At 59.0% G+C, this 55,506-nt stretch carries 60 protein-coding genes and 1 pseudogene (2 of these 61 cut by a window edge); 32 read left to right on the forward strand and 29 right to left on the reverse strand.

The window, feature by feature from the left end; genetic code table 11:
* Positions 1–1,199, reverse strand: the 5' portion of a protein-coding gene (ggt, locus tag NB069_RS20580; RefSeq protein WP_250586447.1) for a gamma-glutamyltransferase. Its footprint begins 547 nt before the window's first position; only the first 1,199 of its 1,746 coding nucleotides appear in the window; the start codon lies at positions 1,197–1,199; its stop codon lies off the left edge, out of view.
* A 122-nt stretch (positions 1,200–1,321) separates the two neighbouring features.
* On the opposite strand from ggt, the gene NB069_RS20585 reads away from it, so the two are divergent.
* Positions 1,322–1,702 (forward strand): DUF2756 family protein, encoded by a 381-nt coding sequence (locus tag NB069_RS20585; protein WP_250586448.1) that lies wholly within the window; start codon positions 1,322–1,324, stop codon positions 1,700–1,702.
* Here the strand turns inward: NB069_RS20585 and ugpQ are convergent.
* From ugpQ to livK, 10 genes are all read right to left on the reverse strand, one after another.
* The gene (ugpQ, locus tag NB069_RS20590) at positions 1,699–2,439 is read right to left on the reverse strand and encodes a glycerophosphodiester phosphodiesterase (protein WP_250586449.1); all 741 of its coding nucleotides are present in this window, start codon (positions 2,437–2,439) and stop codon (positions 1,699–1,701) included. The two genes, NB069_RS20585 and ugpQ, sit on opposite strands and share 4 nt — an antisense overlap.
* Positions 2,436–3,506 carry a sn-glycerol-3-phosphate import ATP-binding protein UgpC gene (locus tag NB069_RS20595; protein WP_250586450.1) on the reverse strand — a complete coding sequence of 357 codons (1,071 nt, stop codon included), beginning with the start codon at positions 3,504–3,506 and terminating at the stop codon, positions 2,436–2,438. Before NB069_RS20595 ends, ugpQ begins: the two co-directional genes overlap by 4 nt.
* 1 nt (position 3,507) lies before the next feature.
* On the reverse strand, positions 3,508–4,353 hold the full coding sequence (gene ugpE, locus NB069_RS20600) for a sn-glycerol-3-phosphate ABC transporter permease UgpE (RefSeq protein WP_250586451.1): 846 nt from the start codon (positions 4,351–4,353) through the stop codon (positions 3,508–3,510).
* Entirely contained in the window at positions 4,350–5,237 is an 888-nt protein-coding gene (gene ugpA / locus NB069_RS20605) for a sn-glycerol-3-phosphate ABC transporter permease UgpA (protein ID WP_250586452.1), read from the reverse strand. The genes ugpE and ugpA overlap by 4 nt, the downstream gene beginning before the upstream one ends.
* A 126-nt stretch (positions 5,238–5,363) precedes the next feature.
* Positions 5,364–6,680 (reverse strand): sn-glycerol-3-phosphate ABC transporter substrate-binding protein UgpB, encoded by a 1,317-nt coding sequence (ugpB, locus tag NB069_RS20610; RefSeq protein ID WP_250586453.1) that lies wholly within the window; start codon positions 6,678–6,680, stop codon positions 5,364–5,366.
* Between the two features lie 244 nt (positions 6,681–6,924).
* Positions 6,925–7,638, reverse strand: coding sequence for a high-affinity branched-chain amino acid ABC transporter ATP-binding protein LivF (livF, locus tag NB069_RS20615; protein ID WP_250586454.1), 714 nt, complete (start codon positions 7,636–7,638; stop codon positions 6,925–6,927).
* Position 7,639: 1 nt separating this feature from the next.
* Complete coding sequence (livG, locus tag NB069_RS20620; RefSeq protein ID WP_250586455.1) at positions 7,640–8,404, reverse strand: high-affinity branched-chain amino acid ABC transporter ATP-binding protein LivG; 765 nt, start codon at positions 8,402–8,404, stop codon at positions 7,640–7,642.
* On the reverse strand, positions 8,401–9,678 hold the full coding sequence (locus NB069_RS20625; RefSeq protein WP_250586456.1) for a high-affinity branched-chain amino acid ABC transporter permease LivM: 1,278 nt from the start codon (positions 9,676–9,678) through the stop codon (positions 8,401–8,403). Before NB069_RS20625 ends, livG begins: the two co-directional genes overlap by 4 nt.
* Complete coding sequence (gene livH, locus NB069_RS20630) at positions 9,675–10,601, reverse strand: high-affinity branched-chain amino acid ABC transporter permease LivH (RefSeq protein ID WP_250586457.1); 927 nt, start codon at positions 10,599–10,601, stop codon at positions 9,675–9,677. Before livH ends, NB069_RS20625 begins: the two co-directional genes overlap by 4 nt.
* A gap of 50 nt (positions 10,602–10,651) precedes the next feature.
* Complete coding sequence (gene livK / locus NB069_RS20635) at positions 10,652–11,761, reverse strand: high-affinity branched-chain amino acid ABC transporter substrate-binding protein LivK (RefSeq protein WP_250586458.1); 1,110 nt, start codon at positions 11,759–11,761, stop codon at positions 10,652–10,654.
* Between the two features lie 424 nt (positions 11,762–12,185).
* Here livK and panM point away from each other — a divergent pair, with 424 nt between their 5' ends.
* Positions 12,186–12,569, forward strand: coding sequence for an aspartate 1-decarboxylase autocleavage activator PanM (gene panM / locus NB069_RS20640; protein ID WP_250586459.1), 384 nt, complete (start codon positions 12,186–12,188; stop codon positions 12,567–12,569).
* Positions 12,570–12,716: 147 nt separating this feature from the next.
* Here panM and NB069_RS20645 read toward each other — a convergent pair whose 3' ends face one another.
* The 5 genes from NB069_RS20645 to ftsY all read right to left on the reverse strand — a co-directional run bounded on the left by NB069_RS20645 (position 12,717) and on the right by ftsY (position 18,456).
* The gene (locus NB069_RS20645; RefSeq protein ID WP_250586460.1) at positions 12,717–13,817 is read right to left on the reverse strand and encodes a branched-chain amino acid ABC transporter substrate-binding protein; all 1,101 of its coding nucleotides are present in this window, start codon (positions 13,815–13,817) and stop codon (positions 12,717–12,719) included.
* Positions 13,818–14,114: 297 nt separating this feature from the next.
* The gene (gene rpoH / locus NB069_RS20650; protein WP_032614938.1) at positions 14,115–14,972 is read right to left on the reverse strand and encodes an RNA polymerase sigma factor RpoH; all 858 of its coding nucleotides are present in this window, start codon (positions 14,970–14,972) and stop codon (positions 14,115–14,117) included.
* Between the two features lie 253 nt (positions 14,973–15,225).
* On the reverse strand, positions 15,226–16,284 hold the full coding sequence (gene ftsX, locus NB069_RS20655; protein ID WP_250586461.1) for a permease-like cell division protein FtsX: 1,059 nt from the start codon (positions 16,282–16,284) through the stop codon (positions 15,226–15,228).
* Positions 16,277–16,942: a cell division ATP-binding protein FtsE gene (gene ftsE, locus NB069_RS20660; RefSeq protein ID WP_250586462.1), complete on the reverse strand. Its 666-nt coding sequence runs from the start codon at positions 16,940–16,942 to the stop codon at positions 16,277–16,279. The genes ftsX and ftsE overlap by 8 nt, the downstream gene beginning before the upstream one ends.
* Positions 16,943–16,944: 2 nt before the next feature.
* Entirely contained in the window at positions 16,945–18,456 is a 1,512-nt protein-coding gene (ftsY, locus tag NB069_RS20665) for a signal recognition particle-docking protein FtsY (protein WP_250586463.1), read from the reverse strand.
* A gap of 137 nt (positions 18,457–18,593) precedes the next feature.
* Here ftsY and rsmD point away from each other — a divergent pair, with 137 nt between their 5' ends.
* Positions 18,594–19,196, forward strand: coding sequence for a 16S rRNA (guanine(966)-N(2))-methyltransferase (rsmD, locus tag NB069_RS20670; RefSeq protein ID WP_250586464.1), 603 nt, complete (start codon positions 18,594–18,596; stop codon positions 19,194–19,196).
* On the forward strand, positions 19,180–19,461 hold the full coding sequence (locus tag NB069_RS20675; RefSeq protein WP_250586465.1) for a DUF1145 family protein: 282 nt from the start codon (positions 19,180–19,182) through the stop codon (positions 19,459–19,461). The genes rsmD and NB069_RS20675 overlap by 17 nt, the downstream gene beginning before the upstream one ends.
* A 57-nt stretch (positions 19,462–19,518) precedes the next feature.
* On the opposite strand, the gene NB069_RS20680 is transcribed toward NB069_RS20675, so the two are convergent.
* Positions 19,519–19,875: a DUF2500 domain-containing protein gene (locus tag NB069_RS20680; RefSeq protein WP_250586466.1), complete on the reverse strand. Its 357-nt coding sequence runs from the start codon at positions 19,873–19,875 to the stop codon at positions 19,519–19,521.
* 119 nt (positions 19,876–19,994) lie between these two features.
* On the opposite strand from NB069_RS20680, the gene NB069_RS20685 reads away from it, so the two are divergent.
* Together NB069_RS20685 and zntA are read left to right on the forward strand one after the other, a co-directional pair.
* Positions 19,995–20,621, forward strand: a complete 627-nt coding sequence (locus tag NB069_RS20685) for a lysoplasmalogenase (RefSeq protein WP_039032500.1) — start codon at positions 19,995–19,997, stop codon at positions 20,619–20,621.
* Between the two features lie 72 nt (positions 20,622–20,693).
* Positions 20,694–22,880, forward strand: a complete 2,187-nt coding sequence (gene zntA / locus NB069_RS20690) for a Zn(II)/Cd(II)/Pb(II) translocating P-type ATPase ZntA (protein WP_250586467.1) — start codon at positions 20,694–20,696, stop codon at positions 22,878–22,880.
* A gap of 89 nt (positions 22,881–22,969) precedes the next feature.
* Here the strand turns inward: zntA and NB069_RS20695 are convergent, their stop codons facing one another.
* From NB069_RS20695 to tusA, 4 genes are all read right to left on the reverse strand, one after another.
* Entirely contained in the window at positions 22,970–24,256 is a 1,287-nt protein-coding gene (locus tag NB069_RS20695; protein ID WP_250586468.1) for a TRAP transporter large permease, read from the reverse strand.
* Between the two features lie 10 nt (positions 24,257–24,266).
* Positions 24,267–24,776, reverse strand: a complete 510-nt coding sequence (locus NB069_RS20700) for a TRAP transporter small permease (protein WP_250586469.1) — start codon at positions 24,774–24,776, stop codon at positions 24,267–24,269.
* 12 nt (positions 24,777–24,788) lie between these two features.
* Positions 24,789–25,760, reverse strand: a complete 972-nt coding sequence (locus tag NB069_RS20705; RefSeq protein ID WP_250586470.1) for a TRAP transporter substrate-binding protein — start codon at positions 25,758–25,760, stop codon at positions 24,789–24,791.
* Between the two features lie 279 nt (positions 25,761–26,039).
* A complete protein-coding gene (gene tusA / locus NB069_RS20710) occupies positions 26,040–26,282 on the reverse strand; it encodes a sulfurtransferase TusA (RefSeq protein ID WP_250586471.1) in 243 nt (80 codons plus the stop codon).
* A 312-nt stretch (positions 26,283–26,594) separates the two neighbouring features.
* On the opposite strand from tusA, the gene NB069_RS20715 reads away from it, so the two are divergent.
* Positions 26,595–27,260 carry a 7-cyano-7-deazaguanine/7-aminomethyl-7-deazaguanine transporter gene (locus tag NB069_RS20715; protein ID WP_250586472.1) on the forward strand — a complete coding sequence of 222 codons (666 nt, stop codon included), beginning with the start codon at positions 26,595–26,597 and terminating at the stop codon, positions 27,258–27,260.
* 72 nt (positions 27,261–27,332) lie between these two features.
* Positions 27,333–27,890 (forward strand): DcrB family lipoprotein, encoded by a 558-nt coding sequence (locus NB069_RS20720; protein ID WP_250586473.1) that lies wholly within the window; start codon positions 27,333–27,335, stop codon positions 27,888–27,890.
* 4 nt (positions 27,891–27,894) lie between these two features.
* Here the strand turns inward: NB069_RS20720 and NB069_RS20725 are convergent.
* Positions 27,895–29,143 (reverse strand): annotated as a pseudogene (locus tag NB069_RS20725) (MFS transporter).
* A 99-nt stretch (positions 29,144–29,242) separates the two neighbouring features.
* Between NB069_RS20725 and NB069_RS20730 the strand changes: the two are divergent.
* From NB069_RS20730 to acpT, 19 genes are read left to right on the forward strand one after another with little or no spacing between them, the layout of a single operon-like run.
* Positions 29,243–30,316: an AI-2E family transporter gene (locus NB069_RS20730; protein WP_250586474.1), complete on the forward strand. Its 1,074-nt coding sequence runs from the start codon at positions 29,243–29,245 to the stop codon at positions 30,314–30,316.
* A 5-nt stretch (positions 30,317–30,321) separates the two neighbouring features.
* The gene (locus NB069_RS20735) at positions 30,322–31,386 is read left to right on the forward strand and encodes a methyltransferase (protein WP_250586475.1); all 1,065 of its coding nucleotides are present in this window, start codon (positions 30,322–30,324) and stop codon (positions 31,384–31,386) included.
* Positions 31,387–31,442: 56 nt separating this feature from the next.
* Positions 31,443–32,165: a beta-ketoacyl synthase chain length factor gene (locus NB069_RS20740; RefSeq protein ID WP_250586476.1), complete on the forward strand. Its 723-nt coding sequence runs from the start codon at positions 31,443–31,445 to the stop codon at positions 32,163–32,165.
* Positions 32,162–32,983 (forward strand): lysophospholipid acyltransferase family protein, encoded by an 822-nt coding sequence (locus NB069_RS20745; RefSeq protein WP_250586477.1) that lies wholly within the window; start codon positions 32,162–32,164, stop codon positions 32,981–32,983. The genes NB069_RS20740 and NB069_RS20745 overlap by 4 nt, the downstream gene beginning before the upstream one ends.
* Positions 32,958–33,215: a phosphopantetheine-binding protein gene (locus NB069_RS20750; RefSeq protein ID WP_039032490.1), complete on the forward strand. Its 258-nt coding sequence runs from the start codon at positions 32,958–32,960 to the stop codon at positions 33,213–33,215. Before NB069_RS20745 ends, NB069_RS20750 begins: the two co-directional genes overlap by 26 nt.
* Positions 33,216–33,228: 13 nt before the next feature.
* Complete coding sequence (locus NB069_RS20755) at positions 33,229–33,483, forward strand: acyl carrier protein (protein ID WP_250586478.1); 255 nt, start codon at positions 33,229–33,231, stop codon at positions 33,481–33,483.
* Between the two features lie 6 nt (positions 33,484–33,489).
* A complete protein-coding gene (locus NB069_RS20760; protein WP_250586479.1) occupies positions 33,490–34,065 on the forward strand; it encodes a hypothetical protein in 576 nt (191 codons plus the stop codon).
* Positions 34,058–35,404 carry an AMP-binding protein gene (locus NB069_RS20765; RefSeq protein WP_250586480.1) on the forward strand — a complete coding sequence of 449 codons (1,347 nt, stop codon included), beginning with the start codon at positions 34,058–34,060 and terminating at the stop codon, positions 35,402–35,404. The genes NB069_RS20760 and NB069_RS20765 overlap by 8 nt, the downstream gene beginning before the upstream one ends.
* Entirely contained in the window at positions 35,391–35,744 is a 354-nt protein-coding gene (locus NB069_RS20770) for an ApeI family dehydratase (RefSeq protein ID WP_250586481.1), read from the forward strand. Before NB069_RS20765 ends, NB069_RS20770 begins: the two co-directional genes overlap by 14 nt.
* Entirely contained in the window at positions 35,735–37,426 is a 1,692-nt protein-coding gene (locus NB069_RS20775; protein ID WP_250586482.1) for a glycosyltransferase family 2 protein, read from the forward strand. The genes NB069_RS20770 and NB069_RS20775 overlap by 10 nt, the downstream gene beginning before the upstream one ends.
* 3 nt (positions 37,427–37,429) lie before the next feature.
* Positions 37,430–37,852, forward strand: a complete 423-nt coding sequence (locus NB069_RS20780) for an acyl-CoA thioesterase (RefSeq protein WP_250586483.1) — start codon at positions 37,430–37,432, stop codon at positions 37,850–37,852.
* Entirely contained in the window at positions 37,849–38,454 is a 606-nt protein-coding gene (locus NB069_RS20785; protein ID WP_250586484.1) for an outer membrane lipoprotein carrier protein LolA, read from the forward strand. The genes NB069_RS20780 and NB069_RS20785 overlap by 4 nt, the downstream gene beginning before the upstream one ends.
* Positions 38,423–40,738, forward strand: coding sequence for an MMPL family transporter (locus NB069_RS20790; protein WP_250586485.1), 2,316 nt, complete (start codon positions 38,423–38,425; stop codon positions 40,736–40,738). Before NB069_RS20785 ends, NB069_RS20790 begins: the two co-directional genes overlap by 32 nt.
* Before the next feature lie 2 nt (positions 40,739–40,740).
* Positions 40,741–41,322, forward strand: coding sequence for a DUF3261 domain-containing protein (locus NB069_RS20795; RefSeq protein ID WP_250589552.1), 582 nt, complete (start codon positions 40,741–40,743; stop codon positions 41,320–41,322).
* Between the two features lies 1 nt (position 41,323).
* Entirely contained in the window at positions 41,324–42,487 is a 1,164-nt protein-coding gene (locus tag NB069_RS20800; protein WP_250586486.1) for a beta-ketoacyl-[acyl-carrier-protein] synthase family protein, read from the forward strand.
* Positions 42,487–42,960 (forward strand): ApeP family dehydratase, encoded by a 474-nt coding sequence (locus tag NB069_RS20805; RefSeq protein WP_250586487.1) that lies wholly within the window; start codon positions 42,487–42,489, stop codon positions 42,958–42,960. The genes NB069_RS20800 and NB069_RS20805 overlap by 1 nt, the downstream gene beginning before the upstream one ends.
* Positions 42,957–43,688, forward strand: a complete 732-nt coding sequence (locus NB069_RS20810) for a 3-ketoacyl-ACP reductase FabG2 (RefSeq protein ID WP_250586488.1) — start codon at positions 42,957–42,959, stop codon at positions 43,686–43,688. Before NB069_RS20805 ends, NB069_RS20810 begins: the two co-directional genes overlap by 4 nt.
* Entirely contained in the window at positions 43,685–44,914 is a 1,230-nt protein-coding gene (locus tag NB069_RS20815) for a beta-ketoacyl-ACP synthase (RefSeq protein WP_250586489.1), read from the forward strand. The genes NB069_RS20810 and NB069_RS20815 overlap by 4 nt, the downstream gene beginning before the upstream one ends.
* Positions 44,915–44,916: 2 nt before the next feature.
* Complete coding sequence (gene acpT / locus NB069_RS20820) at positions 44,917–45,498, forward strand: 4'-phosphopantetheinyl transferase AcpT (RefSeq protein WP_250586490.1); 582 nt, start codon at positions 44,917–44,919, stop codon at positions 45,496–45,498.
* Positions 45,499–45,503: 5 nt separating this feature from the next.
* Here the strand turns inward: acpT and NB069_RS20825 are convergent, their stop codons facing one another.
* A complete protein-coding gene (locus NB069_RS20825) occupies positions 45,504–46,010 on the reverse strand; it encodes a phenolic acid decarboxylase (RefSeq protein WP_250586491.1) in 507 nt (168 codons plus the stop codon).
* A 99-nt stretch (positions 46,011–46,109) separates the two neighbouring features.
* On the opposite strand from NB069_RS20825, the gene NB069_RS20830 reads away from it, so the two are divergent.
* The 3 genes from NB069_RS20830 to NB069_RS20840 all read left to right on the forward strand — a co-directional run bounded on the left by NB069_RS20830 (position 46,110) and on the right by NB069_RS20840 (position 48,572).
* The gene (locus NB069_RS20830; protein WP_250586492.1) at positions 46,110–46,970 is read left to right on the forward strand and encodes a LysR family transcriptional regulator; all 861 of its coding nucleotides are present in this window, start codon (positions 46,110–46,112) and stop codon (positions 46,968–46,970) included.
* A 53-nt stretch (positions 46,971–47,023) separates the two neighbouring features.
* Complete coding sequence (locus tag NB069_RS20835; protein WP_250586493.1) at positions 47,024–47,818, forward strand: SDR family NAD(P)-dependent oxidoreductase; 795 nt, start codon at positions 47,024–47,026, stop codon at positions 47,816–47,818.
* Between the two features lie 94 nt (positions 47,819–47,912).
* The gene (locus tag NB069_RS20840) at positions 47,913–48,572 is read left to right on the forward strand and encodes an HAD family hydrolase (protein WP_250586494.1); all 660 of its coding nucleotides are present in this window, start codon (positions 47,913–47,915) and stop codon (positions 48,570–48,572) included.
* A gap of 111 nt (positions 48,573–48,683) precedes the next feature.
* Here the strand turns inward: NB069_RS20840 and NB069_RS20845 are convergent, their stop codons facing one another.
* From NB069_RS20845 to NB069_RS20855, 3 genes are all read right to left on the reverse strand, one after another.
* Entirely contained in the window at positions 48,684–49,709 is a 1,026-nt protein-coding gene (locus NB069_RS20845; protein ID WP_250586495.1) for a TerC/Alx family metal homeostasis membrane protein, read from the reverse strand.
* 156 nt (positions 49,710–49,865) lie between these two features.
* Positions 49,866–50,264, reverse strand: a complete 399-nt coding sequence (locus tag NB069_RS20850; RefSeq protein WP_250586496.1) for a potassium channel family protein — start codon at positions 50,262–50,264, stop codon at positions 49,866–49,868.
* Positions 50,265–50,302: 38 nt separating this feature from the next.
* Positions 50,303–51,496 (reverse strand): NAD(P)/FAD-dependent oxidoreductase, encoded by a 1,194-nt coding sequence (locus NB069_RS20855; protein WP_250586497.1) that lies wholly within the window; start codon positions 51,494–51,496, stop codon positions 50,303–50,305.
* A gap of 229 nt (positions 51,497–51,725) precedes the next feature.
* On the opposite strand from NB069_RS20855, the gene pitA reads away from it, so the two are divergent.
* A complete protein-coding gene (gene pitA / locus NB069_RS20860) occupies positions 51,726–53,222 on the forward strand; it encodes an inorganic phosphate transporter PitA (protein ID WP_103177385.1) in 1,497 nt (498 codons plus the stop codon).
* Positions 53,223–53,278: 56 nt separating this feature from the next.
* On the opposite strand, the gene uspB is transcribed toward pitA, so the two are convergent.
* Entirely contained in the window at positions 53,279–53,614 is a 336-nt protein-coding gene (gene uspB, locus NB069_RS20865) for a universal stress protein UspB (RefSeq protein ID WP_032615027.1), read from the reverse strand.
* A gap of 285 nt (positions 53,615–53,899) precedes the next feature.
* Between uspB and uspA the strand changes: the two genes are divergently transcribed.
* Entirely contained in the window at positions 53,900–54,337 is a 438-nt protein-coding gene (uspA, locus tag NB069_RS20870) for a universal stress protein UspA (protein ID WP_058650535.1), read from the forward strand.
* A 135-nt stretch (positions 54,338–54,472) separates the two neighbouring features.
* Here the strand turns inward: uspA and rsmJ are convergent, their stop codons facing one another.
* Entirely contained in the window at positions 54,473–55,225 is a 753-nt protein-coding gene (gene rsmJ / locus NB069_RS20875) for a 16S rRNA (guanine(1516)-N(2))-methyltransferase RsmJ (protein WP_250586498.1), read from the reverse strand.
* Between the two features lie 7 nt (positions 55,226–55,232).
* Positions 55,233–55,506, reverse strand: the final stretch of a protein-coding gene (gene prlC, locus NB069_RS20880; RefSeq protein WP_250586499.1) for an oligopeptidase A. Its footprint extends 1,769 nt past the window's final position; 274 of the gene's 2,043 nt are visible here — the last part of the coding sequence; its start codon lies off the right edge, out of view; its stop codon occupies positions 55,233–55,235.

Genomic DNA, 55,506 nt, shown 5'->3' on the forward strand with positions numbered 1-55,506 from the left:
TTATCCACTACCGAGAAGTGAGTGGTCTGATTACTCTCGTAGGGTGCCAGCTTGCCGGGGCGGATTTCGCTCGAGGGTTTGGCTTTGTTGATATCGATCTGATCGGCAAGGGATTTGGCATAGGCTTTGTTGGTCAGCGCCTGCCACGGCACCTTAACGAAATCCGGGTCGCCCAGATACTCCGAGCGGTCGGCATAGGCATATTTTTCCGCTTCCGCCATCACCTGCAACGTATCCGCGCTGCCGAAACCAAATTTGTGCATATCGAAGTTTTCAAGGATGTTAAGGATCTGCACAATATGGATGCCCCCGGATGAGGGTGGCGGCATGGAGTAGACCTGGTACCCGCGATAGTCGCCGCTAATTGGCGTGCGCTCGACCGCTTTGTAGGCGGCCAGATCCGCTTTGGTGATAAGCCCGCCGTTTTTACTCATCTCTTCGGCTATCTGGTCGGCAATCACCCCTTTATAGAAGGCATCCGGGCCGTTCTCCGCAATCATCTCCAGGCTTTTGGCGAGGTTCGTCTGCACCAGCTTGTCGCCCTTCTTCAACGGCTCGCCATCTTTCCAGAAGATCGCTTTGCTGTTCTCGTGATTCGGGATCACTTCGCTGCCGTAGGTTTTCAGATCGTCGGCCAGGGCGTCATTGACCTCAAAGCCGTCCCGTGCCAGCTTGATAGCGGGCTGCACCACCTTGTTCAGCGGCAGGGTGCCGTATTTATCCAGCGCCAGCGAGAAGCCCGCAACGGTGCCTGGGGTGCCGGTCGCCAGATGGGAGGTGAGCGATTTTTTACTGTCGGCGTTGCCCTGCTCATCGAGGAACATGTCGCGCGTGGCCTGATCCGGCGCCATCTCGCGGAAGTCGATCGCCGTGGTCACGCCGTCTTTGGTGCGCAGCATCATAAAACCGCCGCCGCCGAGGTTACCGGCCTGCGGGTGGGTTACCGCCAGCGCATAGCCTACCGCCACCGCTGCATCCACCGCGTTACCGCCCTGTTTGAGAATATCCACCCCCACCCGGGTGGCGAGAGCATCCACCGAGGCCACCATCCCCTTCTGCGCCCGTACGGGATGGAACACATCTTCCTCCACACCATAGGACACCGGCGGTGCCGCTGGCGGATTCGCTGCCACGCAAAACGTACCGCCTGCCGTCAGGGCAGCAATCGCCACCCAGCGTATAAACGTTGGTTTCATCATTGTTATTCTCCAGGTACAGGGACTCGTGCTCCCGCTTAAGCCTGGTTCATAACTCTTAAAAAATCATCGTAATGGCGGATTCGAGGTACACTTAGATAAGGCCTCAGAAGGAGGGAATGACCATGAAACGACTCATTCTTGTTGCGGCGTTACTGCCGTTTGCCGTTTTCGCGCAGCCTGTTAACACCCTGAACAACCCTAACCAGCCTGGCTATCAGAACCCCAGCCAGCAGCGCATGCAAAATCAGATGATGATGCAGCAGCAGCAACAGACAGGGATGCTCAACCAGCAGTTGCAGACGCAAACCCGCGTCCAGCAGCAGCATCTGCAAACGCAGATGAATAACAACACCCTGCGGGTTCAGCAGAGCCAGCCGGGGGTACAGGTCCTGCCTAACACCAACGGCGGGATGCTCAGCGGCGGCGGGGTCGATGCCAGCGGCGTGCAGCAGCAACATATGCTGCCGCAGCAGCAGAACGGCTCTATGCTGAATAACCCTTAGGGCTGAAAGTCCGGGCCAATAAGGGCAATCGCATCGGTACAGATACAATCCACCCCCCAGCGCAGCAGTTCGGCTGCACGCTGGGGCTGGTTGACGGTATAAACCAGAATATGTAATCCGGCCGCTTTCAGCGCCTCTACCCGCCCTTTATTCAGCAGACGATGGTTCAGGTGAATCGACACGCAGCCCAGCCGGGCGGTCAGCTCGCGCCAGTCTTCGCGCCACTCGTCCAGTAATAACCCGCGCGGCAGGTCAGGTGCCGCAGCCTGGGCCGCTTCCAGCGCATCAATCTCAAACGACGACAGCAGCGGCGGCGTCATGCCTGCCCACAGCTCCCGTGCCGCTAACGCAATCACCTTGCCGGTTAATGGCCCCGTACCGGTGGTCGGCTTAATTTCGATATTGGCCATCATCCCGTGCTGGCGACAGCGGTCTGCCACCTCCGCCAGCCGCGGCAGCGGCTCGCCTTTGAACTCGCCGCTGAACCAGCTTCCGGCATCCACTTTCAGCAGATCGCGCCAGGGCAGTTCCCCCGCCACGCCCCAGCCGTTGCTGGTGCGCTCAAGGTTGTCGTCGTGCAGAAGGAAGATCTCCCCGTCTTTCGACAGCTTGGCGTCGAACTCGATCATGGTATGACCGTAGCGCGCGCCCGTGTCGATGGCCGCCAGGGTGTTTTCCGGTGCCAGTTTACCGCCGCCCCGATGGGCGACGATGCGGGGATAAGGCCAGTTACTCATATGCGTTGTCCTGTTTCACCATCAAATAAGTGCAGATGATTTTCCGGCAAATGCAGCCACAGCGTGCTGCCCGCTTTCGGGCGCGTCTGATGCGACATACGCACCACCAGCTTCTGCTCGCCCCAGCGTCCGTGCGCCAGGTTATCGGCCCCCAGCATCTCCAGGGTGTCCATCACCAGCGGTACGCCGCCTTCCGCCTGCGAGCTTAGCGCAATATGTTCCGGGCGGATACCCAGGGTCATCTTCCGTCCGGCATAGCCGCGATAGAACCAGTTGATGGGCAGCGCCATGCCGCTGTCCATTTCGAAATGGGTGCCCGCAGCGCTGATGCGCCCCTCCAGCAGGTTCATCGCCGGGCTGCCGATAAAGCTCGCCACAAAGCGGCTGGCAGGCTTTTCGTACACCTCTACCGGCGTGCCAATCTGCTCGGCGATGCCTTTATTCATCACCATCACCCGCTGGGCAAGGGTCATCGCCTCCACCTGATCGTGGGTGACGTACAGGGAGGTGGTTTTCAGACGGCGGTGCAGCTGCTGCAGCTCAAGACGCATCTGCACGCGCAGTTTGGCGTCGAGGTTGGAGAGCGGCTCGTCAAACAGGAATACCGCCGGGTCACGCACGATGGCGCGGCCCATCGCCACGCGCTGGCGCTGGCCGCCGGAGAGCTCGCGCGGGCGGCGCTTTAATAGGCCGTCCAGCTCCAGAATGCGCGCCGCCTCTTTGACGCGCTCGTCAATGTGGCTTTTACCCATGCCGCGGATTTTCAGCCCCCAGGCCATATTCTCCTCCACGCTCATGTGCGGATAGAGCGCGTAGTTCTGGAACACCATCGCGATGCCCCTGTCTTTCGGCTCCATCTCGGTGACGCGCTGGCGATCGATCCAGATATCCCCGGACGTCACGCGCTCAAGCCCCGCCACCATGCGCAGCAGGGTCGATTTTCCGCAGCCGGACGGGCCAACCATCACGATGAATTCCCCATCCGCCACGTCGAGGGTGAGCGGCTGAATAACCTGGGTTTTGCCGTCCCAGCTTTTGGTTACTGCCTGAAGTTTTAAACCTGCCATCTTATTTCTCGCTATCGACCAGGCCGCGGACAAACGCACGCTGCATGGCTAAAACAATGACTACGGGTGGGATAAGGGTGAGCAGCATCGCCGCCATCACCTGGTTCCAGAGGGTGGTGCCTTCGCCAGTGGCGATCATGCCTTTGATGCCCGCCACGGCGGTGCCGAGGTTGACGTCCTGAATAATCAGCAGCGGCCACAGGTACTGGTTCCAGCCGTAGATAAAGGTGATCACAAACAGCGCCGCGAGGTTGGTTTTCGACAGCGGCAGCACGATGTCGCGGAAAAAGCGCATCGGCGAGGCGCCGTCGATACGCGCGGCCTCAATCAGCTCGTCCGGCAGGGTCATAAAGAACTGGCGGAACAGGAAGGTGGCGGTCGCCGAGGCCATCAGCGGCAGGGTTAAGCCCGCGTAGCTGTCCAGCATCTTCAGGTTGGCGATCACCTCCACCGTCGGGAAAATACGCACTTCGACCGGCAGCATCAGGGTGATAAAGATCATCCAGAAGAAGAGGTTACGCAGCGGAAAGCGGAACCAGACGATGGCGAAGGCTGACAGCATCGACACCGTGATTTTGCCCACCGTAATGCCCAGCGCCATGATGAAGCTGTTCAGCATCATCAGCCAGAACGGGGCGCTGTTAACGCCGACGCCCTGGGTCCAGATGGTCGCCATGTTCTCGAAGAGATGCCCGCCCGGGATAAGCGTCATCGGGGTTTCGAATATGGCGTTTCTGTCCAGCGTGGCGGCAACGAAGGCCACGTACAGCGGGAACAGGATGACGATGATCCCCAGAATCAACATGGTATGGCTGAAAATCGTCAGCCCGCGACGGTTCTCAATCATTGGTAGCGCACCTTACTTTCGACATAGCGGAACTGCACCACCGTGAGGATGATGACGAGGAACATCAGCACCACCGACTGGGCGGCAGAGGCCGAGAGATCAAGCCCCGCAAAGCCCTCGCGGTAGATCTTATAGATAAGCGTGGTGGTCGCCTGCACCGGGCCGCCTGCGGTGGCGGCATCGATCACCGGGAAGGTATCGAAGAACGCATACACCAGGTTGACCACCAGCAGGAAGAAACTCACCGGGGCGATCAGCGGCACCGAAAGCCGGAAGAAGCGGCGGATCGGCCCTGCGCCATCAATCGCGGCGGCTTCTACCAGCGAGCGCGGAATGGACTGCAGCGCGGCAAAGAAGAACAGAAAGTTGTAGCTGATCTGCTTCCAGACCGAGGCGAACACCACCAGGAACATCGCCTGGCCGCTGTTCTGGGCGTGGTTCCAGTTGTAGCCAAATTCCCCCAGAAAATGGGTAATCAGCCCGCGGCCGGGGTTGAAGAGGAAGATCCACAGTACGGCGGCGACGGCGGGGGCCACGGCGTAGGGCAAGAGCATCAGGGTCTGATAGAGACGGCTGCCGCGCACCACGTAATCCACCAGCGCGGCGAAAAACAGCGAGGCGATCAGGCCGCTGAAGGTGACCAGTGTGCTGAATTTGATCGTCGTCCAGAAGGCGTCGATGTAGTAACTGTCACGCCAGAGGGCGGCGAAGTTATCCAGCCCGACAAACTGGCTGGAGAGCCCGAACGGATCGACGCTCTGCACCGAGTACCACAGCGCTTCGCCGGCAGGCCAGATAAAGAAGATAACGGTGATAACCAGTTGCGGCGCGACCAGCAGGTACGGCAGCCAGCGGGAACGGAACACCGGACGGGATGATGACATAGGTTAGCTCAAGTTGGTTTCCCCTCACCCCGGCCCTCTCCCCAAAGGGGCGAGGGAGAAAAGACGGCTCCGCGCAGTCCCCTCTCCCCTATGGGGAGAGGGTTAGGGTGAGGGGTAAGGTTTTAATTACGATTTGGTCGACTGCTCAAAGCGGCGCAGCAGTTGGTTCCCGCGCTCGACAGCCGCATCCAGCGCCTGCTGTGGGGTTTTCTTGCCGGTCCAGACGCTCTCCAGCTCTTCATCCACGATGGTACGGATCTGCGGCATGTTGCCCAGGCGCAGGCCTTTGGTGTACGGCAATGGTGGCTTGTTCAGCATCTGGCGCGTGGCGATATCCGCTCCCGGGTTCTTGTCATAGAAGCCCTGCTCGCGGGTCAGGTCATAGGCGGCTTTGGTGATAGGCAGGTAGCCGGTCTTCTGGTGCCATTCCGCCGCGTTTTCTGGTTTCGCCAGGAAATCGAGGAACTCGGCCACGCCTTTGTAGGTGTCCTTGTCTTTACCCTGCATCACCCACAGGCTTGCCCCGCCGATGATGGCGTTCTGCGGCGCGCCTTCAGAATCAGCGTCGTAGGGCATCATCCCCACGCCGTAGTTGAATTTGGCGTAGTGACGAATATCCGCCAGCGAGCCGGACGAGGCGGTAGTGATGGCGCAGTCGCCGCTGTAGAACTTCTCGGTGGATTCGTCTTTACGTCCGAAGTAGCTGAAATCGCCCTTCTTGTTGAGTTCTTCCAGCAGGGCGATGTGCTTCACCTGCTCCGGCTTGTTAAATTCCAGTACCGCGTTGGTGCCGTTGAAACCGTTGTTTTCAGTCGCTACCGGCTTACCGTGCCAGGCGCTGAAGTTCTCGATCTGGATCCAGCCCTGCCAGCCGCTGGCGTAGCCACACTTCATGCCTGCGGCTTTCAGTTTGGCAGTGTATTCAGCCAGATCCTGCCAGGTTTTCGGCGGCTGCTCCGGATCTAAACCGGCTTTTTTGAAGGCGTCTTTGTTGTAATACAGCACCGGGGTGGAACTGTTAAACGGCTGGGAGAGCAGATGGCCGGATTTGGAATCGGTGTAGTAACCGGCGACGGTCGGCACGAACTGCGACTCGTCGAAGTTGATGCCCGCGTCTTTGAACACTTCATAGACCGGCTTGATGGCTTTCGAGGCCATCATGGTGGCGGTGCCCACCTCGTAAACCTGCAGCAGCGCCGGGGCGTTGCCGGTACGGAAAGCGGCGATGCCCGCGCTGAGGCTCTGCTCGTAGTTGCCTTTATACACCGGCACAATCTTGTAGTCCGGGTGGCTGTCGTTGAAACGTTGCGCCAGGGAGTCAACTTCTTTACCCAACTCCCCTTCCATGGAATGCCAGAACGGAATAGTGGTGACGGCCATTGCGTTAGTCGCAAACGCCAGACCCATTGCCAGACCCAAAGCTGTGTGTCGTAACGATGTCATTGTCATCTCTCTTATTGTGCCGGATGCGCGATATCACGCGTTTTGTGCTCGCGAGGTAACATGACATGCTCGAATGACAGAAAAATAACTGTTTGTTTACAGATAAGTGACAACAAAAGGTCAGCGGGATGATGGTTGTGTGAAGGGGTTTATGTGAAAAAGCCGGGTGGCGGCTTCGCCTTACCCGGCCTACTCGATCCCGTAGGCCCGGTAAGCGTAAGCGCCACCGGGCAATACAGACGGCTCAGCCGCCTAAATACGCGCTCCGCACCGCTTCGTTAGCAAGTAGCGCATCGCCGGTGTCTTCCAGTACCACGCGACCGTTCTCCAGCACGTAGCCGCGATCCGCGAGCTTCAGCGCCTGGTTGGCGTTCTGCTCCACGAGGAAGATGGTCATCCCCTCTTTACGCAGCTGCTCGATGGTGTCGAAGATTTGCTGAATGATGATCGGCGCCAGCCCGAGCGAGGGTTCGTCGAGCAGCAGCAGGCGCGGCTGACTCATCAGCGCACGGCCAATCGCCAGCATCTGCTGTTCACCGCCGGACATGGTGCCCGCACGCTGAATACGACGCTCGAACAGACGCGGGAACAGGTCATACACGCGCTTGATGCGGGTCTGGTACTGCTCGCGCTCGGCAAAGAAGCCGCCCATCGCCAGGTTCTCTTCCACCGTCATGCGGGAGAAGACGCGACGCCCTTCCGGAACGATCGCCACCGCTTCACGCATGATTTTGGCGGTCTGCCAGTCGGTGATGTCTTTACCGTCAAAGACGATACGTCCGCTGGTGGCGCGCGGATCCCCGCACAGGGTGCCGAGCAGCGTGGTTTTCCCCGCGCCGTTGGCACCAATCAGGGTGACGATCTCCCCCTGGTTGATGTGCAGGCTGACGTCGTGCAGCGCCTGGATCTTGCCGTAATGGGCATTAACCTTGTCAAAAGATAACATCGCTTTTTCCATCTTATGCCTCACCAAGGTAAGCGCGGATCACGTCCGGGTTGTTGCGGATCTCTTCCGGCGTCCCGTTTGCCAGCGGCGTGCCCTGGTTTACCACGTAAATACGATCCGAAATGCCCATTACCAGCTTCATATCATGCTCAATCAGCAGGATGGTGGTGTCGTGATGGTCACGCAGCTCGACAATCAGCTCGTCCAGCTCTTTGGTCTCTTTCGGGTTAAGCCCTGCCGCCGGTTCGTCGAGCATCAGGATCTCCGGCTGGGTCACCATGCAGCGGATAATCTCCAGACGACGCTGGTCGCCGTAGGCCAGGTTGCTGGCCTGACGGTTTGCATGCTGCAGCAGGCCAATACGGTCGAGCCAGGTGGCGGCGCGGTCCAGCGCCTCTTCCTGGGCACGGCGAAACGCCGGGGTTTTCAGCAGGCCGGAGAAGAGCCCGGTTTTCAGCTGCTGATGTTGCGCCACCAGCAGGTTCTCGATCACCGTCATCTCACGGAACAGACGCACGTGCTGGAAGGTACGCACCACACCCATGCGGGCAATCTGCTGGCCCGGCAGCCCTTCCAGGTGCTGGTCGCGCAGCATGATGGTGCCGCCCGTCGGCTTATAGAAACCGGTCAGGCAGTTAAAGACCGTGGTTTTACCCGCGCCGTTCGGGCCGATCAGGGAGACAATCTCTTTCTGATGCAGATCCAGAGACACATTGTTGACCGCCAGCAGGCCGCCAAAACGCATCATCAGGCCGTTAACGGATAATAAAGGCTTCATGCCTGCTCTCCTTTCGCCTGCGTGCGTTTCAGTTTCAGCTGTGGACGGGTCATCGGCAGCAAGCCCTGCGGACGCCAGATCATCATCAGTACCATCAACCCACCAAGCATCAGCATGCTGTATTCGTTAAAGTCGCGCATTAGCTCACGGGAGACCACCAGCAGGATAGCCGCGAGGATAACCGCAAACTGCGAGCCCATCCCGCCCAGCACCACGATGGCCAGCACGAACGCGGACTCTGCAAAGGTGAAGGATTCCGGGCTGACGAAGCCCTGGCGCGCGGCAAACAGCGTTCCGGCAAAACCGGCGAACGCGGCGCTAATGGTAAAGGCGGTCAGCTTGATGCGGGTCGGGTTCAGGCCCAGGGAGCGGCAGGCGATCTCATCTTCACGCAGCGCTTCCCACGCACGCCCCAGCGGCATGCGCAGCAGACGGTTAATCACAAACAGGGTGATGACCACCAGCAGCAGCGCCACCAGATAGAGCCAAATCACGCGGTCGGAGGGATCGTACTTCACGCCGAAGAAGTTGCTGAAGGTATCCCAGCCGCCTTCACGGGCGGAACGGCTGAACTCCAGACCGAAGAAGGTCGGTTTCGGGATCTGGCTGATGCCGTTCGGGCCGCCGGTCACTTCGGTGTTGTTAAGCAGCAGGATACGGACGATTTCGCCGAAGCCTAAGGTCACAATCGCCAGATAGTCACCGCGCAGGCGCAGCACCGGGAAGCCAAGCAGGAAGCCCGCAGCCGCAGAGACCAGCCCCGCCAGCGGCAGGCAGGTCCAGAAGCCGAGACCGTAATAGTGGTTCAGCAGGGCAAACGTATAGGCGCCGATGGCGTAGAAGCCGCCGTAGCCCAGCACCAGCAGGCCAGAGAGCCCCACCACCACGTTCAGGCCGAGGCCGAGGATCACGTAAATCATGGTCAGGGTGGCGATATCCACCGTGCCGCGTGAGACCACAAACGGCCACGCCACGGCAGCCACCAGCAGCGCCACCAGGAACAGCTTCTGCTTCACCGTTGAGCCGTCGATGGCTGGCAGAACGAATTTCGGCCCGGAGACGTTTTTCAGCGTCTTCTGGAACAGAGGACGCAGCAGCTGGAAGAAGAAGACCACCGCGGTGCCGACAAACACCCACTGCCAGCGGATGTCAGACGCGGAATCCACCACCAGCTTTGTGCCGCTCAGCTGCAGCTGCACGCCCATAAAGACGCCCGCCAGCACGAAGAACATCGCCGCCGAAAGCAGCGCCATAGCAAAATGCATCGGTTTCATACTTTCTCTACCTCCGGACGACCCAGAATACCGGTAGGCATAACCAGCAGAACCAGAATCAGCAGGGCAAACGACACCACATCTTTATATTCGGTACTCAGGTAGGCAGAGGAGAGCGCTTCGGCCACGCCCAGAATCAGGCCGCCGATCATCGCGCCCGGAATACTGCCGATACCGCCCAGTACCGCTGCGGTGAAGGCCTTCATCCCGGCCATAAAGCCGATGTACGGGTTGATAACGCCGTAGAACTGGCCGAGCAGAACACCGGCCACCGCCGCCATCGCCGCACCAATCACGAAGGTCAGGGCGATCACGCGGTCGGTGTTGATGCCGAGCAGGCTCGCCATTTTCAGGTCTTCCGCACAGGCGCGGCAGGCGCGGCCCATACGGGAGTAGCGGATGAACAGGGTGAGCGCCAGCATGGCGAGGAAGGTTACAATCCAGATCACCAGCTGCATGGTGGTAATCGACGCCGAGAAGTTCTCGCTGGCACCCACAATCCACTGGCCGTTAAACAGGCTTGGCAGCGCCACGTCGCGCGACCCTTCGGTAAGGCTGACGTAGTTTTGCAGGAAGATGGACATACCAATCGCGGAGATCAGCGCAATCAGACGCTTGGAGCTACGCACCGGGCGGTAGGCCACCCGTTCGATACTCCAGCCGTAGGCGCTGGCAATGATAATCGCCCCGACAAATCCGGCGGCCACCAGCAGCCAGCTGCTGTCGATCCCCATCATCATCAACGCGGCGATAATCATAAAGGAGACATAACTGCCGATCATATACACCTCGCCGTGGGCGAAGTTAATCATGCCGATAATGCCGTACACCATCGTGTAGCCGATGGCGATCAGTGCATAGGTGCTTCCCAGCGTAACGCCGTTAAACATCTGCTGCAGAAAATAGAGAAACTGCTCGGACATAAGGTAACCTTTCTATTCCCGCCCGGTCCTGCCGGGCGGTGGGATCATGATTATTTGGCGGCCGAGGACGAACCGTCGGCGTGCCACTTAAAGACACCAAACTCAAATCCCTTCAGATCGCCTTTCTCATCCCAGTTCAGCGGCCCAATCACGGTATCTGCCCCGTGTGCTTTTAAATCTTTAATCAGATCCTGCGGCGCTTTGCTGCCGGTACGATCCATGGCGGTGGCCAGAGACTGTACGGCGGCATAGGTGATCCAGACGTACGGACCACTTGCGTCTTTCTTTTCGGCTTTCAGCGCATCTACGATAGCTTTGTTCGCCGGATCCTGGTCATAGCGTTTTGGCATCGTCACCAGCATGCCTTCGCCCGCATCGCCCGCAATGTTCGACAGCGAGGCGTTACCCACCCCTTCCGGCCCCATAAACTGGGTTTTCAGGCCGATAGCGCGCGCCTGGCGCAGCATCTGCCCCATTTCCGGGTAGTAACCACCGTAGTAAACGAAGTCGATATTCTCTTTTTGCAGACGCGCCAGCAGCGCGGAGAAGTCTTTTTCGCCCGCGGTAATGCCGTCGAAGAAGACCACGTTAGCGCCGCCTTTCTTCAGGCCGTCCTGGACGGAGCGGGCCAGCCCCTCGCCGTACTGCTGCTTATCGTGAATGATGGCAATACGCTGCGGCTTAACGCTTTCGAGGATGTATTTCGCGGCGGTTGGCCCCTGTGAAGAGTCGAGCCCGGCGGTACGCATGATGTACTGATAGCCGCGCTGGGTCAGTTCCGGGTTAGTGGCGCCTGGCGTGATCATCAGAATGCCTTCGTCCTCATAGATATCGGACGCTGGCTGGGTGGAGGAGGAGCAGAGGTGGCCAATCACATACTGAATGCCATCGTTAACAATTTTGTTGGCAACGGCAACGGCCTGTTTCGGGTCGCAGGCATCGTCATATTCCACGGCAACCAGCTTGTCGCCTTTGATGCCGCCTTTGGCGTTGATGTCTTTAATTGCCTGGCGCGCGCCATTGAACTCCATATCACCCCATTGGGCAACCGGGCCAGATAACGCACCTACTACGGCAACTTTAATATCTTCCGCCATGGCTGCCTGCGAAACGGCCAGTGCAACCATCCCCGCGAGTAATGCTTTCGCGTTCCTTTTCATCGGTGAATCCCCATTCGTGACGTGATGTATATATTTTGTTTTATTATGGTTAAAAAGCATTCTGTACTTTTAATAAACAACGCAACTTTTGCTATTGCCTTTAATGGTTTAGCGCAGTTTTTTCACAAAATTCAGACTAAAATCTCTATATTTCAGTCGATTAAGCAAAGATAATATTCTGAAATCAGGCAGAGATAAACAAATAAAAGTACGAATTGCAGCATAAAATAACGGTATAATGCGCCGAATAAAACGCTGCCTTTTAGGTTAAAATTCTGCTTATTTTTCGATCCCTACGTTTTAAAACTACGCAACGTAACGCTAAAAAAGTAATCAGCTAGGGAATAGGTTTAAAAAGTGGAAGCGTCTGAATGAATAAATTGAGTACACTGCCTGCACTCTTTTTGATTTGGACAAGCGGCTAATGAAACTGACCATCCACCGTCTGGAGACCTTTAGCGACCAGGATCATATCGACCTCAACAAGATCTGGCCGGAATATTCCCCCTCCTCACTCAACGTTGATGACACCCACCGCATTTATGCCGCGCGCTTTAACGAGCGACTGTTAGGCGCGGTCAGGGTGACGTTGAGCGGTACCCAGGGAGCGCTGGATTCCCTGCGCGTGCGCGAAGTCACCCGTCGTCGCGGCGTGGGGCAATATCTGATTGAAGAGGTGATTCGCGATAACCCGAGCGTGGCCTCGTGGTGGATGGCGGACGTGGGCGTGGAAGACAGGGGCGTGATGGCGGCCTTTATGCAGGCGCTGGGGTTTAGGGCGCAGAGTAACGGGTGGGAGAAGCGTTAAAAAAATGCCCCGAACCGTAGGCCGGGTAAGGCGAAGCCGCCACCCGGCGAAAGACAGTCGGTGCGGCCTGATGCCCTCACCCCGGCCCTCTCCCACAGGGAGAGGGTGCAAACACTAAAACGGCAACCTTTCGGTTGCCGTTTGCTTTTATTTAGCGTCAGTCGCTGTACCGTTGGCATGCCAGTCAAACACGCCGAACTCGAAGCCTTTCAGGTCGCCCTTCTCATCCCAGGACAGCGGCCCCATAACGGTTTCAACGGAGTTCGCTTTCAGCCAGGTGGCGATATCAGCCGGTTCAGCTGACTGATTCAGGCCCGCCTGCAGGGTTTGCAGCGCAGCGTAGGTGGTCCACACGAAAGCACCGCTTGGATCCTGTTTCTTCGCCTTAATGGCATCTACGATAGGTTTGTTGGCAGGAACCTGATCGTAGTTCTTCGGCTTGGTCACCAGCAGCCCTTCAGCAGATTCACCGGCGATGTTAGACAGGGAGACGTTGGCAACGCCTTCCGGACCCATGAACTGGGTTTTCAGACCGGCCGCACGAGACTGACGCAGGATCTGGCCCATTTCCGGGTGGTAGCCACCGTAGTAAACGAAATCGATGTTCTCTTTCTTCAGACGCGCCACCAGGGTAGAGAAGTCTTTCTCACCGGCGGTGATACCGTCGAAGAACACCACGTTGGCGTTCGATTTTTTCAGGTTGTCCTGCACGGAACGCGCCAGGCCTTCACCGTACTGCTGCTTGTCATGAACAATGGCGATACGCTTCGGCTTCACTTTATCGACGATGTATTTCGCCGCAGTTGGGCCCTGGTCAGAGTCCAGACCGGTGGTACGCATTACCATCTTATAGCCACGGGAGGTCAGCTCCGGCGCGGTGGCCGCAGGGGTGATCATCAGAATGCCTTCGTCTTCATAGATATCAGACGCAGGCTGAGTGGAAGAGGAGCACAGATGGCCGATAACGTATTTGATGCCGTCATTCACCACTTTGTTGGCAACCGCAACCGCTTGTTTCGGGTCACAGGCATCATCATATTTTACGATCTGCAGCTTTTCGCCTTTGATACCGCCTTTGGCATTAATGTCGGCAACCGCCTGCTCTGCACCGGTAAACTCCTGATCACCGTACTGCGCTACCGGACCGGACATGGCGCCAACCACAGCCACTTTGATATCCGCCTGAGCCATAGTGCTGAATGCCAGCGCGATACATCCTGCCAGTAAGGCTTTACCCTTCATATTCATCCTGAGAATCCCCATTGTGATGGTTATTGTGTTTGTTGTGATGTTGTTTTATGGCGCTTTATTTCGATTATGCGTCTGCCGTGCGCGCCTTTTCAGCATACTCTGCTAAAACATACCCCATTTTTATCTATTTGGAATAGCTATTTTGAAATGTATATAAGGTAAGCGAGGCTTTAACGAGTCAGCACACAACACGGCGATAAGTGTTTGCGAGGGAGGGAGAATTCGCCAGGAGAGGGGCTAAAAAAACAAAACCCCCGAATTTGCATTCGAGGGTTATCGGGCACTTCGCGAGGATTAGGCTTCGATAGCGGCGCGAAGTTTTTTCATGGCGTTCTTTTCAAGCTGACGTACACGTTCAGCGGAGACACCGTAGCGATCGGCCAGCTCCTGCAGGGTGGACTTGTTGTCTTCGTCCAGCCAGCGGGCACGGATGATATCCTGGCTACGCTCGTCGAGGCCTTCCATTGCATAGGTCAGCTTGTTGGCGGCCTGCTCTTCCCAGTTGTCGTCTTCAATGCCGTCAGCAAAGTTAGACGATTTATCCTGCAGGTACAGGACCGGGGCCATCGGCTGGCTGTCGGAGGCGTCATCGTCGGAGGACATATCAAAGGTCATGTCCTGCGCGGCCATTCGCGATTCCATCTCACGCACGTCTTTGCTGGAAACACCCAGCTCGCGCGCAACCATTTCCACTTCGTCCTGGTTGAACCAGCCCAGACGCTGCTTGGTTTTACGCAGGTTAAAGAACAGCTTACGCTGTGCTTTGGTGGTGGCGACCTTCACGATACGCCAGTTACGCAGCACGTATTCGTGGATTTCCGCTTTGATCCAGTGCACGGCAAAGGAGACCAGACGCACACCCACTTCCGGGTTGAAGCGACGCACCGCCTTCATCAGGCCGATGTTACCTTCCTGGATCAGGTCTGCCTGCGGCAGGCCGTAGCCCGCGTAATTACGAGCAACGTGAACAACAAAGCGCAGGTGAGACAGGATCAGCGTCTTAGCTGCTTCCAGATCGCCCTGGTAATGCAGCTTTTCAGCAAGCTCCTTTTCTTCCTCAGCCGTCAACATCGGCCAGGTGTTAGCGGCCCGGATGTAAGATTCCAGGTTACCAACAGGGGCTAAAGCTAAAGTTTGCATTTCTTTGGTCATTCATTCCTCTCAATCAATTTTTCTGGCGGCGGTTTGTCCCCATCAGGCAACGAACATGCCAGAATTAATGAGCAACGAGAATATCATTCACTCTTTTATCAGACAGTGATTTTATCCACAAGTTCCGAGTGAAACTGTGAATAAATTACGCACAAAATGTGACACGGGGATGATAGTGCGGGTCAGAGACAACAGGGGACTCTTTCCCTGCACGGTGATTCTCAATGCAGGGAAAGATTATACCAGAGATTTTTTAGTCAGGGGTAAAGTGACGTAAATGTTGCACCGTTGCTAACCAGGCGGCAATCCAGCCAATCATGGAGCAAACCAGCAGCAGCAACAGGCACTCATCGAAGGATAAGCCACTGATATTGAACTTAGTTCCGAAAACCTGCGCCACATCGGTGACCGCAGCGGAAAGGCGCATCACCAAAATTTCTGACAAAATCAGTGAAAGAAATGCGCCGGCAAAACCGAGCAGCGCGCCGCCATAAAGGAACGGACGCAGGATGAAACCGTCGGTGGCGCCAATCAGCTTCTGCACGTTAATGGTGTCACGACGGGCGAAGATGCTCAGGCGCACGCTGTTGCCGATCACAAGGAACACCGCGGCCACCATCAGTAGGCCAATCATCGCCGCCACGCGCCCGACCAGGCCGGTCAGCGCCGTCAGACGGGCAAACCAGCTGTCGTCCATGCGCACTTCGTCAATGCCGTTAATGCGGGAGACGCGATCGCGCAGGGTGTTCAGCGACTCGGTGCCCTGAAAATCCAGTTTCGGGATCACTACCGCTACCGCCGGCAGCGGGTTCTCTTCCAGCATATCCAGCGCGCCGCCAAACCCGGACCAGTTGCGGAACTCGCCCAGCGCATCTTCCCGGGACAGGTAGTTCACCTTCTCGACGCCCTGCTCGGCCTGCAGCTGCCCTACCACCTGCGCCGCGGCGTTATCGTCGAGGGATTTATCGAGATAGACGGTGATCTGCGGGGTTGGATAGTACTGTGACGCCGCCTCGTTGACGTTTTTGTAGACCATGTAGCAGACGCTGGGCAGGGTCAGGGAGATGGCGATAACCATCACCGTCAGGAAGGTGGCGAAAGGTTTGCTTTTCAGATCCTGCAGCGCGCCCTGGAAGGCGTAACGCACCTGCTCGTTAAAGACGTTAGTCTTACGCGAGTTGGGTTTAGGCGCAGATTTACTGCGCTTCGGCGCATTGCGGTTGCCGTCCCCCGGACCGCCTGCCGATTTACGAAAACGGTCGAGTTTGCTGCCAAACTGCCGCATCTGGTTCATTGCGTCACGCTTATTCACCGAGGCCTCCGTGCAAATGCCCGTCGCTGAGCGTCAGCATGCGGTACGAACGACGGGAGATAAGCCCCATGTCGTGCGTCGCCATCAGTACCGTCACGCCCACGCGGTTAAACTCCTCAAACAGACGCAGGATCCCTTCGGAAAGCGCCTCGTCCAGGTTACCGGTCGGTTCATCCGCCAGCAGCACCGCCGGTTTGTTCACTACCGCGCGGGCAATGCCGACGCGCTGCTGTTCACCACCGGAGAGCTGGATAGGGAAGTTCTTCGCTTTGTCCAGCAGCCCGACCTTATCCAGCGCCGCCGACACGCGACGACGAATATCATCCCCGCTGGCACCCGCGATAATCAGCGGGATCGCCACGTTGTCGAATACCGTGCGGTCCATCAGCAGATGGTGATCCTGGAAAATCATGCCGATCTGCCGACGCAGGAACGGCACTTCGCGGTTTTTCAGGCGGCTGATGTCATGGCCGCTGAACCAGATTTTCCCGGCGCTTGGCCGTTCGATCCCGCAGATAAGCTTGAGCAGGGTACTTTTCCCCGCGCCAGAGTGGCCGGTCAGAAATGCCATCTCGCCCGGCTGCAGGTGGAAAGTGACTCCCTGCAGCGCTTGTCTCCCACCGAGATAGGCCTTGCTGACGTGTTCAAAGCGAATCATTGTTAATCCTCTCGGGCAAAAAGTGCCTCAATAAAGTCGCCCGATTTAAACGGACGTAAATCCTCGATACGTTCGCCAACACCGATGTAACGGATAGGAATACCAAACTGGTCCGCCACCGAGAAGATCACCCCACCTTTCGCGGTGCCATCCAGCTTGGTCAGCGTGATCCCGGTCAGCCCTACCGCTTCATGGAACAGCTTCGCCTGGCTGATGGCGTTCTGCCCGGTGCTGGCATCAATAGTCAGCATAATTTCATGCGGTGCATCTTCGTCCAGCTTCTTCATGACGCGGACGATCTTCTTCAGTTCTTCCATCAGGTGCGATTTATTCTGCAAACGCCCTGCGGTATCGGCAATCAGGACATCAACATTACGCGCTTTCGCCGCCTGAATGGCGTCGAAAATCACCGATGCGGAGTCTGCGCCGGTGTGCTGAGCAATCACCGGAATATTGTTGCGCTGGCCCCACACCTGCAGCTGCTCAACGGCGGCGGCACGGAAGGTATCCCCCGCGGCCAGCATCACCGATTTGCCCTGCTGCTCAAACTGACGCGCCAGCTTGCCGATGGTGGTGGTTTTCCCCACGCCGTTAACGCCGACCATCAGAATAACAAAAGGCATTTTGCCTTCAATATTAAGCGGTTCGTCAACTTTTGCGAGGATTTCGCCCATCTCTTCTTTCAGCAGGCCGTACAGCGCTTCGGCGTCGCGCAGCTGTTTACGGCTGGCGCTCTCGGTCAGGCTGCTGATGATTTTGCGGGTGGTTTCCACGCCAACGTCGGCAATCAGGAGCTGCTCTTCCAGCTCTTCAAAGAGATCATCGTCGATTTTCTTGCCGCGGAACAGGCTGATAAATCCGGAACCGAGGTTCTCTTTGGTTTTGATCAGGCTGCGTTTCAGACGGGCGAAGAACCCTTCTTTGGTCGGTTTTTCCTGCTCCTGGGCAATCTCTTCGACCGGCTCGTCCTCTCGAGCGACCGGAACGACGATCGCCGCCTCTTCTGCCGCCGCGGCCGCCAGCGCCTGCGCTTCCAGCTCTTCGTCGCTGATTGCCTCTTCTTCGGACTCTGGCAGGTACTCTTCCGGGATGACCTCTTCAATCTGTTCGGCGATCGCTTCCGGCAGCGGTAACTCTTCGTGCTCAACCGCCTGCACAGGCTCGGCTTCAGGCTCGGGCTCGACAATCTCTTCCACGGCCACGGCAACCGGCTCAGGCTCAACGGCGACAGGCTCAGGTTCTACGGCAACCGGCTCTGACTCGACCGGCTGCGGTTTTTCGCTCTCCTGAACCTGCTCAGTGACCTCAACCACCTCTTCAGCAAAGGCTTCAGTCTCTTGCTGGCTGTGGGCGTGTTCTTCTGCTTCTACGTCAGCGACGGTTTCAACAGGGGTTTCAGGCTGAGGTTGTTCAACGATCGCCTGCTGCTGTTCTTCGTTCTGCTGCTCGGTTTCCTGCTCTTTTTGACCAAATCCCAGCCAGGAAAAGAAGCCACGTTTTTTCTCTTTTGCCATCTGCGACTACACCCCTCGCGGTTAATTACTGGCGCTATATACATGGAAGCTAAAAAAATGATGAAATAGTTTATCACTTAACTTAACGCACATCACCGCCTGCAAGCGCAGGCTGTACGAGTGACCTGAGCAACAATATGAAGAAACCCAACCGTGCTGCCATGGGCCAGATCCGCATTATCGGCGGCCAGTGGCGAGGCCGTAAACTTCCCGTCCCGGACAGCCCCGGCCTGCGCCCGACTACCGACCGCGTCCGTGAGACGCTGTTTAACTGGCTGGCACCTTCAATGGTAGATGCCCGCTGCCTGGACTGCTTCGCCGGAAGCGGTGCGCTCGGCATCGAAGCCCTGTCGCGCTATGCCGCCAGCGCCACGCTGCTGGAGATGGATCGCAGCGTCGCCCAGCAGCTGCAGCAAAACCTCGTTACGCTGAAAGCCGCGCACGCCCGCGTCGTTAACACCAACTCGCTCGCGTTTCTGGCCCAGGCGGGCACGCCGCACGATGTGGTGTTTGTCGATCCGCCGTTTCGCAAAGGGCTGCTGGAAGAGACGTTAACCTTACTGGAAAACAACGGCTGGCTGGCGAATGATGCGCTAATCTACGTCGAGAGCGAGGTAGAAAACGGTTTACCGCCGGTGCCTGCCCACTGGGATCTGCACCGGGAAAAAGTCGCCGGACAGGTCGCCTATCGTCTTTATCACCGTCAATCACAAGGAGAGACTGATGCCGGTACTGATTAATCTGGGCCGTTTGCTGATGATTGGGGTCTGGGCATTTTTACTGCTTAACCTCGTCCACCCGTTCCCGCGCCCGATGAATATTTTCGTCAACGTGGCGCTGATTTTTACCTCGTTTATGCATGCCCTGCAGATGGTGATGCTGAAAAACGGTATGCCGAAAGACGGTCCAAAAATGACCGGCTGGCAGCAGTTCCGGGTCTTTGTTTTTGGCGTGTTTGAGCTGCTGGTGTGGATGAATAAGTTTAAGGCGCAGACTAAGAAGTAATATGCACGCTGCTGCCCGGTGGCGCTTCGCTTACCGGGCCTGCGGGTTTGCCGCACATTACGGTGCCGGATCAAACCCCTCAAACCGCGATCCCTTGTAACTCAACAGCCCTTTATCCCCCACCGTCAGCTGATGGTATTGCTTCTCTTCAAGGCGAAACGTCATCTCCAGGCCGCCGTTTTCCGGCTTAAAGCTCGCTTCATAGCGCATCGTCGTCCCGGCAGGCGTCACCTGCTGCTGGCGCGAGCGCCTGTCGTTGAGGGCTTTTTCCCGTTTATTGCTCACCACCCGCTTTTGCAGCAGCGGTGCGGCGTCGTTATCAGCCTTTTCACGGCGCTGCTGTACAAAGCGAAATGACGCTGCAACGACGATAATCGCCAGCACGATAATAAAAAAGAGCGGCATCTTGCTCATTAGACCATCCTATAAGACCAGGCTGAAATCAGAATAGCGCGCCGCGTCAGGCATTGCTATTGGCCCGTCTGCACCACTACACTGAAGTGAAACTGTTTTAACAGATACAGGGACTTAATATGCTTTGGTCATTTATCGCTGTCTGTTTCTCCGCATGGCTGTATGTCGATGCGTCCTACCGCGGCCCTGCCTGGCAGCGCTGGCTGTTTAAACCCGTCACCCTGTTGCTCCTGCTGCTGCTGGCCTGGCAGGCGCCGATGTTTAACGCTATCAGCTACCTGGTACTTGCCGGGCTCTGCGCGTCGCTGGCAGGCGATGCCCTGACCCTGCTGCCGCGCCAGCGTCTGCTGTATGCCGTGGGGGCGTTCTTCTTATCCCACCTGCTCTACACCATCTATTTTGCCAGCCAGATGACGCTCTCCTTCTTCTGGCCGCTGCCGCTGGCGCTGCTGGTGATTGGCGCGCTGCTGATCGCGGTGATCTGGTCGCGTCTGGAAGAGCTGCGCTGGGCGGTGTGTACCTTTATCGCCATGACCCTGGTGATGGTCTGGCTGGCGGGCGAGCTGTGGTTCTTCCGTCCAACGGCCCCGGCGCTGTCGGCTTTCATCGGCGCCACGCTCCTGCTGTTGGGCAACATCGTCTGGCTGGGTAGCCACTACCGTCGCCGTTTCCGCGCCGATAACGCCATCGCCGCCGCGTGCTACTTTGCCGGGCACTTCCTGATTGTGCGGTCGCTCTATATTTAGCGCTTGACTCTGGAGTCGACTCCAGAGTGCATACTGCGGTTAATGAGAAAATTATCATTGCCGGAGAGTGCCATGTCGACTCCAGAAACACCGAAAAAAGTGCCGCAGTTCTCGGCGCTAAAGCTCGCTCCCCTACCCGCTAAAGAGGCCTGTTGCGCCGGGGATCATACCTCGCCGCAGGCCGAAACCGTGCCGCCTGTCGAAGGCCGGCGTTACAGCTGGGTGGTCAACGGCATGGACTGCGCCGCCTGCGCCCGGAAAGTAGAAACCGCCGTTCGCCAGGTGCCGGGCGTGAATCATGTCCAGGTGTTGTTTGCCACGGAAAAATTGCTGGTTGATGCGGCAAGCAACGTCAGCGCCCAGGTCGAGGCCGCGGTGGTGAAAGCGGGCTACACGCTGCGCAATGAGCACGCCCCGGCCGAAAAAACGTCCCTGCTGGGCGATAACCTCCCGCTCCTTACGCTGATCGTCCTGATGGCGCTGAGCTGGCTCCTTGCGCAGTTCAACCCTCCCCTCGGCAACCTCGCTTTTATCGCCACTACCCTCGTCGGACTCTGGCCGGTGGCCCGTCAGGCGTTGCGCCTGATGAAAAGCGGCAGCTGGTTCGCCATCGAAACGCTAATGAGCGTGGCCGCTATCGGGGCGCTGTTTATCGGTGCCACGGCGGAAGCGGCGATGGTGCTGCTGCTGTTTCTGATCGGCGAGCGGCTCGAAGGCTGGGCCGCGAGCCGGGCGCGTAAAGGGGTGAGCGCGCTGATGGCGCTGAAACCCGAAACCGCCACGCAGGTGATTAACGGCGAACGCAAAACCGTGCCCATTGCCGCGCTGCGTCCGGGCGATGTGATTGAAGTCGCCGCCGGGGGCCGTCTGCCCGCTGACGGAACGCTGCTTACCGCCGCGGCCAGCTTTGACGAAAGCGCGCTGACCGGCGAATCCATCCCGGTGGATCGCACCGCGGGGGAGAAAGTCCCGGCGGGCGCCACCAGCGTCGATCGTCTGGTAGCGCTGACGGTGTTGTCCGAACCCGGCGACAGCGCCATCGACCGCATCCTGACGCTTATCGAAGAGGCGGAAGAGCGCCGCGCCCCGGTGGAGCGCTTTATCGATCGCTTCAGCCGCATCTATACCCCGGCAATCATGCTGGTTGCCCTGCTGGTGGCCGTGGTGCCGCCCCTGCTGTTCGGCGCTCCATGGGAGGGCTGGATCTACAAAGGGCTGACCCTGCTACTGATTGGCTGTCCGTGCGCGCTGGTGATCTCCACCCCTGCGGCCATCACCTCCGGGCTGGCGGCGGCGGCGCGACGCGGCGCGCTGATTAAGGGCGGTGCGGCGCTGGAGCAGCTGGCGCAGGTGCGGCAGGTGGCCTTTGATAAAACCGGCACCCTGACGGTCGGCAAGCCGCAGGTGACGGGCATTTATCCCCTTGATATCAGCGAAAACGAACTGCTGGCACAAGCGGCGGCGGTGGAGCAAGGTTCCACCCACCCGCTGGCGCAGGCGATTGTGCGTGAGGCGAAGGCCCGGAGTCTGACGATTGCGGCGGCCACCGACCAGCACGCGCTGATGGGCTCGGGTATCGAGGCCACCGTGGCGGGCAGTAAAATCCTGATTTGTGCGGCGGATAAATTCCCTGCCCCGCAGCTGTCAGCGCAAATCGTTTCCCTCGAGCAGGCCGGGCATACGGTGGTGATGGTCGTGCAGGATGAGGTGGCAAAAGGGCTTATCACCCTGCGCGATACCCTGCGTGATGACGCGAAAGAGGCGGTGCAGGCCCTGCACCAGCTTGGGGTCAAAGGGGTGATTTTAACCGGAGATAACCCGCGCGCGGCCGCCGCCATTGCCGGTGAGCTGAGTCTGGATTACCGGGCTGGCCTGTTGCCCGCCGATAAAGTGCAGGCGGTGACGGCGCTGAATGCCCAGGCGCCGCTGGCGATGGTCGGAGACGGCATCAACGATGCCCCGGCAATGAAGGCGGCAACGACTGGAATTGCGATGGGCAGCGGCACCGACGTGGCGCTGGAGACCGCCGATGCGGCGCTCACCCACAACCGCCTGACCGGACTGGCGCAGATGATTCATCTGGCTCGCGCCACCCGGGCCAATATCCGGCAAAACATCATTATCGCGCTGGGGTTGAAGGGGATATTCCTGGTGACCACCCTGCTGGGGATGACCGGTTTGTGGCTGGCGGTGCTGGCGGATACCGGTGCGACGGTACTGGTAACGGCGAACGCGTTGCGGCTGTTGCGGCGCCGGTAAGAAAACGCCCGGTGGCGGCTGCGCCTTACCGGGCCTACAACATCTTCGAACCGTAGGCCGGGCAAGCGCAGCGCCGCCCGGCATTTTCACTACTGCATCCCCAACGTTCGCGGCAACCACAGTGATATCGCCGGAATGTAGGTCACTATCCCTAATACCACCAGCAGCATGGCGTAGAAAGGCAGCATCTCCCGCACTACCGCCTCAATTTTCTGCTTGCTCACCGCACTGGCAACAAACAGCACCGATCCTACCGGCGGGGTAATCAGGCCGATCCCGAGGTTCACCATCATGATCATGCCGAAATGCACCGGATCGATACCCAGCGAATTGGTCACCGGCAGCAGGACCGGCGTCAGGATCAGGATGATCGGCGCCATGTCCATCAGGGTGCCAATCAGCAGCAGCATGATGTTGAGGTACATCAGGATCACGTACTTGTTATCCGAGAGCGAGGTAAAGAACTCGGTGATCCGCATCGGCAGCTGCATGTAGGTCATCACCGCGCCAAACGCCGCGGCAAAACCAATCAGGATCATCACGATGGTTACCGTCTTCACCGTGCGGCACATCAGCTTCGGCAGCTCGTTCCACTTGTAGTCGCGATAGATAAACATGGTGACAAAGAACGCCCACAGGCAGGCCACCGCCGCAGACTCCGTGGCGGTAAAGATACCCGACAGGATCCCGCCGAGAATTATCACCACCGTCATCAGGCCCCAGAGGGCATCGAAGAAGATCTTCAGCGCCTGTTTAAAAGGCACCCTCTCACCTTTTGGATAACCCCGCCTGCGCGCAAAGCCCAGGCACAGCACCATCAGGCTTAACCCGAGGATCAATCCCGGCAGCACGCCCGCAATAAACAGCGTGGCGATAGAGACGGTGCCCCCGGCCGCCAGCGAGTAGATCACCGAGTTGTGGCTGGGTGGAATCAAAATCGCCTGCACCGAACCGCTGGCCGTCACCGCCGCCGCGTATTCGCGCGGATAACCCTTCTTCTCCATCTCCGGGATCATCACGGTCCCGATGGAGGCGGTATCCGCCACCGAGGAGCCGGAAATCGCGCCGAAAAAGGTCGAAGCGACGATATTCACCAGCGACAGCCCGCCGCGAATAAAGCCGACAAAGATATAGGCGAAGTTCACCAGACGCCGGGCAATCCCCCCTTCCGCCATGATCGCCCCCGCCAGGATAAAGAACGGGATCGCCAGCAGCGTGAACTTATTCACCCCGCTGGTAATCTGGATCATCAGCGCTTCCAGCGGCAGGTCAATCCACAGCGCGCCGGCCACGGCGCTTAAGCCAACGGCGAAGGCCACCGGCATCCCCAGCGCCAGCAGAATGGCGAGGGTGAATAACAAAACAAATGCATCCATTGTTCACCCCTTAACTGTGGTTGCCGATCAGAACGACCGGGCGATGCTCCTGAGAGCCAAACATCAGGCGCTCAAGCACAAACAGGATTAACACCGCCGATCCGATCGGCAGCGGCAGATAGCTTTCGCCGGAGGTCAGGATCGGAAACTCCGCCACCGGCTGCTCCCAGAGTTCAATGCACAGCAGATAGCTGTACCAGAACATGATGCCCGAGATCGCCAGCATCAGCAGATCGACCACGCGCGCGCAGAGCGTTTTCAGTGAGACCGGCAGTCTGTCAGTGAGCATATTCACCGCAATATGCGAGCCGGCGCGGTAGCTCACCGCCGCGCCGATAAAGGTGAAGGTCACCATGCAGATAATGGCAATCGGCTCCGGCCACGACTCGCCGCGATTGAGTACGTAGCGCGAAAAGATGCCAATCGGGATAACAATAGTCATCACCAGCAGCGACAGCCCGGCAACGGCCATCGCCAGCAGGTAGAGACGGTCCATCCACTTTAGATAAAGTTCGGACATAGAGGCTCCGGCTTACTGAACGTCAGCGATCGCTTTCATCAGATCCTGATGCTTGTCGCCATACTGGGCACGCACCGGCTCTGTCGCTTTGATAAAGACCGCCTTGTCGATGTCATGGAACTGCACGCCGCCGGCCTTCATTTTTTCCAGCGCCTGGGCATTATATTCCTGCCACAGTTTACGTTGCTCCATCTGGGCTTCGCGGGCCAGGGTCTTAATCTTCTCCTGCTCGTCGGCGCTCAGCTTGTCCCATTTCACTTTGGAGTAAAGCAGCATTTCAGGGGTGATAAAGTGGCCGCTCAGGGTGTAGTTTTTGGCGACCGGCATGTAGTTGTGGGCGATAAAGGTTGGTGGGTTATTCTCTGCGCCGTCGATAACCCCGGTCTGCATGCCGCTGTAGACTTCACTGACCCCCATCGCGACCGAGTTGGCGCCCATGTCTTTCAGGGTGGCCAGCGCTACCGGGCTACCCTGAACGCGGATCTTCATCCCTTTCAGATCTTCAGGTTTCACCACCGGGTTCTTGGTGATCAGGTTACGGGTGCCGGAGTCCATCCAGCCGAGGAAGACGAGACGGGATTTCGGGTTGTTGGTCAGCTTCTCGCCGATGGATTTGCCGATATCGCCGTCGATCACTTTGTGCATATGGTCTTCATCGCGGAAAACGTAGGGCAGCGTAAAGACTTCGATATCCGGCAGAATAGCCGCAACCGGTGCCATGGAGACGCGGATCATGTCGATGGCGCCCATCTGCGCCTGCTCAATCATCTGCTTTTCATCACCCAACACCCCGCCCGGGAAGACCTTGATATCCAGCTTGCCGTCGGTTTGTTGTTTGAGTTTTTCACCCATATGCTGAACCGCCACCACGTTCGGGTAGCCTTCGGGATGCACGTCAGCGGCCTTAATGGTTTGTGCAGAGACAGAGGCAGCGAAAGCAGACAGGCACAGAGCGGCCAGCAACGGCTTGAGGGTCGTTTTCATTGAGTCAACTCCAGGGTATTAGGGTGAGTATCGGAACGTTGTTTTATTTTTAGACGTTTCAAAACTAGCCTACTCCCCGGAAAACGAGGGTGAAGCACTTCACAAAAAGCGCTAAAAAATGAAATGGCGGTTTAAAATTGTGGTGGCGGTCATGCCGGGTGGCGGCTGCGAGGTAAATGCAAAACGGCAACCTTCTGGTTGCCGTTTTTAATGTTTGCGCCCTCTCCCTGTGGGAGAGGGTCGGGGTGAGGGCATCAGGCCGCACACCTCACACAAAAACTAGCCTTTACGTAACAGGTAACGGTAAGGCAAGGTGTTAGTCTCCTGCGCCAGCAGCTCATGTTCCATAAAGGTACAGAAGCCGGGAATATCGCGGGTGGTGGCCGGATCGTCGGCAATGATTAACAGCGTTTCGCCGGTTTGCATCGTGCGCACGGTTTTGCGCACCATCATGACGGGCTCAGGGCAGCGCAGACCCTGTGCATCAAGGGTGTGGTCCGGGTGGGTAAACAGATCGGTCATCGTCGTCTCGTTCAGATAAAAACGGCAGTAGTTTACGCCCCGGACCGGGCAATGCAAACCAGGTTAACGATTGCGTAAAAATTAGCCGTTGCAAACGCTAGTCAAAGCAGTATGATGCGGCGGTTTTCAGAATCAGGGCATCAGGCGTTATTGTTGAAGCCAGTCTGGAGACGGACAGCGCGCAGAAACCGGAGCGTACACTTAGTACGTGAGGATTTCGAGCACTGCCCGGATTCAGAATGGCGAATAAAATAGCCTGATGGCCAGATTCATATTGGGTTCCCTCACCCCAACTTCTAAAAAGGTCACAATATGACGCAGTTCTCTCAATCGCAGCGCGTAAAAGCGTTGTTCTGGCTTTCGCTTTTTCATCTGCTGGTGATCACCTCCAGTAACTATCTTGTGCAGCTCCCGATCTCCATTTTTGGTTTTCATACCACCTGGGGCGCGTTCAGTTTCCCGTTTATCTTCCTCGCGACCGACCTCACCGTCCGTATCTTTGGCGCGCCTCTGGCACGACGCATTATTTTTGCCGTTATGCTTCCGGCGCTGTTTGTTTCGTACGTGATCTCCTCGCTGTTCTACATGGGAAGCTGGCAGGGCTTTGAGGCGCTCGCGCACTTCAACCTGTTTGTCGCCCGTATCGCCGCCGCCAGCTTTATGGCCTACGCGCTGGGGCAGATCCTCGACGTGCATGTGTTTAACCGCCTGCGCCAGAACCATCGCTGGTGGATGGCGCCGACTGCCTCCACGCTGTTTGGCAACGTCAGCGATACGCTGGCCTTCTTCTTTATCGCCTTCTGGCGCAGCCCGGATGCCTTCATGGCCGAACACTGGATGGAGATCGCGCTGGTGGATTACGCCTTTAAGGTGCTTATCAGCCTGGTCTTCTTCCTGCCGATGTACGGCGTGCTGCTGAATATGTTGCTGAAAAGGTTCGAGGATAAATCTGAAATTTCCGCATTACGGGCAGGTTAAGGGTTCCCCTGAACAGTTGTGTTAAGATGAGCAGATGCGCCGTTATGGCCGTTTATCGAAAGGAAGAATTCAATGCGCAATCTGGTTAAATATGTCGGGATTGGCCTGCTGGTGATGGGGCTTGCTGCTTGTGACAACAGCGACACCAAAACGCCTGCTCAGGGTGCGTCTGCGGAAAGCAATGCCACGGGTCAGCCGGTCAGCCTGATGGATGGCAAACTTAGCTTCTCTCTGCCTGCGGATATGACCGATCAGAGCGGCAAGCTGGGCACCCAGTCGAATAATATGCACGTCTACTCCGACGCCACCGGGCAAAAAGCGGTGATTGTCATTGTCGGCGATGACACCAGCGAAGACCTGGGCGTGCTGGCGAAGCGTCTGGAAGATCAGCAGCGCAGCCGCGACCCGCAGCTGCAGGTGGTCACCAACAAGGCCATCGAGCTGAAAGGCCACAACCTGCAGCAGCTGGACAGCATCATCTCCGCCAAAGGCCAGACCGCCTACTCCTCAGTGGTGCTGGGTAAAGTGGATAACAAGCTGCTGACCCTGCAAATCACGCTGCCTGCTGACGATCAGCAGAAAGCGCAGACCGCCGCAGAGAACATCATCAATACTCTCGTGATTCAGTAAGTTATCACGATGACATGGCCTCCTCCGGAGGCCATTTTTTTAGCCGCCACGTCAGCAGTAACGCCACCGCCACCAGTCCCGCCGCGGCCAGATAGATAACCGGCACGCCGGCCCACGCCATCACCAGCCCCGCCAGCGGCCCGGTTATCCCCAGCGACATATCCATAAACACCGTGTAGGTCGCCAGCGCCGCGCCCTGATTCTGCTGCGGCACAGCCTTCACCGCCACGACACCCAGCGCCGGGAAGACCAGCGAGAAGCCCGCCCCGGCGAGGAACACCCCGATCCGCGCCATCCAGGGTTCCCCGGCGATACCGGTCAGCAGCAGGCCGATAATCTCGACGCCGAAGCAAATCATCGCCACGTTCAGCCCGCCCAGCCGGTTGATGCCGTTCGGGAACAGCAGACGCGTGCCGACGAAGGCGCAGCTAAACAGGGTCAGCGCAAAGGCCGCCCCCTCCCAGCCTTTATCGGCGTAGAACAGCGTAATGAAGGTGGCGATCACCCCAAAGCCTGCCGAGCCCAGGGCCAGCGCCATGCCGTAGGGCCAGACGCGCCCCAGCACCGCGCGAAACGGCATCGGCTTGCCCTTGCTGGCCTTCACTTTCGGGCGCGGCAGGGCGAACAGAATCGCCAGCAGCGCCACCACCATAATGGTCAACGCCAGCCCATTCAGGCCGGTGTAGCGGTAGCACAGCACCCCCAGCGGAGCCCCCATCGCCATCGCCCCGTAGGTGACAATCCCGTTCCAGGAGATCACCCGCCCAATGTGCGAAGCCCCCACCACGCCCACGCCCCACAGCGTGGAGCCGGTGCCGGCAAGGCTTTGCCCTACGCCTAAAATCACGCGGCCAAAACAGAGCAACGCGAGGCTCACCACCGGCCAGGCGCTGGTGAGTCCCGCCAGAAAATAGCTGACCCCGCTCAGGAAACAGCCGCACAGCCCCAGCACCACAATGCTTTTTGGCCCAAACAGGTCGGCATAGCGTCCGGCATAGGGGCGGCTTAACAGGGTGGCGAAGTATTGCAGGCTGATCACCAGGCCCGCCCAGAAGGCGCTAAAGCCCATGATGTCATGCACATAGCCCGGCAGGACGGCCAGCGGCAGGCCGATGGTCAGGTAGCTGGCAAAGTTGAAAATAACGACGGAAACAATACGCAGGTTGAGGCGTAATCCACTCAGTGCCGGTTCGGCGGCAGGTTCGGGCATCAGGTTCACCAGAATTTTTACAACAGTGTTTCACTATTACCATGCCAGGGGCTGAAATGCAGCAGTGACTTTAAGAATAACAGCGTCAACCGAAGCGTCGCGCGCACACTACACTTATGGGCATCTAATAAGAGGAAACACCATGATAATCACACCACCCGATAAAACGGGTCTTCCGCCCGCTGATAAAGCGGGTCTCCATATTTTGATGAAGCTGGCCTGTCTGGTCGTGATCCTGGCAGGCATTCACGCCGCAGCAGATATTCTCGTTCAGCTTTTGCTGGCACTCTTTTTCGCCATCGTCCTTAACCCTCTCGTCACCTGGTTTTTACGCCGGGGGGTAAGCCGCCCTGTCGCTATCACTATCGTGGTGGTGGTGATGCTGATTGGCCTGACGGCGCTGTTTGGGGTGCTGGCGGCCTCGCTCAATGAATTTGCCGCCATGCTGCCGAAATACAACAAAGAGCTGACGCGCAAGATTGTCGATCTGCAGCAGATGTTCCCGTTCCTCAACCTGCACTTCTCCCCGGAGCGCATGCTGAGACGGATGGACTCGGAAAAGGTGATGACCTTTGCCACGGCGCTGATGACCCAGCTGTCCGGGGCGATGGCCAGCGTCCTGCTGCTGGTGATGACCGTGGTGTTTATGCTGTTTGAAGTGCGCCACGTGCCGTACAAAATGCGTTTCGCCCTCAATAATCCTCAGGTCCACATCGCTGGCTTACACCGCGCGCTGAAGGGCGTTACCCACTATCTGGCGCTGAAAACGCTGTTAAGCCTGTGGACCGGGGCCATCGTCTGGCTGGGGCTGGCGCTGCTGGGGGTGCAGTTCGCCCTGATGTGGGGCGTGCTGGCCTTCCTGCTGAACTATGTGCCCAACATCGGGGCGGTGATCTCCGCCGTGCCGCCGATGATTCAGGCGTTCCTGTTTAACGGTTTTTACGAATGCATGATGGTGGGCGCGCTGTTCCTGGTCGTCCACATGGTGCTGGGCAATATCCTGGAGCCGCGCATGATGGGACACCGGCTGGGGATGTCCACGCTGGTGGTATTTCTGTCGTTATTGATCTGGGGCTGGTTACTCGGCCCCGTAGGAATGTTACTGTCCGTGCCGCTCACCAGCGTCTGTAAGATCTGGATGGAGACCACCCGAGGCGGGAGCAAACTGGCTATCCTGCTCGGGCCAGGCAGACCGAAAAGCCGTTTACCGGGATAACATTCATGTACGAAAAGGACAGCCTCAGCGCGCTTGAGGCCATCACCGAGGCGCAACGTATCGCCTTTGCCCCGATGCTGTTCCAGACCGCGCTCTGTCTGCGTAATTCCGGGATACTCGCCTGGCTGGACAAACAGGGCCCGCGCGGCGCAACGCTTGAAGACGTCGTGGCCAACAGCAGCCTCGGCGACTATGGCGTGGGCGTTCTGCTGGATATGGGATTAAGCGGGCGGATCCTGACCCACAGCGATGGCCGCTACTACCTGGCGAAAATCGGCCATTACCTGCTGCACGACACCATGACCCGCGTAAACATGGATTTCACGCAGGACGTTTGCTACCAGGGGCTGTTTCATCTTGGCGACGCCCTGCAAGCGGAAAAACCGGCCGGGCTGGCGGTCTTTGGCGACTGGCCGACTATTTATCCGGCGCTCTCTGCCCTGCCTGAGCAGGCGCAGCGGAGCTGGTTTGCGTTCGATCATTTCTATTCCGACGGCGCATTCGACGCCGCGTTGCCCCTTATATTCGCAAGCAGGCCGACAAAATTGTACGATGTCGGCGGCAATACGGGTAAATGGGCGCTACGCTGCTGTAGATACGATGAAAATGTCGCCGTTACGCTGCTCGATCTGCCGCAGCAAATTGCACTGGCCCAGGAAAATATCGCAAAAGCAGGATTATCTCATCGTATTGGGTTCCACCCTGTCGATATGCTTAGCGACGCTGCTCTGCCGGATGACGCTGATGTCTGGTGGATGAGCCAGTTTCTGGACTGCTTCTCTCCCGATCAGATTGTGACCCTGCTGAGCAACGTGGCGAAAGTAATGAAGCCGGGTGCCCGCCTGTGCATTCTGGAGCTGTTCTGGGATGCGCAGCGATTCGAAGCGGCCGCCTTCAGCCTGAACGCCACCTCGCTCTATTTCACCTGTATGGCGAACGGCAACAGCCGTTTTTATCGCGCAGAGAAATTTTATCACTATCTGGAAAAAGCAGGCTTCCGGGTAGAAGAGCGGCATGACAATCTTGGGGTGGGCCACACCTTATTGATTTGCCAGAAAAATGAGCAGTAACGCCGCCTGATCCCGGCGGCGGTACCGGATGACGGGTTTACCGCGGACGCGCGCAGATGAAATTTGCACTTAACATTCTCGACTGGCAAGCCAGAGCGCCAGGCCTTTGTGATGCCAGTCAGTGGCAGGCATGGTCACAGGGTTTGCTCGCCATCGATCCTGCTGCGCCGCAGGCAAAACTGTCCGAACTGCCGATGATGACCGCCCGCCGCCTGAGTTCAGGCAGCAAGCTGGCGGTGGAGTGCGGGATGGCGATGGTGCGAAAGCACGCCATCCACGCCGTGGTCTACACCAGCCGTCATGGCGAACTGGAGCGTAACTATCGTCTCCTGCACGCCCTGGCGACCGGGCAGGACGTCTCCCCCACCGACTTCGCCATGTCAGTACATAACTCCGCGGTGGGTAATCTCACCATCGCCGCGCGTCAGCCGATTGTTTCGTCGTCACTCTCTGCCGGAAGGGATACCTTCCAGCAGGGGCTGTGCGACGTGCTGAGCCTGCTGCATGCAGGGTATAAACGGGTGTTGATGGTGGATTTTGACGGCACCCTGCCCGACTTTTACCGCCCCTCGGTTCCACAGCAGATGCCTGCCTGGCCCTATGCCCTGGCGCTGGTTATCGAAGCCGGGGATGGCCTGTGCTGCGAAACCCGCCCTGTCCGCTGCGATGAAGAGCCCTCGCTGCCGCAGAGCCTGCTGTTCCTGCGCCACTACCTGCGTGACGATGCGCAGTTTGCCGTACCCGGTGAACGCCTGCTGTGGCAGTGGACGCGGGCATGATATTCATCAGGGCGGCGCTGAGCCGCGGCTGGCGACTGGTGATGACCGGTCTGTGCTTCGTGCTGTTTGGCGTGGGCGGGCTGCTGCTGTCGCTGGTGTGGTTCAACCTGCTGAACCTGGTCCAGCGGGATCGCGCCCGCCGCCGTCGCCTTGCCCGGCGCAGCATTGCCGCCAGCTTCCGCGCTTTTTTAACCATGGCGCGCGCGCTCGGCGTGCTGGATTACCGCTTCGATAATCTCGACGTGCTGCGCCAGGAGCGCGGCTGTCTGGTGGTGGCGAACCATCCGACGCTGATCGACTACGTGCTTATCGCCTCGGTGATGCCGGAAACCGACTGTCTGGTGAAAGGTGCCCTGCTGCGTAACCCCTTTCTCAGCGGGGCGATCCGGGCGGCGGATTACCTGATCAACAGCGAAGCCGACACGCTCCTGAGCGCCTGTCAGCAGCGGCTGGGTCAGGGCGACACCCTGCTAATCTTCCCGGAAGGCACGCGCACGCAGGCAGGAAAAGCGATCGCGTTGCAGCGCGGCGCGGCGAACATTGCGGTGCGTTGCGAAAGCGACCTGCGGCTGGTAATTATCCACTGCAGCGAGCATCTGCTCGATAAACACAGCCGGTGGTATGACATACCGCCGAACAAACCCGTTTTCACGGTCGATGTCCGTGAGCGGGTGAATATTAATGATTTTTACGATGCAGCGGTCCACGAGCCCGCGCTGGCGGCCAGACAGCTCAACCGGCACCTGCAGCATCGCTTAACGTCAGGCCTTCAATCTTTGTCAGGAATTAATGATGCAAGCGCTCTACCTGGAAATTAAAAATCTTATAATTACGACACTCAATCTGGACGAATTGACCGCAGAGGATATCGATACGGATGCCCCGTTGTTTGGCGATGGGTTGGGCCTCGACTCGATCGATGCCCTTGAGCTGGGCCTGGCGGTAAAAAACCAGTACGGCGTGGTGTTATCTGCCGAAAGCGAAGAGATGCGCCAGCACTTCTATTCCGTTGCCACGCTGGCCTCTTTCATTACTGCCCAACGCGCCTGAGATCGAACTAAAAATGACGACTGAACAAAAATCTGTTTATCAGGAAGTGACCTCCCTCCTGATCACCCTGTTTGAAGTTGCGCCAGAGGACATCACCCCTGAGGCGCGCCTGTACGAAGATCTGGAGCTAGACAGCATCGACGCCGTCGACATGGTGGTGCACCTGCAGAAGCGAACCGGCGCCCGCATCAAACCGGAAACCTTCAAGTCAGTGCGTACCGTGCAGGACGTGGTGGATGCGGTAGAAAAACTGCTCCGCGAAGCGTAAGACGTCATGCGTGGCGGAAAGTCATTTCCGGCGATCCCGCTGCTGACGGGGCTGATGCTGCTCGGCTGGCCCTTTCTGATCGGCTTTGGGCTAACGCATCACAACCTGCACTGGCTCCTGCCGCTGATGGCCATCCTGCTGCTGTGCCGTTTTTACCAGGCGCGACGCAGCGCCGGGCCGCTGCGCTACGTGATCCAGAGCGTGGCGCTGGTGGGCATCGCCCTCTGCGCGGCAAGCTACCTGTTGAAAGCGCACCACTGGCTGCTGCTCTATCCGGTGGTGGTTAATCTCGCGATGCTGGGGGTGTTTGGCGGCTCGCTCTGGACGGCGATGCCGCTGGTCGAGCGGCTGGCGCGCCTGCGTGAACCTCATTTACCCCCTGCCGGTGTACGCTACACCCGCATTGTTACCCGGGTGTGGTGCGGTTTTTTCATCTTTAACGGCAGCGTGGCGCTGTTCACCGTGCTGCACGGGGATATGCGGCTCTGGACGCTGTGGAACGGCATGATCGCCTACATCCTGATGGGAACGTTAATGGCAAGCGAGTGGCTGGTACGCCAGCGGATCAAAAAAGATGCATAACCCCCTGCCCCTGAGCCTGTGGCTGAACGCCCCCCGCCCGGACGACACCCCTGTCGCCTGGTCCGGCGATCGACGCTGGACGCTGGGGGAGCTGCGCCACGACGTTACCAGGATAACGGCCCGCTTACAGCAGCAGCAAGGCGAGCGCTGGGCGCTCTGCTTTGACGACAGCTATCTGTTTATCGTCGCCCTGCTGGCCACCCTGCACGCGGGTAAAACGCCGGTGCTGCCCGGCCACAGCCGCGAATCGCATCTCGACGAACAACAGGCGCTGTTCAGCGGCGTGCTGAGCGACAGAGCGCTGAATGTCCGCGCCCCGTTGACGGTAGTCAGCTCTGCCTGTCGCCGGGCCCCAACTTTCACGCCGCTGCCGGGCATTGATGATGACCGCATTATCGAGCTGTTCACCTCCGGCTCGACCGGAAAGCCCGAACGGATAAGCAAGACCATCACCCGGCTCGACCAGGAGGCCCGCCTGCTGGCCGCCCGCTTCGGCGAGCGAATTGACGGCTGCTTTGTTGTCTCCTCGGTCGTGCCGCAGCACCTTTACGGCCTGACGTTTCGCATTGTACTGCCGATGGCGCTGGGGCTGCCGCTCCACGCGGCGATGCTCACCTACGCCGAGCAGCTGGCGGCGCTGGATAGCGATAAGCGCTACCTGTTCATCAGCAGTCCGGCGTTTCTGAAGCGCCTCGATCCGGCACTCGCTCCGCCGCCCGTCGCGGTGCTGGTCTCCGCCGGGGGCGTGCTGGAGTGGGCATCGGCCTGCGAAACTCAACGCTGGCTGGGGCTGTGGCCGGATGAAATTTACGGCAGCAGCGAAACCGGGGTTCTCGCCTGGCGCTATCGTCAGGCAGAGGCGAATCTCTGGCAGCCCTTTCCCGGTGTCACATTTACCCGCGATAATGACGCCCTGCGGGTCTCCTCCCCGCTCATTGATGCACATGGCGTGCTGCTCGACGATATTCTGCACTTTGCCGATAACGGCCAGTTCAGCATTGAGGGCCGCCGGGGCCGGGTGGTGAAAATCGAAGAGAAGCGTATTTCGCTCAATGAGATCGAACAGCGTCTGCTGGCGCTGGAGGGCATCCGCGAGGCGGCGGCGCTGCCGGTCACCCGAGGCGGACGACAGGGGATTGGCGTACTGCTGGTTTTGAGCGACGCCGCTCGCCAGCGCGGCAGTAAAGCGCAGATCCTCACCTGGCGACGCGCCCTGCGGCCGTGGCTGGAGCCGGTCGCCATCCCCCGCTACTGGCGCATTGTTGATGAGATGCCGGTGAACAATATGAACAAGCGTGTCTATGCGCAGTTACAGGAGTTATTTCATGAAGATCCATGAAATTGGGCGCCATCAGGCACAGCCTCAGCATCTGGAGATCGTCCTGCACCTCGATCCGGCGCTGTTCTGGTTCCAGGGCCATTTTGCCGTCCAGCCGCTGCTGCCGGGCGTTGCCCAGCTCGACTGGGTGATGCACTACGCCACCACGCTGCTGGCCCCGGAGTACCGCTTCCACAGCATTCAGAACGTGAAGTTCCAGGCACCGCTGCTGCCCGAGGCCACCGTGACGCTGGTTCTCGACTGGAACGCGGAGCGCCAGATGCTTACCTTCAGCTATCAGCGCCATGACGGCGAAGCCCGCCACACGGCCAGCAGCGGGAAGATTCGCTTATGCCGTTAAGCGTCCGTCCCTGCATCCTGATCCCCTGCTACAACCACGGGGCGACGATGGCGAGCGTCCTGGAGCGCCTGGCGCCGTTTCAGCTGCCGGTGATTGTGGTTGATGACGGCAGCGACGCCAGCACCCGTCAGGAGCTGGATCGTCTGGCCGCCGAAAATCCGCAGATGACGCTGGTGCGGCTGCCGCACAACAGCGGCAAAGGCGCGGCGGTGATCCGCGGGCTGAAGGTCTGCGCCGGGGCCGGTTATACCCATGCGGTGCAGGTTGATGCCGACGGTCAGCACGCACTGGAGGACATTCCCCGGCTGCTGGCGCTGGCCGAACGCCACCCGACGGCGCTGATTTCCGGCCAGCCGGTATTTGATGCCTCGATCCCCCGCTCGCGCCTGTATGGCCGCTGGGTCACCCACGTCTGGGTGTGGATAGAAACCCTGTCATTGCAGCTCAAGGACAGCATGTGCGGCTTTCGGGTCTACCCGGTGGCCCCCACGCTGCGGCTGGTCAACAGCGTGCCCCTGGGCAAGCGGATGGATTTTGACACCGAAGTAATGGTGCGCCTCTACTGGCAGGGCAACACCAGCTATTTCCTGCCCACCCGGGTGACCTATCCTGAGAATGGCGTCTCCCATTTCGATGCCCTGCACGACAACCTGCGTATCTCCTGGATGCACACCCGGCTGTTCTTCGGCATGCTGCCGCGTATCCCTTCCCTGCTGTTCCGCCGCCGCACTCAGCACTGGGCGAAGCAGCAGGAGGTGAAAGGGCTGTACGGCATGCGCCTGATGCTGCGGGTCTGGCAGCTGCTGGGCCGCCGGGCCTTTACCCTTCTGCTGTGGCCGGTGATTGCCGTCTACTGGCTTACCGCCCGTCCGGCGCGGCAGGCCTCGCAGCAGTGGATCGCCCGGGTGAGCGAGACGCTGGCCCGGCGCCAGCAGCCAAAGCCCGCGCGCCTGAACAGCTTTTTCCACTTTATGCGCTTTGGTCATGCGATGCTGGATAAGGTCGCCAGCTGGCAGGGAGAACTCAAGCTGGACCGGGACGTGCTTTTTGCGCCAGGTGCCCGGGAAAAGCTCGATCTCACCGTGCCCGAGGGCAAGCTGCTGCTGGCTTCCCATCTCGGAGATGTGGAGGCGTGCCGCGCCCTGGCCCAGATCAAAGGCGGCAAAACCGTCAACGCGCTGGTGTTCAGCGATAACGCCCAGCGTTTCAAACAGATTATGCAGGAGATGGCGCCCCAGGCCGGGCTGAACCTGATCCCGGTAACCGATATCGGCCCGGAGACCGCCATCCTGCTGAAAGAGAAGATCGATCGCGGGGAGTGGGTGACGATCGTCGGGGATCGGATCGCCGTCGATCCGCAGCGCGGCGGCAACTGGCGGGTGGTGTGGAGCGATTTTATGGGCCAGCCCGCCCCGTTCCCCGAGGGGCCTTTTATCCTCGCCTCGCTGATGCGCTGCCCGGTGGTGCTGATCTTCGCCCTGCGCCAGCAGCAGAAGCTGCATATCCACTGCGAAGACTTTGCCGATCCGCTGCTGTTGCCGCGGGGCGAGCGCCAGCAGGCGTTACAGCAGACCGTCGACCGCTATGCCCAACGGCTGGAGCACTTTGCGCTGCAGGCCCCGCTCGACTGGTTTAATTTTTTCGATTTCTGGCGTCTGCCGGATGCCAAAGAGAAGGAGTAAAGGGTGCTGACCGATCCCCGCTTTACCACCGAAGTAGAGCTGACCGTACCGTTTCACGACGTCGATATGATGGGCGTGGTGTGGCACGGCAACTATTTCCGCTATTTTGAGGTAGCCCGCGAGGCCCTGCTCAACCAGTTCGATTATGGCTATCGCCAGATGAAAGCCTCCGGCTATCTCTGGCCGGTGGTGGATACCCGGGTGAAATACCGCGATGTCCTGACCTTTGAGCAACGCATCCGCGTCCGGGCCCATATCGAGGAGTTCGAGAACCGCCTGCGCATCGCCTATCAGATATTTGACGCCGACAGCGGCAAACGGACCACCACCGGCTACACCATTCAGGTGGCGGTGGAGGAGAAGAGCCGCGAGCTCTGCTTTGTCAGTCCGGCCGTGCTGTTCGAGCGTATGGGAGTGACGCCATGAAGTGGTTACCGCTGCTTGCCCTGCTGGCAAGCCCGTTCGTCAGCGCCGTGACGCTGGATGAGCTGCAGCAACGCTTTACCGAACAGCCGGTGGTGCGTGCCCACTTTGAGCAGACCCGCACCATCAAGGATCTGCCCCAGCCGCTGCGATCCAGCGGCGAGATGCTGATCGCCCGGGATAACGGCCTGCTGTGGGATCAAAAAGCGCCGTTTCCGATGACGCTGCTGCTGGACGACAAGCGGATGGTACAGACCATTAACGGCCAGCCGCCGCAGACCATCACCGCTGACACTAACCCGCAGATGTTCCAGTTCAACCACCTGCTGCGCGCCCTGTTCCAGGCCGATCGTCGGGTGCTGGAGGAGAACTTCCGCATCGACTTTAAAGACCTCGGCAATGGCCGCTGGTCGCTGGTGCTGACCCCCACCACCACGCCGCTGGACAAGATTTTCGCCTCCATGGATCTGGGCGGCGAGACCTACCTGGAGTCCATTGTGCTGAACGATAAGCAGGGCGATCGCACCGATATCACCCTCTCCCGCCACCAGCTCACACCCGCCAGCCTGACCGATGACGAACGCCAACGCTTTGCCGCACCGTAATTCCCGACGTCCGGCGCTGGCGTGGGCGCTGATCTGCCTAGCGCTGCTGGGCGTGCTGCTCACCCTGTTACCGGGGGCGCGCCTCAACAACAGCGTGCTGGCGATGCTGCCCAAGCAGAGCCTCGGGGCGATCCCCCCGGCCCTGAACGATGGCTTTATCGAACGCCTCGACAGGCAGCTGGTGTGGCTAGTCAGCCCCGGCAAACAGCCCGACCCGCAGGTAGCGCAGCAGTGGCTGAGCCTGTTGCAGAAGTCCGGTTCCCTGGGCGAGGTAAAAGGGCCGATGGACGCCGCCGGACAAAAGGCCTGGGGCGATTTCTTCTGGCAGCACCGTAACGGCCTGATCGATCCTGCCACCCGCGCGCGGCTGCAAAACGGCGGCGAGGCGCAGGCCCAGTGGATTTTGTCCCAGCTCTACTCGGCCTTTTCCGGCGTCAGCGGCAAAGAGCTGCAAAACGACCCGCTGATGCTGATGCGCGGCTCGCAGCTGACGCTTGCGCAAAACAGCCAGAAGCTGCGGCTGATGGACGGCTGGCTGGTCGCCAAAGACGAGGCCGGTAATTACTGGTATCTGCTGCACGGGGAGCTGTCCGGTTCGTCGTTCGATATGCAGCAAACCCACCGGCTGGTGACCACCCTTCACGACCTCGAAGGCCAGCTCAAAACGCATTACCCGCAGGCCCGACTGCTGTCGCGCGGGACGGTATTTTACAGCGACTACGCCAGCCAGCAGGCGAAACGGGACATCTCCACGCTCGGCGTCGCCACTATTCTCGGGGTGATCCTGCTGATTGTGGCGGTGTTCCGCTCCCTGCGCCCGCTTCTGCTGTGCCTGCTCTCCATCGCCATTGGCGCGCTGGCGGGGACAGTGGCGACCCTGCTGCTGTTCGGCGAGCTGCATCTGATGACCCTGGTGATGAGCATGAGCATCATCGGCATCTCGGCGGATTACACCCTTTACTACCTGACCGAGCGGCTGGTTCACGGAAATCAACATTCCCCGTGGCAGAGCCTGGCAAAGGTGCGCAACGCCCTGTTGCTGGCGCTGCTCACCACCGTGGCGGCCTATTTCATAATGATGCTGGCGCCCTTCCCGGGGATTCGCCAGATGGCGGTGTTTGCCGCCGCAGGGCTGAGCGCCGCCTGCCTGACGGTTCTCTTCTGGCACCCGTGGCTGTGTCGCGGCTTACCGGTGCGCCCGGTGCCGTTGAAAACCCCGATGCTGCGCTGGTTGGCGGCATGGCGCGACCGTCGCCTGTCGGTGGGCCTGCCGGTGGCGCTCACGCTTGTCGCTGTCGCAGGGATCGCCACGCTGCGGGTGGACGACGATATCGCCCAGCTCCAGGCCCTGCCGCAGGATATTCTGGCCCAGGAAAAAACCATCACCGCCCTGACCGGACAGAGTGTCGATCAGAAATGGTTCGTGGTGCATGGCGCCTCGGCCCAGCAGACGCTGGAGCGGCTGGAGGCCTTTACCCCGGCGCTGGCGCAGGCGCAGCAGGCGGGTGAGCTGAAATCCTGGCGCAGCCTGCCGCTGAACTCGCTGGCGCGGCAGGCGCGCGATCTGGCCCTGCTGCACAAAGCGGCGCCGGCGGTGATTAAGGTACTGCAGAGCGCGGGGCTGACCGCGGTGTCGCCGGATCTGCGCCCGATGCCGGTGGAGGTTGAAACCTGGCTTGCCAGCCCGGCCAGTGAGGGCTGGCGTCTGCTGTGGCTCACGCTGCCCGGCGGCGAGAGCGGCGTGCTGGTTCCGGTGGATGGGGTGAAAAACAGCCCGGCGCTGGGCAAGCTGGCGGCGCAACACCCCGGCGTGGTGTGGGTGGATCGCAAGGCGCGTTTCGACAGCCTGTTTGCCCTCTACCGCAACGTGCTGACCGGCCTGCTGGCCGTCGCGCTGGCGGTGATTGCCGGGGGTGCCATGCTGCGCCTCGGCTGGCGCAAGGGGCTGATCACGCTGGTCCCCTCCCTGCTGTCGCTGGGGTGTGGCCTGGCCGCGCTGGCGGTAACGGGCCATCCGGTTAACCTGTTTTCGCTTCTGGCGCTGGTGCTGGTGCTCGGCATTGGGATCAACTACACGCTATTCTTCAACAACCCGCGCGGCACGCCGTTGACCTCGATGCTGGCCATCACCCTGGCGATGATGACCACCCTGTTGACCCTTGGCATGCTGGTCTTCAGCGCCACGCAGGCTATCAGCAGCTTCGGGATCGTGCTGGTCAGCGGGATTTTCACCGCTTTTCTGCTGGCCCCGCTGGCGATGCCAGACAAAAAAGAGAGAACATGATGATCACCCCTTTTTACCGCGCCGCCGTCCTGATCGGTGCCCTTCTGCTGGCCGGTTGCGGCCACAATTCGCAAGAGCGTGGCGATAGCCGCCCGCAGGCCTGGCTCCAGCCGGGTACCCGGGTAACGCTGCCGCCGCCGGGTATTACCCCGGCGCTAAGCTCCCAGCAGCTCCTGACCGCCAGCGTTAACGGCAAAACCCAGTCGCTGCTGGTGATGCTGAATGCCGATGCGCAGAAGGTGACCCTCGCCGGGCTGTCTTCGGTGGGTATCCGACTGTTCCTCGCCACCTATAATGAAACGGGCATCCATACTGAACAGTCGGTCGTTGCACCCGAGCTGCCGCCGGCCAGCCAGGTGCTGGCGGACGTGATGCTCAGCCACTGGCCGGTTAGCGCCTGGCTGCCGCAACTGCCGAAGGGCTGGACGTTAAAGGATAAAGGTGACCGGCGTGAGCTACGCAATGCCGACGGCAAGCTGGTGACGGAGATTGTCTACCTGCAGCGCAAAGGCAAGCGCGAGCCGATTAGCATCGAACAGCACGTGTTCCACTACCACATCACCATTCAATATCTGGATGACTAAGATGATCTACATTTCTGCCGTTGGCCTGATCAACGCCCTGGGCAACTCTCCCGATGAGATTGCCGCTAACCTCACGCGCGGCGTCGCCCCCGGCATGCGCCTGCGCAGCGGCTGGCTGCAGGGGCAGGATGCGGTGCTGGGCGGCGTCGACGGCGAACTGCCCGCGATCCCGGAGCGCCTGGCCGCGCACCGCTCGCGTAATAACCAGCTTCTGCTGGCGGCGCTGGCGCAGATCCAGCCTGCCGTTGACGACGCCATTGCCCGCTACGGTCGCGACCGGGTGGCGGTGGTGATGGGCACCAGCACCTCCGGGCTTGATGAGGGCGACACGCACGTGCGGCTGTCGCAGAACGGCGAAGAGAGCGCCAGATGGCGGTACGCGCAGCAGGAGCTGGGCGATCCGTCGCGCTTTCTGGCGAACTGGCTTAACCTGGACGGCCCGGCCTTCACCCTTTCCACCGCCTGCTCCTCCAGCGCGCGGGCCATCATCAGCGGGCGTCGGCTGATTGACGCCGGGCTGGTGGACGTCGCCCTCGTGGGCGGGGCAGATACGCTGAGCCGGATGCCGGTGAACGGTTTTAACAGCCTTGAATCGCTCTCCACCACCTTGTGCGAGCCCTTTGGCCGCGACCGCCGGGGGATCACCATCGGCGAAGCGGCGGCGCTGATGCTGCTCACCCGGGAGCCGCAGCCGGTGGCGCTGCTGGGTAGCGGTGAGTCGAGCGATGCATACCATATTTCTGCTCCACATCCCGAGGGCGAAGGGGCCATCAGCGCCATTCACCAGGCGCTGAACGAAGCCGGACTGAAGCCGGAGGATGTGGGCTATATCAACCTGCACGGCACGGCAACGCCGCTTAACGACCAGATTGAATCCCGGGTGATCCACGACCTGTTTGGCGAGGCGGTGCCCTGCAGCTCAACCAAACATTTAACCGGGCATACGCTGGGGGCGGCGGGGATCACCGAGGCGGCGCTAAGCTGGCTGATCCTGACCCGCGATCTGCCCCTGCCCGCTCAGGATTTCAGCCGCTATGCGCCGGACCCGGCCCTCGCCGCCTGCGGCGTGCTGCATCAGCCCACCGCGTTAAAAAAAGCGGTGATTTTGTCTAATTCGTTCGCCTTTGGCGGCAATAATGCCAGCATCCTGCTGGGGAGAGTGTGATGCGTTATTTAACCCCGGCAGCCTACCTGCCCCACGATGCCCCCATGCTGCTGCTGGAGTCGGTCGAGAGCGTCACCGCGGAATCCGCCGTTTGCCGCGTCACCGTCAGCCCGCAGGGGGTACTGGCGCCATTTTTAACTACCGCGGGCGATCTGCCGGGCTGGTACGCCCTTGAGCTGATGGCCCAGACGGTGGGGATCTGGTCTGGCTGGCATCGCGTGCAGAAGGGCCAGGAGAGCAGCGCCCTTGGTATGGTGCTGGGGGCGCGGGAACTGGTCTGCGCCGCCGGGCTTTTTCCGGCCTGCAGTGATTTAACCATCACCGCCACCCTGCTGATGGAGGATGAGCGCTTCAGCAGCTTCGAGTGCGCCATTACCCTTGATGATTCAACCCTGGCCACCGGGCGGGTGAACACCTTCCAGCCCAGCCAGCAGGAGTTAGCATCTCTGTTTAAACCGGGAGTAAGTCAATGAGTCGTTCTGTTCTGGTTACCGGCGCCAGCAAAGGCATTGGCCGGGCTATCGCCCTTAAACTTGCCGCGGACGGGTTTACCCTCGGCGTGCACTATCACCGCGACGCGGCGGGCGCAGAGGCCACCCTGGCGGCCATCGAACAGGCCGGGGGTAACGGGCGTCTGCTGGCGTTTGACGTGGGCAACCGGGCCCAGTGTCGCGAGGTGCTGGAGCAGGATATGGTGGCAAACGGCCCCTGGTATGGCGTGGTAAGCAACGCCGGGATCGCCCGGGACGGTGCTTTCCCGGCGCTCAGCGAAGACGACTGGGACAGCGTGATCCACACCAACCTCGACAGCTTTTACAACGTCATTCACCCCTGCATCATGCCGATGATTGGCGCGCGTCAGGGCGGGCGGATCATCACCCTGTCGTCGGTGTCCGGGGTGATGGGCAACCGCGGCCAGGTGAACTACAGTGCGGCGAAGGCGGGCATTATCGGCGCCACCAAAGCCCTGGCGGTTGAGCTGGCGAAGCGCAAAATCACCGTTAACTGCATCGCGCCCGGCCTGATTGATACCGGGATGCTTGAGATGGAAGAGGCCGCGCTGAAAGAGGCGATGGCCAGCATCCCCATGAAACGGATGGGTCAGGCGGACGAGGTGGCCGGGCTTGCCAGCTACCTGATGTCGGATATCGCGGGCTATGTCACCCGCCAGGTGATCTCCATTAACGGGGGAATGTTATGACGCGTCGGGTGGTGATCACGGGCATGGGCGGTGTTACTGCCTTTGGGGAGACGTGGGCGTCGGTGGCTGGCCGCTTACGTGAGTATAAAAACGCGGTGCGCAAAATGCCGGAGTGGACGATCTATGACGGTCTGCACACCCTGCTTGCCGCACCGATCGATGATTTTACCCTGCCGGATCGCTACACCCGCAAGCGCATCCGCGCCATGGGCCGCGTGTCGCTGCTGTCGACCCGCGCCACCGAACTGGCTCTGGAGCAGGCGGGGTTACTTGACGATCCTGTCCTCACCCAGGGCGAGACCGGCATTGCCTATGGCTCGTCCACCGGCAGCACCGGCCCGGTGAGCGAGTTCGCCACCATGCTGACCGAGAAGCACACCAGGAACATTACCGGCACCACCTACGTGCAGATGATGCCGCACACCACGGCGGTGAACACCGGCCTGTTCTTCGGCCTGCGCGGGCGGGTGATCCCCACCTCCAGCGCCTGTACCTCCGGCAGCCAGGCGATTGGTTATGCGTGGGAGGCTATCCGCCACGGCTATCAGACGGTGATGGTGGCAGGCGGCGCCGAGGAGCTCTGCCCGTCGGAGGCGGCGGTGTTCGATACCCTTTTCGCCACCAGCCAGCGTAACGATGCCCCGCAATCCACCCCGTCACCCTTCGATATCCAGCGCGACGGACTGGTGATCGGCGAAGGCGCAGGGACCCTGATTCTGGAAGAGCTGGAGCATGCGAAGGCGCGCGGCGCCACTATTTACGGGGAGATTGTCGGCTTCGCCACCAACTGCGACGCGGCGCATATCACCCAGCCGCAGCGGGAAACCATGCAGATTTGCATTGAGAAGTCGCTGAAGTCCGCCGGACTGAGCCCGCAGGATATCGGCTATATTTCGGCGCACGGCACCGCCACCGACCGGGGGGATATCGCCGAAAGCCAGGCCACCGCCGCGGTGTTTGGCGACAGCGTGCCGATCTCCTCTCTGAAGAGCTATTTCGGCCATACCTTAGGGGCCTGCGGCGCGCTGGAGGCGTGGATGAGCCTGCAGATGATGCGCGAGGGCTGGTTCGCGCCGACCCTCAATTTAAGACAACCGGATGAGCAATGCGGCGCGTTAGATTATATTATGGGGGAAGCCCGTCACATTGACTGCGAATACCTGCAGAGCAACAACTTCGCGTTCGGCGGCATTAATACTTCCATAATCATTAAACGCTGGGCGTGACTATGTACCAGTTTCTTCTGGGAAAAATTTCTACCCTCAGCGCTGACCCTATAGCGTCAGCGCTTTCTGAGCAGGCGCCTGAAGGGGCGCGCCGCATTCCCTGGCTGGCCGGGCGGACGCTGCTCGCCCGGGCCTTATCCCCCGCCCCGGTACCGGAAATTGTCTTCGGTGAACAGGGCAAACCGGCGTTCGTCGATGCAAAGCCCTGCTGGTTTAACCTGAGCCACAGCGGGGATGATATTGCCCTGCTGTTAAGCGACGAAGGCGAAGTGGGCTGCGACATCGAAGTAATTCGCCCGCGGGATAACTGGCAGGCGCTGGCCAATGCCGTCTTTAGCGTCGCCGAACATGACGAGCTGGAGCGGGAGCGGCCTGAGGCTAAACTGTCGGCCTTCTGGCGTATCTGGACGCGCAAAGAGGCCATCGTCAAACAGCGCGGCGGCAGCGCCTGGCAGATTGTCAGTATCGACAGCACCTTCACTTCAGCGCTCAGCGTCAGCCATTTTCAGTACGGCGAACTGAGTCTTGCGGTCTGTACGCCAACGCCCTTCACCCTCCATGACGGTGCGCTTCAGGTGCTGTAACCCGCTTATTTCAAATTATTCGGAAAGTCTGCCGGCAGCTCGCTGGCAGCACAGTCAATCACCGCATCGTTATTGGCACCGCAGTCGCGCACAAAGGTAATGGTGGCGAACTCATCGATAACCTCGGTTGGGTAGGCCGGGCCCGTCTCGCGATAAGAGACCATCAGCGGAATATGATCGTTCTGGAAGCAGACGGTCTTTTCCGGGTTATTCATCACCCAGCGCGGGAAGAAGATCGTGCCGTGGAACAGTTTGTCGCCGAGATTAACAATCAGGCTCACATCGGTACCGGTCGGTTCAGTCCACGAAATTTTATAGATACTCTCGCCCACGCGGACGATATAAGCCCGCTGATCTTTCACCCAACGGTTGGCCACGATCCCGCTGTGAATACGGTAGTCGAGGGTCTGTTCGTTTTTGACATAAATTTCGTAGTTCCAGCCATTATCGTAGGTGTATACCAGATGTTTGCCGACGAAACCGCTCAAATCATGTTTATCAAAATGGCTCATATTCTGTCTCCTCTGTTTCAATGAGCCCATCTTACGCCTGCAAAAATTGGATGAATAACGCTATGATTTAATCAAATTCATTCAAAAATTAGATGAGTTATGCATAAAACCACCCTTGAGCAGTGGGCGCTGCTTGAACGCGTTGTTGCGCTGGGCAGCTTTGCCCGTGCCGCCAGCGATACCCACCGCAGCCAGTCTTCGGTGAGCTATAACCTGTCGCTGTTGCAGGAGCGGCTGGGCGTGGCGCTCCTGGTTCAGGAGGGGCGTAAGGCGGTGCTGACCCCGGAAGGTGAGCTGCTGTTAAATCAGGTCAAACCGCTGCTTAACGCCTTTACCCTGCTGGAGACTCGCGCCTCGACGCTGCGCAACGGGATGCGTACCCGGCTGGACCTGGTGGTGGACAGCATTTTTCCTCGCCGTCACTTGTTTGCCATTCTGCGTCAGTTTCAGCAGCGCTATCCGCAAACCCAGGTGCATCTGACCGAAATCCTGGAGAACAGCGGCGAGGCGCTGACCCAGAGCGAAGCCGACGTGATGGTGCTAACCCGCCGCCAGGATGTGACCGGGCGCGGCGAGTGGCTGATGAATATTGATTTTGTCGCCGTGGCGCACCGGGAGCACCCGCTGTTTGAACAGGGCGCGCCGCTCAACGATGACATGCTACGCCCCTGGCCACTCATCCAGATCGCCGGGCAGAATTACGCCGCGCTTCCCGGGGGCGAAGCCTGGACCTTCTCCACCATCGATGCCGCTATTGATGCGGTGATGTATCAGGTGGGATATGGCTGGCTGCCGGAGGAGCGAATTCAGCCACAGCTGGAAAGCGGTGTGCTGAAAGTGCTGCCCCTGAATCACGGCACCCGCCGTGCCACGCCGCTACATCTGATCGTGAAACGCACCCTCGCCCCGCTCGATGAACAGGTTGAAACCTTACTGCACCTCTTCCGCCAGCCATCATAAAAGCGAACTGCTACGCTTAATGGTCTGACTTTTATAACCACATGGAGCAGACCATGAAAATCGATCTTACGGGAAAAGTCGCCCTGGTCACCGCCTCAACCGGCGGTATTGGTTTCGCCATCGCCAGAGGCCTGGCGGAAAGCGGCGCAGAGGTGATCGTTAACGGACGCAGCATCGACTCGGTCAACCGGGGCATCCAGCAGCTGCAGCAACAGATACCCGGCGTTCAGGTGCGGGCGGCGGTTGCCGATCTCAGTACGCAGGAGGGCGTAGAGGCCCTGCTTAAGGTCGCCTCCGGCGTGGATATCCTCGTCAACAACGCCGGGATCTACGGCCCTCAGGATTTTTACGCCACCGACGATGAAACCTGGAATAACTACTGGCAAACCAACGTGATGTCCGGCGTGCGCCTCTCACGCGCCCTGCTGCCTGGCATGGTGCAAAAAGGCTGGGGCCGGGTGGTGTTTATCTCCTCCGAGTCGGCGTGCAATATTCCGGCGGACATGATCCACTATGGGGTGACCAAAACCGCGCAGCTGTCGCTGGCCCGCGGGCTGGCAAAATTTGTCGCCGGGAGCGGCGTCACCGTTAACAGCGTCCTGCCTGGCCCGACGATGTCGGACGGCTTTGCTGAGATGATGAAAGACGAGATAGAAAAAACCGGCAAGTCGCTGGAGACGCTGGCAAAAGAGTTCGTGATGGCAAATCGCCCAAGCTCGGTGATCCAGCGGGCCGCCACGGTAGACGAAGTGGCGAACATGGTGGTTTACGTCTGTTCGCAGCAGGCCTCCGCCACCTCCGGCGCGGCGCTGCGCGTGGATGGCGGCGTAGTGGACGACATCATCTAGCCTGCCCGTAGGCCGCCCGCCCGCTGGCGGGTGGCATCTGACGCTAAAGCAGGTAAACTGAGGGCAGAATGTCTCTTTACGCTAAGACCCTGTTATGACCAATATGATTGCCGATGAGGCTGTGGCTAAATCCCGCGTCCTCTCCGTGTTCGACTTTGACGGTACGCTGACGCATCACGACAGCTTTATTCCGTTTTTACGCTTTGCGTTTGGTAAGCGCTACTTTGCCGGTCGCCTGGTGCGGATGGCCCTCCCCACTATTCACTGCGTACGCCGCAAGCTGACCCGTGATGAACTGAAAGAAGTGCTGATCAGAACCTTCCTGACCGGCGTGGATGAGCACTGGCTGCGCGAGCAGGCAGAGCGGTTCTGCGAAAAGTACTGGGACAAACTGATGCGCCCGCAGGGCGTGCTGGCGGTCGCGGCGGAGGTGAACTCCGGTGCGGAAGTGACTATCTGCTCCGCCTCTCCGGCGCTGGTGCTGCAGCCGTGGGCCGACAAGCTCGGCATTAAACTGATTGGCACCCAGCTGGAAGTGAAAAACGGCAAGCTGACCGGGCGGATCACCGGCCATAACTGCCGCTGTGCGCAGAAAGTGGCGCGGCTGGAGCACGTCTACGGCAGCCTGAGCAACTATCACGTCCGCGCCTGGGGCGACACCCGTGGCGATCACGAGCTGCTGGCGGCGGCGCAGGATCCGCACTGGCGTCATTTCCATCCGCCGCGTGCGCGGCGGAATTCACCGATTAAATAAAAGCAAAAAGGCAACGTAAGTTGCCTTTTTTAATATTTGCGCCCTCTCCCTGAGGGAGAGGGTCCGGGTGAGGGCATCAGCCCGTACTTTTCCTTTGCCGGGCAAAACCACTCAGGCTTCGCGTTTGCCCGGGAACAGCAGGCTCGCCACGATCCCCGCCGCCAGTACACCCAGCACCACCAGCAGACTCGCCGTGGCGCCGATGCCGAAACCGTGATGCCAGAAGTGATCCGTCGCGTTCAGGCCGAGCTTAAAGGCAACGAAGAACAGCAGCGCGATCACCGCTTTCTCCAGGTGCACCAGATACTGCTTCAGCGCTTCCAGCACAAAATAGAGGGTACGCAGGCCGAGAATGGCGAACATCATGGCGCTGTAAACGATCAGCGGCTCGCGGCTGACGGCAATGATTGCCGGTACGGAGTCAAAGGCGAACATCACGTCTGAAAGCTCAACCACCGCCACACAGAGCAGCAGCGGCGTGGCGTAGCGCTTCGCCTTCTTCACCCGTCCAACCATCACGTCCTGGTTTTCCGGTTTTTCCAGCTCGGCATCCACCTCTTTCTGGCTCAGCAGGAAGGCGTTACCGGTGATTTTTGGCCAGATCGGATAGAAGCGTTTTACCGCGCGATAGGCCAGATGCTGGGAGTAATCTTCGATTTCGTCCTGCTCTTCGCCGCGCCTGAGCATCATCACCGCCGTCCAGGCCACAATCAGGGCAAAGACCACTTCAACATAAGGCCCGAGGCTCAGCAGGCTGGTACCGATGGCAACGAAAATACCGCGGAAGACAATGGCACCAATAACCCCCCAGTAGAGCACCCGGTGACGATACTGATCCGGCACGCCAAACCAGGCGAAGATCGCCATCATCACGAACAGGTTATCAACGGAGAGCACCTCTTCCAGCGCATAACCGGTGAGGAACAGGCTCGCTACTTCGGCGCCGTGATGAACGTAGAGGAACCCGGCAAACGCCATCGCCATCATCACCCAGAAGAGGGACCACAACGAGGCGCTTTTTAGTGAGATCGGTTTGTCATGGCGATGCATGAAGAGGTCGATAAACATCGCCCCGACAGCCATCACCACAAAAACAACAACGGTTTCCGTCGGGAAACCGAGATGAGCAGATGACATAGACAACCCTTTTTGAAGACAAAATACACACCATGCAGACTGGCGAGGCCAGTGAAGAAAAAGGGGGGCCGTTTACCGGCTTCTCCCTTAAAACGCATAACCCTGCGTGAGGGAGTGTACTTTACCTCACAATATGGAGGTTCTGCCATCGGCGCTTTACTGGCTCATACCGCGCAGCCGTTGCAGTACGGCTACCAGCACTGCCACCGACCAGCCAACCATCAGCGCGCCAACCAGCCCTTCTATCCCGCCAATCAGCCGCCAGTGCTCCGGCAACGTGACGTCGCCATAGCCCACTGTCGCGTAGCTGACCAGGGAGAAATAGAAGCTGGTATTCCAGTCCGAAAACGCCCCGACAACGCGATAAAACACGGCAAACAGGCTGGCCTCTAGCAGATGGGCAAAGAGCGCGGTCATGATGATGCCGATATTACGAAACACGATGCGGATAACCGATTCCACATGCAGGTTGATGACTTTCAGGACAAAAAACATCCACGTGGAATGAATGATTACCGTCAGGTTGATCAAAATAATGATGCTGAGAATCTGCATATCACACTCTCCGCTGGGCAACGAAATGCGCCGGGGTACTACTTCTCTGCCAGCGCTTCTGCGCAGGCCCAGGCGCTGGCCCACGCCCACTGGAAGTTATAGCCACCCAGCCAGCCGGTGACGTCCATCACTTCGCCGATAAAATAGAGTCCCGGCACGTTGCGGGCTTCCATGGTGCGTGAAGAGAGTTCATTGGTGTCCACGCCGCCCAGAGTCACTTCCGCAGTGCGATAGCCTTCGGTGCCGTTCGGCTGTACGCGCCAGGCGCTTAAGGTGTCGACCAGCGCCTGCTGCTCGCGGGTGTTGAGCTGCTTTAGCGACACGTCAGGAATTTGCCCCAGCAGTTGCAGACACTCCACCAGCCGCTTCGGCAGCTGCATGGCCAGGGTATTTTTCAGGCTCTGGTTAGGGTGCGCTGCACGCTGCTCGTCAAGGAAGCGCTCCAGGTCGCAATCAGGTACTAAATTGATGGTGACGAACTCGCCCGGCTGCCAGTAGCTGGAGATTTGCAGCACCGCCGGACCGGAAAGGCCGCGATGGGTGAACAGCAGGTTCTCACGGAACACCGTGCCGTCTTCGGCAGTAATAACCGAGGGTACCGAGACCCCGGAGAGCGTTTGCAGCTGTTCCAGCAGCGGTTTGTGCAGGGTGAACGGCACCAGGCCAGCGCGGGTGGGTAAAACCTTCAGGCCAAACTGTTCGGCAATTTTATAGCCAAACGGCGTCGCGCCCAGCCCCGGCATGGAGAGGCCGCCGCTGGCGATCACCAGCTTTTCTGCGCTCACGGTTTCACCGTTCAGTTGCAGGGTATACCCCGTGTCGTCTCGCGTCACTTCCAGCACTTCGCTGCGCAGCCGCAGGGTAACCTGGCCTTTTTCGCACTCCGCCACCAGCATATCGACGATTTGCTGCGCGGAATCGTCACAAAACAGCTGCCCCAGCGTTTTCTCGTGCCAGGCAATACCGTGTTTGCCCACAAGGTCGATGAAGTCCCACTGGGTGTAGCGTGCCAGCGCAGATTTGCAAAAATGACGGTTCTGGCTCAGATAAGCCGCAGGTTCGATATAAAGGTTAGTAAAATTGCAGCGTCCCCCACCCGACATCAGGATTTTTCGGCCAGGCTTTTTGCCGTTATCGAGCAGCAGAACCCGGCGCCCTGCCTGTCCGGCCATCGCCGCACAGAATAAACCTGCCGCACCGGCGCCAATAATGATGGCATCATACTTTTCCACGTCTCGATCCTCCTGTTTTGGGGGCGCGAATTGTAAAGTTTCCTCAAGAAACGCACCAGCGCAAAGATCTGCAATTTCATTCATTTAATTGAAAATTAAAAAATAATTCTTTTACTGCTACGCTTATGTCAGTAAGCAAATCAAAAAAAGTCTATATTTCACTTTGCCCGTTGCGCATTTGTCCTGGATAATGCGCCGCGTTCATGTCCTCAAGATGGCGTAACGTCCTATGCTACATTTGTTTGCTGGCCTGGATTTCCATACCGGGCTTTTACTCTTGCTTGCTCTGGCCTTTGTATTGTTCTACGAAGCGATTAACGGCTTCCACGATACTGCAAACGCAGTGGCAACGGTTATCTACACGCGGGCATTACGATCGCAAGTTGCGGTAGTGATGGCTGCGGTGTTTAACTTCTTCGGCGTTCTTCTGGGAGGTCTGAGCGTAGCCTACGCCATTGTGCATATGCTGCCAACGGATCTGCTGTTGAATGTCAGCTCTGGCCATGGCCTTGCTATGGTGTTCTCTCTGCTGTTTGCTGCAATTATCTGGAACCTCGGTACCTGGTATTTCGGCCTGCCAGCATCCAGTTCTCACACGCTGATCGGCGCTATCATCGGTATTGGTTTAACCAATGCGCTGATGACCGGTACGTCTGTGGTGGACGCGCTGAACATCCCTAAAGTTCTGGGTATTTTCGGTTCACTGATTATCTCTCCGATTGTCGGTCTGGTTGTGGCGGGGGGATTGATCTTCCTGCTGCGTCGTTACTGGAGCGGTACCAAAAAACGTGCCCGTATCCACCTGACGCCAGCCGAGCGTGAAAAGAAAGACGGTAAGAAAAAGCCGCCATTCTGGACGCGTATCGCCCTGATCATCTCTGCTATCGGCGTGGCCTTCTCTCACGGCGCTAACGACGGTCAGAAAGGCATTGGTCTGGTAATGCTGGTATTGATCGGCGTGGCCCCTGCTGGCTTCGTGGTGAATATGAATGCATCCGGTTACGAAATCACCCGTACCCGTGACGCCATCAACAACGTTGAAACCTATTTCCAGCAGCGTCCTGACCTGCTGAAAAAAGCGACCGGCGTTGACCAGCTGATCCCTTCTCCGGAAGCGGGCGCGACCCAACCGGCTGAGTTCCATTGCCATCCGGCCAATGCGATCAGTGCCCTGGAGCGCGCAAAAGGGATGCTGACGGACGTTGAGAGCTACGACAAACTCTCCGTTGAGCAGCGTGGCCAGATGCGTCGCATCATGCTGTGCATCTCCGACGTGACCGACAAAGTGTCCAAACTGCCTGAAGTGTCTGCTGACGACAAACGTCTGCTGAAGAAACTGAAAGTAGACATGCTGAACACCATCGAGTACGCACCTATCTGGATCATCATGGCGGTAGCGCTGGCGCTGGGTCTTGGTACGATGATCGGCTGGCGTCGCGTGGCAACCACCATTGGCGAGAAGATCGGTAAAAAAGGCATGACCTATGCCCAGGGGATGTCCGCTCAGATGACGGCGGCAGTCTCTATCGGTCTGGCCAGCTACACCGGTATGCCGGTATCCACAACCCACGTTCTCTCTTCGTCCGTGGCGGGGACCATGCTGGTTGATGGCGGCGGTCTGCAGCGTAAAACCGTGACCAGCATTCTGATGGCGTGGGTATTTACCCTGCCGGCTTCGATTCTGCTGTCAGGCTGTCTGTACTGGATCTCCCTGCAATTCCTGTAATCGCAGGCAGAGAAAGATAAGAGCGGGTCAGGTAACTGGCCCGCTTTTTTTTGCGCTCAATGCCAGATGAGGAGAGCGATCATGCTCACCACCACCAGGCCGCACAGCGCGCTGGTCAGGATGAACTGACGGCGCAGGCGTTCACAGCGACGGATAAACTCATCATCATGATGATCGCGATAGCGCTGGGCGTAGATATACCACACCAGACGCATCTGTTTGCTGGGCTGCCCGTGCGAGGTGAAGAAGCCCCCGCCGTCCACATATTGATAAAGCAACGGATCGCAGCCACGAAGAACCACTAATAGCGCGCGCAAGGATGAGAAATAACGCGCCATATTCACAATGCAAACCACACATAACGCCCAAAACAATGCGACGGTGCTAATCATACTTCCTCCCCGGCGTCCGCCCTCGAAGCAACGCTTCGGGACTGCCGCACCCCAATGCCCTGACAGACGGTTCAGTGATAGAGAGACTCAAAAGCCGATCGGCTTCACATTTTAGTATCCGAACGGCTTATTCAATAGTGTAGGAGATCCGTTAATTTTTTTGCCACAAGGTTAATCGTTATCAACACCAATGCTTGAAAATTTTGTTTAACTGGGCCGTAATGAAAGCAGGTAGACGACTGCTTCACGCATTGGTCATCGATAACTTATGGAAGGAGTAACACTATGGCTTATAAACATATTCTGATCGCTGTTGACCTCTCCCCAGAGAGCAAAGTGCTGGTTGATAAAGCGGTATCCATGGCGCGTCCGTACAATGCGAAAGTTTCCCTGATTCACGTGGACGTGAATTACTCCGATCTCTACACCGGCCTGATTGACGTGAATCTGGGCGATATGCAGAAGCGTATCTCCGAAGAGACTCACCATGCGCTGAGCGAACTCTCCACGAATGCGGGCTACCCAATCACCGAAACCCTGAGCGGCAGCGGCGATCTGGGCCAGGTACTGGTTGATGCCATCAAGAAATACGATATGGATCTGGTGGTCTGCGGCCACCATCAGGACTTCTGGAGCAAGCTGATGTCGTCAGCCCGTCAGCTGATTAACACCGTGCACGTTGATATGTTGATTGTGCCGCTGCGCGACGAAGACGACGAGTAAGTGCGAAAAAGCCCGGTGGCGCTAACGCTTACCGGGCCTACAAGGTAAATACAAAACGGCAACATGGTTGCCGTTTTTAGTGTTTGTTCCCTCTCCCCGTGGGAGAGGGCCAGGGTGAGGGCATCAGGCCGCACCCTATTCCGGCGTACCAGAATAAATATCAAACCGGTGACCTTTAGTCACCACCGCGTTGGTCGTCGCAACGTCAGCCAGCGGTGGCGCATAGTCCGGGCGCTTCACTACTACCCGCTTCGTTGCCAGCAGGCGCGCAGGCTCCAGCAGGCCGTCCGCATCCAGATCCGGCCCCACCAGCGACTGAAACACCCGCATCTCTTTTTTCACCAGCGCGCTTTTCTGCTTGTGTGGAAACATCGGGTCGAGATAGACCACCTGCGGGCGCGGGGTGATGTCCGTCAGCGCCGTCAGGCTCGAGGCGTGGATCAACTGCAGCCGCTCCTGCAGCCAGCCGCCGATTTCCGGGTCCGCATAGCCACGGGCCAGGCCATCATCCAGCAGGGCCGCCACAACGGGGTTACGCTCCAGCATCCGCACCCGACAGCCCACGGAGGCCAGCACAAAGGCATCGCGCCCAAGTCCTGCCGTGGCATCCACCACATCCGGCAGATAGCCGCCCTTGATGCCGACGGCTTTCGCCACCGCCTCACCGCGTCCCCCGCCGAACTTACGCCGGTGCGCCATCGCCCCCCCGACAAAATCAACAAAAATGCCGCCGAGTTTGGGCTCGTCGCGTTTACGTAATTCCAGATGCGCTGTGGTCATCACCAGCGCCATCAGGTTATCTTCATCGTGTTCCAGCCCCCAGCGGGCCGCCAGAACAGATAAGGCGCCGTCTCCGGCGCCTGTTTCATCTACTAAGTGAATCTTCACGAATCGACTAACCCTTGATGCCGTAATGCTCAAGCATCGCATCCAGCTGCGGTTCACGGCCACGGAAGCGTTTGAACAGCTCCATTGGCTCTTCAGAACCGCCCCGGGTCAGGATGTTATCCAGGAACGACTGGCCGGTTTCGCGGTTGAAAATGCCCTCTTCTTCGAAGCGGGAGTAGGCGTCTGCCGCCAGCACATCTGCCCACAGGTAGCTGTAGTAACCTGCCGCATAACCGCCAGCAAAGATGTGGCTGAAGGCGTGCGGGAAACGACCCCAGGCC

Origin of the sequence: Leclercia adecarboxylata (genome assembly GCF_023639785.1) — a bacterium.
GTDB lineage: Bacteria > Pseudomonadota > Gammaproteobacteria > Enterobacterales > Enterobacteriaceae > Enterobacter > Enterobacter adecarboxylatus_D.

Excerpts from the sequence above, each read along its gene's own strand:
- NB069_RS20770 (WP_250586481.1), top strand. The coding sequence starts at position 35,391 with ATGAAGATCCATGAAATTGGGCGCCATCAGGCACAGCCTCAGCATCTG.
- rpoH (WP_032614938.1), bottom strand. The coding sequence starts at position 14,972 with ATGACCAAAGAAATGCAAACTTTAGCTTTAGCCCCTGTTGGTAACCTG.
- NB069_RS20680 (WP_250586466.1), bottom strand. The coding sequence starts at position 19,875 with ATGAGCAAGATGCCGCTCTTTTTTATTATCGTGCTGGCGATTATCGTC.
- ftsE (WP_250586462.1), bottom strand. The coding sequence starts at position 16,942 with ATGATTCGCTTTGAACACGTCAGCAAGGCCTATCTCGGTGGGAGACAA.
- NB069_RS20735 (WP_250586475.1), top strand. The coding sequence starts at position 30,322 with ATGTACGAAAAGGACAGCCTCAGCGCGCTTGAGGCCATCACCGAGGCG.
- NB069_RS20715 (WP_250586472.1), top strand. The coding sequence starts at position 26,595 with ATGACGCAGTTCTCTCAATCGCAGCGCGTAAAAGCGTTGTTCTGGCTT.
- tusA (WP_250586471.1), bottom strand. The coding sequence starts at position 26,282 with ATGACCGATCTGTTTACCCACCCGGACCACACCCTTGATGCACAGGGT.
- NB069_RS20835 (WP_250586493.1), top strand. The coding sequence starts at position 47,024 with ATGAAAATCGATCTTACGGGAAAAGTCGCCCTGGTCACCGCCTCAACC.
- pitA (WP_103177385.1), top strand. The coding sequence starts at position 51,726 with ATGCTACATTTGTTTGCTGGCCTGGATTTCCATACCGGGCTTTTACTC.
- NB069_RS20800 (WP_250586486.1), top strand. The coding sequence starts at position 41,324 with ATGATCTACATTTCTGCCGTTGGCCTGATCAACGCCCTGGGCAACTCT.
- livH (WP_250586457.1), bottom strand. The coding sequence starts at position 10,601 with ATGTCCGAGCAGTTTCTCTATTTTCTGCAGCAGATGTTTAACGGCGTT.
- NB069_RS20645 (WP_250586460.1), bottom strand. The coding sequence starts at position 13,817 with ATGAATATGAAGGGTAAAGCCTTACTGGCAGGATGTATCGCGCTGGCA.
- livF (WP_250586454.1), bottom strand. The coding sequence starts at position 7,638 with ATGGAAAAAGCGATGTTATCTTTTGACAAGGTTAATGCCCATTACGGC.
- NB069_RS20830 (WP_250586492.1), top strand. The coding sequence starts at position 46,110 with ATGCATAAAACCACCCTTGAGCAGTGGGCGCTGCTTGAACGCGTTGTT.
- NB069_RS20685 (WP_039032500.1), top strand. The coding sequence starts at position 19,995 with ATGCTTTGGTCATTTATCGCTGTCTGTTTCTCCGCATGGCTGTATGTC.
- NB069_RS20750 (WP_039032490.1), top strand. The coding sequence starts at position 32,958 with ATGCAAGCGCTCTACCTGGAAATTAAAAATCTTATAATTACGACACTC.
- NB069_RS20675 (WP_250586465.1), top strand. The coding sequence starts at position 19,180 with ATGCCGGTACTGATTAATCTGGGCCGTTTGCTGATGATTGGGGTCTGG.
- NB069_RS20810 (WP_250586488.1), top strand. The coding sequence starts at position 42,957 with ATGAGTCGTTCTGTTCTGGTTACCGGCGCCAGCAAAGGCATTGGCCGG.
- ftsY (WP_250586463.1), bottom strand. The coding sequence starts at position 18,456 with ATGGCAAAAGAGAAAAAACGTGGCTTCTTTTCCTGGCTGGGATTTGGT.
- NB069_RS20755 (WP_250586478.1), top strand. The coding sequence starts at position 33,229 with ATGACGACTGAACAAAAATCTGTTTATCAGGAAGTGACCTCCCTCCTG.
- NB069_RS20840 (WP_250586494.1), top strand. The coding sequence starts at position 47,913 with ATGACCAATATGATTGCCGATGAGGCTGTGGCTAAATCCCGCGTCCTC.
- NB069_RS20845 (WP_250586495.1), bottom strand. The coding sequence starts at position 49,709 with ATGTCATCTGCTCATCTCGGTTTCCCGACGGAAACCGTTGTTGTTTTT.
- uspB (WP_032615027.1), bottom strand. The coding sequence starts at position 53,614 with ATGATTAGCACCGTCGCATTGTTTTGGGCGTTATGTGTGGTTTGCATT.
- NB069_RS20805 (WP_250586487.1), top strand. The coding sequence starts at position 42,487 with ATGCGTTATTTAACCCCGGCAGCCTACCTGCCCCACGATGCCCCCATG.
- NB069_RS20625 (WP_250586456.1), bottom strand. The coding sequence starts at position 9,678 with ATGAAACCGATGCATTTTGCTATGGCGCTGCTTTCGGCGGCGATGTTC.
- NB069_RS20695 (WP_250586468.1), bottom strand. The coding sequence starts at position 24,256 with ATGGATGCATTTGTTTTGTTATTCACCCTCGCCATTCTGCTGGCGCTG.
- ugpB (WP_250586453.1), bottom strand. The coding sequence starts at position 6,680 with ATGACATCGTTACGACACACAGCTTTGGGTCTGGCAATGGGTCTGGCG.
- livG (WP_250586455.1), bottom strand. The coding sequence starts at position 8,404 with ATGAAGCCTTTATTATCCGTTAACGGCCTGATGATGCGTTTTGGCGGC.
- uspA (WP_058650535.1), top strand. The coding sequence starts at position 53,900 with ATGGCTTATAAACATATTCTGATCGCTGTTGACCTCTCCCCAGAGAGC.
- rsmD (WP_250586464.1), top strand. The coding sequence starts at position 18,594 with ATGAAGAAACCCAACCGTGCTGCCATGGGCCAGATCCGCATTATCGGC.
- panM (WP_250586459.1), top strand. The coding sequence starts at position 12,186 with ATGAAACTGACCATCCACCGTCTGGAGACCTTTAGCGACCAGGATCAT.
- NB069_RS20815 (WP_250586489.1), top strand. The coding sequence starts at position 43,685 with ATGACGCGTCGGGTGGTGATCACGGGCATGGGCGGTGTTACTGCCTTT.
- NB069_RS20720 (WP_250586473.1), top strand. The coding sequence starts at position 27,333 with ATGCGCAATCTGGTTAAATATGTCGGGATTGGCCTGCTGGTGATGGGG.
- NB069_RS20760 (WP_250586479.1), top strand. The coding sequence starts at position 33,490 with ATGCGTGGCGGAAAGTCATTTCCGGCGATCCCGCTGCTGACGGGGCTG.
- NB069_RS20745 (WP_250586477.1), top strand. The coding sequence starts at position 32,162 with ATGATATTCATCAGGGCGGCGCTGAGCCGCGGCTGGCGACTGGTGATG.
- NB069_RS20705 (WP_250586470.1), bottom strand. The coding sequence starts at position 25,760 with ATGAAAACGACCCTCAAGCCGTTGCTGGCCGCTCTGTGCCTGTCTGCT.
- NB069_RS20790 (WP_250586485.1), top strand. The coding sequence starts at position 38,423 with ATGACGAACGCCAACGCTTTGCCGCACCGTAATTCCCGACGTCCGGCG.
- livK (WP_250586458.1), bottom strand. The coding sequence starts at position 11,761 with ATGAAAAGGAACGCGAAAGCATTACTCGCGGGGATGGTTGCACTGGCC.
- NB069_RS20765 (WP_250586480.1), top strand. The coding sequence starts at position 34,058 with ATGCATAACCCCCTGCCCCTGAGCCTGTGGCTGAACGCCCCCCGCCCG.
- NB069_RS20785 (WP_250586484.1), top strand. The coding sequence starts at position 37,849 with ATGAAGTGGTTACCGCTGCTTGCCCTGCTGGCAAGCCCGTTCGTCAGC.
- NB069_RS20730 (WP_250586474.1), top strand. The coding sequence starts at position 29,243 with ATGATAATCACACCACCCGATAAAACGGGTCTTCCGCCCGCTGATAAA.
- NB069_RS20585 (WP_250586448.1), top strand. The coding sequence starts at position 1,322 with ATGAAACGACTCATTCTTGTTGCGGCGTTACTGCCGTTTGCCGTTTTC.
- ugpE (WP_250586451.1), bottom strand. The coding sequence starts at position 4,353 with ATGATTGAGAACCGTCGCGGGCTGACGATTTTCAGCCATACCATGTTG.
- acpT (WP_250586490.1), top strand. The coding sequence starts at position 44,917 with ATGTACCAGTTTCTTCTGGGAAAAATTTCTACCCTCAGCGCTGACCCT.
- NB069_RS20700 (WP_250586469.1), bottom strand. The coding sequence starts at position 24,776 with ATGTCCGAACTTTATCTAAAGTGGATGGACCGTCTCTACCTGCTGGCG.
- NB069_RS20775 (WP_250586482.1), top strand. The coding sequence starts at position 35,735 with ATGCCGTTAAGCGTCCGTCCCTGCATCCTGATCCCCTGCTACAACCAC.
- ugpA (WP_250586452.1), bottom strand. The coding sequence starts at position 5,237 with ATGTCATCATCCCGTCCGGTGTTCCGTTCCCGCTGGCTGCCGTACCTG.
- NB069_RS20825 (WP_250586491.1), bottom strand. The coding sequence starts at position 46,010 with ATGAGCCATTTTGATAAACATGATTTGAGCGGTTTCGTCGGCAAACAT.
- NB069_RS20850 (WP_250586496.1), bottom strand. The coding sequence starts at position 50,264 with ATGCAGATTCTCAGCATCATTATTTTGATCAACCTGACGGTAATCATT.
- NB069_RS20740 (WP_250586476.1), top strand. The coding sequence starts at position 31,443 with ATGAAATTTGCACTTAACATTCTCGACTGGCAAGCCAGAGCGCCAGGC.
- NB069_RS20595 (WP_250586450.1), bottom strand. The coding sequence starts at position 3,506 with ATGGCAGGTTTAAAACTTCAGGCAGTAACCAAAAGCTGGGACGGCAAA.
- zntA (WP_250586467.1), top strand. The coding sequence starts at position 20,694 with ATGTCGACTCCAGAAACACCGAAAAAAGTGCCGCAGTTCTCGGCGCTA.
- ugpQ (WP_250586449.1), bottom strand. The coding sequence starts at position 2,439 with ATGAGTAACTGGCCTTATCCCCGCATCGTCGCCCATCGGGGCGGCGGT.